Origin of the sequence: Paraburkholderia sp. J10-1 (assembly GCF_905220165.1) — a bacterium.
GTDB lineage: Bacteria > Pseudomonadota > Gammaproteobacteria > Burkholderiales > Burkholderiaceae > Paraburkholderia.
In genome coordinates, this window is the sequence record NZ_CAJMYW010000020.1 from 56619 (window position 1) to 109558 (window position 52940).

The 52940-nt window shown below is 66.1% G+C and carries 51 protein-coding genes, 2 pseudogenes and 1 riboswitch (1 of these 54 only partly in view); of the genes and pseudogenes, 9 read left to right on the forward strand and 44 right to left on the reverse strand.

What is annotated here, in order from left to right; translation table 11 throughout:
* The 28 genes from tatC to U5A65_RS35490 form a co-directional block, all read right to left on the reverse strand.
* A protein-coding gene (gene tatC, locus U5A65_RS35355) for a twin-arginine translocase subunit TatC (protein WP_321915881.1) crosses the window boundary here: on the reverse strand, positions 1 to 501 show its 5' portion. Its footprint begins 282 nt before the window's first position; the window shows 501 of its 783 coding nt (coding positions 1-501); its start codon is at positions 499 to 501; its stop codon lies off the left edge, out of view.
* Positions 502 to 546: 45 nt separating this feature from the next.
* The gene (gene tatB / locus U5A65_RS35360) at positions 547 to 1107 is read right to left on the reverse strand and encodes a Sec-independent protein translocase protein TatB (RefSeq protein WP_321915882.1); all 561 of its coding nucleotides are present in this window, start codon (positions 1105 to 1107) and stop codon (positions 547 to 549) included.
* Between the two features lie 109 nt (positions 1108 to 1216).
* A complete protein-coding gene (tatA, locus tag U5A65_RS35365) occupies positions 1217 to 1453 on the reverse strand; it encodes a Sec-independent protein translocase subunit TatA (protein ID WP_321915883.1) in 237 nt (78 codons plus the stop codon).
* 159 nt (positions 1454 to 1612) lie between these two features.
* Positions 1613 to 1981 carry a histidine triad nucleotide-binding protein gene (locus U5A65_RS35370; protein WP_321915884.1) on the reverse strand — a complete coding sequence of 123 codons (369 nt, stop codon included), beginning with the start codon at positions 1979 to 1981 and terminating at the stop codon, positions 1613 to 1615.
* 42 nt (positions 1982 to 2023) lie between these two features.
* Positions 2024 to 2416 (reverse strand): DUF4870 family protein, encoded by a 393-nt coding sequence (locus tag U5A65_RS35375; protein ID WP_028206579.1) that lies wholly within the window; start codon positions 2414 to 2416, stop codon positions 2024 to 2026.
* Positions 2417 to 2507: 91 nt separating this feature from the next.
* Entirely contained in the window at positions 2508 to 2876 is a 369-nt protein-coding gene (locus U5A65_RS35380) for a phosphoribosyl-ATP diphosphatase (RefSeq protein WP_110388464.1), read from the reverse strand.
* The gene (gene hisI, locus U5A65_RS35385; RefSeq protein ID WP_321915885.1) at positions 2873 to 3298 is read right to left on the reverse strand and encodes a phosphoribosyl-AMP cyclohydrolase; all 426 of its coding nucleotides are present in this window, start codon (positions 3296 to 3298) and stop codon (positions 2873 to 2875) included. The genes U5A65_RS35380 and hisI overlap by 4 nt, the downstream gene beginning before the upstream one ends.
* A 4-nt stretch (positions 3299 to 3302) precedes the next feature.
* Positions 3303 to 4076: an imidazole glycerol phosphate synthase subunit HisF gene (hisF, locus tag U5A65_RS35390; RefSeq protein ID WP_321949170.1), complete on the reverse strand. Its 774-nt coding sequence runs from the start codon at positions 4074 to 4076 to the stop codon at positions 3303 to 3305.
* Between the two features lie 223 nt (positions 4077 to 4299).
* Positions 4300 to 5052 (reverse strand): 1-(5-phosphoribosyl)-5-[(5-phosphoribosylamino)methylideneamino]imidazole-4-carboxamide isomerase, encoded by a 753-nt coding sequence (gene hisA / locus U5A65_RS35395; protein ID WP_069268257.1) that lies wholly within the window; start codon positions 5050 to 5052, stop codon positions 4300 to 4302.
* Between the two features lie 174 nt (positions 5053 to 5226).
* Positions 5227 to 5868: an imidazole glycerol phosphate synthase subunit HisH gene (hisH, locus tag U5A65_RS35400; RefSeq protein ID WP_158758746.1), complete on the reverse strand. Its 642-nt coding sequence runs from the start codon at positions 5866 to 5868 to the stop codon at positions 5227 to 5229.
* A gap of 209 nt (positions 5869 to 6077) precedes the next feature.
* A complete protein-coding gene (gene hisB, locus U5A65_RS35405; protein ID WP_028218451.1) occupies positions 6078 to 6665 on the reverse strand; it encodes an imidazoleglycerol-phosphate dehydratase HisB in 588 nt (195 codons plus the stop codon).
* Positions 6666 to 6719: 54 nt separating this feature from the next.
* A complete protein-coding gene (gene hisC, locus U5A65_RS35410) occupies positions 6720 to 7796 on the reverse strand; it encodes a histidinol-phosphate transaminase (RefSeq protein ID WP_321938270.1) in 1077 nt (358 codons plus the stop codon).
* Positions 7797 to 8017: 221 nt separating this feature from the next.
* Positions 8018 to 9337 carry a histidinol dehydrogenase gene (gene hisD, locus U5A65_RS35415; protein WP_321915888.1) on the reverse strand — a complete coding sequence of 440 codons (1320 nt, stop codon included), beginning with the start codon at positions 9335 to 9337 and terminating at the stop codon, positions 8018 to 8020.
* A gap of 116 nt (positions 9338 to 9453) precedes the next feature.
* Entirely contained in the window at positions 9454 to 10152 is a 699-nt protein-coding gene (gene hisG, locus U5A65_RS35420) for an ATP phosphoribosyltransferase (RefSeq protein ID WP_321915889.1), read from the reverse strand.
* Entirely contained in the window at positions 10149 to 11411 is a 1263-nt protein-coding gene (gene murA, locus U5A65_RS35425) for a UDP-N-acetylglucosamine 1-carboxyvinyltransferase (protein ID WP_321915890.1), read from the reverse strand. The genes hisG and murA overlap by 4 nt, the downstream gene beginning before the upstream one ends.
* A 108-nt stretch (positions 11412 to 11519) precedes the next feature.
* On the reverse strand, positions 11520 to 11759 hold the full coding sequence (locus U5A65_RS35430) for a BolA family protein (RefSeq protein ID WP_028206568.1): 240 nt from the start codon (positions 11757 to 11759) through the stop codon (positions 11520 to 11522).
* Between the two features lie 15 nt (positions 11760 to 11774).
* Positions 11775 to 12530, reverse strand: a complete 756-nt coding sequence (locus U5A65_RS35435; protein WP_321915891.1) for an ABC transporter permease — start codon at positions 12528 to 12530, stop codon at positions 11775 to 11777.
* On the reverse strand, positions 12527 to 13453 hold the full coding sequence (locus U5A65_RS35440) for an ABC transporter ATP-binding protein (protein ID WP_321915892.1): 927 nt from the start codon (positions 13451 to 13453) through the stop codon (positions 12527 to 12529). The genes U5A65_RS35435 and U5A65_RS35440 overlap by 4 nt, the downstream gene beginning before the upstream one ends.
* 289 nt (positions 13454 to 13742) lie before the next feature.
* Positions 13743 to 14015 (reverse strand): lipid asymmetry maintenance protein MlaB, encoded by a 273-nt coding sequence (locus tag U5A65_RS35445; RefSeq protein ID WP_321915893.1) that lies wholly within the window; start codon positions 14013 to 14015, stop codon positions 13743 to 13745.
* A complete protein-coding gene (locus tag U5A65_RS35450) occupies positions 14012 to 14644 on the reverse strand; it encodes an ABC transporter substrate-binding protein (protein ID WP_321915894.1) in 633 nt (210 codons plus the stop codon). Before U5A65_RS35450 ends, U5A65_RS35445 begins: the two co-directional genes overlap by 4 nt.
* Before the next feature lie 188 nt (positions 14645 to 14832).
* A complete protein-coding gene (locus tag U5A65_RS35455; RefSeq protein ID WP_321938268.1) occupies positions 14833 to 15849 on the reverse strand; it encodes a VacJ family lipoprotein in 1017 nt (338 codons plus the stop codon).
* Positions 15850 to 15863: 14 nt separating this feature from the next.
* On the reverse strand, positions 15864 to 16415 hold the full coding sequence (gene mlaD, locus U5A65_RS35460; RefSeq protein WP_321938266.1) for an outer membrane lipid asymmetry maintenance protein MlaD: 552 nt from the start codon (positions 16413 to 16415) through the stop codon (positions 15864 to 15866).
* Between the two features lie 73 nt (positions 16416 to 16488).
* Positions 16489 to 17265: a lipid asymmetry maintenance ABC transporter permease subunit MlaE gene (gene mlaE / locus U5A65_RS35465; protein ID WP_321915897.1), complete on the reverse strand. Its 777-nt coding sequence runs from the start codon at positions 17263 to 17265 to the stop codon at positions 16489 to 16491.
* Complete coding sequence (locus tag U5A65_RS35470) at positions 17262 to 18083, reverse strand: ABC transporter ATP-binding protein (RefSeq protein WP_321938263.1); 822 nt, start codon at positions 18081 to 18083, stop codon at positions 17262 to 17264. Before U5A65_RS35470 ends, mlaE begins: the two co-directional genes overlap by 4 nt.
* Before the next feature lie 168 nt (positions 18084 to 18251).
* Positions 18252 to 19364 (reverse strand): thiamine phosphate synthase, encoded by a 1113-nt coding sequence (gene thiE, locus U5A65_RS35475; RefSeq protein ID WP_321938262.1) that lies wholly within the window; start codon positions 19362 to 19364, stop codon positions 18252 to 18254.
* Entirely contained in the window at positions 19361 to 20176 is an 816-nt protein-coding gene (locus tag U5A65_RS35480; RefSeq protein ID WP_321915900.1) for a thiazole synthase, read from the reverse strand. Before U5A65_RS35480 ends, thiE begins: the two co-directional genes overlap by 4 nt.
* A gap of 81 nt (positions 20177 to 20257) precedes the next feature.
* Entirely contained in the window at positions 20258 to 20455 is a 198-nt protein-coding gene (gene thiS, locus U5A65_RS35485) for a sulfur carrier protein ThiS (RefSeq protein ID WP_028213309.1), read from the reverse strand.
* 42 nt (positions 20456 to 20497) lie between these two features.
* Positions 20498 to 21646 (reverse strand): FAD-dependent oxidoreductase, encoded by a 1149-nt coding sequence (locus U5A65_RS35490; RefSeq protein WP_321915901.1) that lies wholly within the window; start codon positions 21644 to 21646, stop codon positions 20498 to 20500.
* A 248-nt stretch (positions 21647 to 21894) separates the two neighbouring features.
* Positions 21895 to 22008: riboswitch (TPP riboswitch) on the reverse strand.
* Between the two features lie 286 nt (positions 22009 to 22294).
* Here U5A65_RS35490 and U5A65_RS35495 point away from each other — a divergent pair.
* The 4 genes from U5A65_RS35495 (at position 22295) to U5A65_RS35510 (ending at position 27794) form a co-directional block, all read left to right on the forward strand.
* Positions 22295 to 24052 (forward strand): ABC transporter ATP-binding protein/permease, encoded by a 1758-nt coding sequence (locus U5A65_RS35495; protein WP_321938260.1) that lies wholly within the window; start codon positions 22295 to 22297, stop codon positions 24050 to 24052.
* Positions 24049 to 24816 (forward strand): SDR family NAD(P)-dependent oxidoreductase, encoded by a 768-nt coding sequence (locus tag U5A65_RS35500; protein WP_321949171.1) that lies wholly within the window; start codon positions 24049 to 24051, stop codon positions 24814 to 24816. Before U5A65_RS35495 ends, U5A65_RS35500 begins: the two co-directional genes overlap by 4 nt.
* A gap of 268 nt (positions 24817 to 25084) precedes the next feature.
* Positions 25085 to 26380, forward strand: coding sequence for an MFS transporter (locus tag U5A65_RS35505; RefSeq protein ID WP_321949172.1), 1296 nt, complete (start codon positions 25085 to 25087; stop codon positions 26378 to 26380).
* A 49-nt stretch (positions 26381 to 26429) separates the two neighbouring features.
* Positions 26430 to 27794 (forward strand): D-amino acid dehydrogenase, encoded by a 1365-nt coding sequence (locus U5A65_RS35510; RefSeq protein WP_321915905.1) that lies wholly within the window; start codon positions 26430 to 26432, stop codon positions 27792 to 27794.
* A 44-nt stretch (positions 27795 to 27838) separates the two neighbouring features.
* Here U5A65_RS35510 and thpR read toward each other — a convergent pair whose 3' ends face one another.
* The 4 genes and pseudogenes from thpR to U5A65_RS35530 form a co-directional block, all read right to left on the reverse strand.
* Positions 27839 to 28399, reverse strand: coding sequence for an RNA 2',3'-cyclic phosphodiesterase (gene thpR, locus U5A65_RS35515; RefSeq protein WP_321915906.1), 561 nt, complete (start codon positions 28397 to 28399; stop codon positions 27839 to 27841).
* Between the two features lie 286 nt (positions 28400 to 28685).
* The gene (locus U5A65_RS35520; protein WP_321949173.1) at positions 28686 to 30152 is read right to left on the reverse strand and encodes a glutamate synthase subunit beta; all 1467 of its coding nucleotides are present in this window, start codon (positions 30150 to 30152) and stop codon (positions 28686 to 28688) included.
* Between the two features lie 106 nt (positions 30153 to 30258).
* Positions 30259 to 34959: a glutamate synthase-related protein gene (locus U5A65_RS35525; protein WP_321915908.1), complete on the reverse strand. Its 4701-nt coding sequence runs from the start codon at positions 34957 to 34959 to the stop codon at positions 30259 to 30261.
* A gap of 649 nt (positions 34960 to 35608) precedes the next feature.
* Positions 35609 to 36310: pseudogene (locus tag U5A65_RS35530) on the reverse strand (transposase); the annotation flags it as partial.
* Between the two features lie 188 nt (positions 36311 to 36498).
* Between U5A65_RS35530 and U5A65_RS35535 the strand changes: the two are divergent.
* Together U5A65_RS35535 and U5A65_RS35540 are read left to right on the forward strand one after the other, a co-directional pair.
* Positions 36499 to 37218 carry an OmpW/AlkL family protein gene (locus U5A65_RS35535; RefSeq protein WP_321915909.1) on the forward strand — a complete coding sequence of 240 codons (720 nt, stop codon included), beginning with the start codon at positions 36499 to 36501 and terminating at the stop codon, positions 37216 to 37218.
* A gap of 375 nt (positions 37219 to 37593) precedes the next feature.
* Complete coding sequence (locus tag U5A65_RS35540) at positions 37594 to 37971, forward strand: glycine zipper domain-containing protein (RefSeq protein WP_321915910.1); 378 nt, start codon at positions 37594 to 37596, stop codon at positions 37969 to 37971.
* A gap of 46 nt (positions 37972 to 38017) precedes the next feature.
* Here the strand turns inward: U5A65_RS35540 and ugpQ are convergent, their stop codons facing one another.
* From ugpQ to pilM, 8 genes are all read right to left on the reverse strand, one after another.
* Positions 38018 to 38782: a glycerophosphodiester phosphodiesterase gene (gene ugpQ, locus U5A65_RS35545; RefSeq protein WP_415766209.1), complete on the reverse strand. Its 765-nt coding sequence runs from the start codon at positions 38780 to 38782 to the stop codon at positions 38018 to 38020.
* 51 nt (positions 38783 to 38833) lie between these two features.
* Positions 38834 to 40051: a deoxyguanosinetriphosphate triphosphohydrolase gene (locus tag U5A65_RS35550; protein WP_415766205.1), complete on the reverse strand. Its 1218-nt coding sequence runs from the start codon at positions 40049 to 40051 to the stop codon at positions 38834 to 38836.
* Positions 40052 to 40085: 34 nt separating this feature from the next.
* Positions 40086 to 41168 (reverse strand): 3-dehydroquinate synthase, encoded by a 1083-nt coding sequence (aroB, locus tag U5A65_RS35555; RefSeq protein ID WP_321949175.1) that lies wholly within the window; start codon positions 41166 to 41168, stop codon positions 40086 to 40088.
* Positions 41169 to 41231: 63 nt separating this feature from the next.
* The gene (aroK, locus tag U5A65_RS35560; protein ID WP_321915923.1) at positions 41232 to 41786 is read right to left on the reverse strand and encodes a shikimate kinase AroK; all 555 of its coding nucleotides are present in this window, start codon (positions 41784 to 41786) and stop codon (positions 41232 to 41234) included.
* 131 nt (positions 41787 to 41917) lie between these two features.
* Positions 41918 to 43540 carry a type IV pilus secretin PilQ gene (gene pilQ / locus U5A65_RS35565; protein ID WP_321938252.1) on the reverse strand — a complete coding sequence of 541 codons (1623 nt, stop codon included), beginning with the start codon at positions 43538 to 43540 and terminating at the stop codon, positions 41918 to 41920.
* Positions 43537 to 44427 (reverse strand): hypothetical protein, encoded by an 891-nt coding sequence (locus tag U5A65_RS35570; RefSeq protein WP_321949176.1) that lies wholly within the window; start codon positions 44425 to 44427, stop codon positions 43537 to 43539. The genes pilQ and U5A65_RS35570 overlap by 4 nt, the downstream gene beginning before the upstream one ends.
* A complete protein-coding gene (locus U5A65_RS35575; RefSeq protein ID WP_321949177.1) occupies positions 44424 to 45113 on the reverse strand; it encodes a PilN domain-containing protein in 690 nt (229 codons plus the stop codon). Before U5A65_RS35575 ends, U5A65_RS35570 begins: the two co-directional genes overlap by 4 nt.
* Entirely contained in the window at positions 45110 to 46090 is a 981-nt protein-coding gene (gene pilM / locus U5A65_RS35580) for a type IV pilus biogenesis protein PilM (protein WP_321949178.1), read from the reverse strand. The genes U5A65_RS35575 and pilM overlap by 4 nt, the downstream gene beginning before the upstream one ends.
* Before the next feature lie 285 nt (positions 46091 to 46375).
* Between pilM and U5A65_RS35585 the strand changes: the two genes are divergently transcribed.
* On the forward strand, positions 46376 to 48820 hold the full coding sequence (locus U5A65_RS35585) for a penicillin-binding protein 1A (protein ID WP_321949179.1): 2445 nt from the start codon (positions 46376 to 46378) through the stop codon (positions 48818 to 48820).
* Positions 48821 to 48905: 85 nt separating this feature from the next.
* On the opposite strand, the gene cyaY is transcribed toward U5A65_RS35585, so the two are convergent.
* Positions 48906 to 49223, reverse strand: coding sequence for an iron donor protein CyaY (gene cyaY / locus U5A65_RS35590; protein ID WP_321915918.1), 318 nt, complete (start codon positions 49221 to 49223; stop codon positions 48906 to 48908).
* A 35-nt stretch (positions 49224 to 49258) separates the two neighbouring features.
* Between cyaY and U5A65_RS35595 the strand changes: the two are divergent.
* Positions 49259 to 49357: pseudogene (locus tag U5A65_RS35595) on the forward strand (hypothetical protein); the annotation flags it as partial.
* A gap of 20 nt (positions 49358 to 49377) precedes the next feature.
* Here the strand turns inward: U5A65_RS35595 and U5A65_RS35600 are convergent.
* Positions 49378 to 49617 (reverse strand): hypothetical protein, encoded by a 240-nt coding sequence (locus U5A65_RS35600; RefSeq protein ID WP_321949182.1) that lies wholly within the window; start codon positions 49615 to 49617, stop codon positions 49378 to 49380.
* Between U5A65_RS35600 and lysA the strand changes: the two genes are divergently transcribed.
* On the forward strand, positions 49616 to 50887 hold the full coding sequence (gene lysA, locus U5A65_RS35605; protein ID WP_321949180.1) for a diaminopimelate decarboxylase: 1272 nt from the start codon (positions 49616 to 49618) through the stop codon (positions 50885 to 50887). The genes U5A65_RS35600 and lysA overlap by 2 nt on opposite strands.
* Positions 50888 to 50964: 77 nt before the next feature.
* On the opposite strand, the gene msrQ is transcribed toward lysA, so the two are convergent.
* Both msrQ and msrP read right to left on the reverse strand, forming a co-directional pair.
* The gene (gene msrQ / locus U5A65_RS35610; RefSeq protein ID WP_321949181.1) at positions 50965 to 51690 is read right to left on the reverse strand and encodes a protein-methionine-sulfoxide reductase heme-binding subunit MsrQ; all 726 of its coding nucleotides are present in this window, start codon (positions 51688 to 51690) and stop codon (positions 50965 to 50967) included.
* Between the two features lie 12 nt (positions 51691 to 51702).
* On the reverse strand, positions 51703 to 52704 hold the full coding sequence (gene msrP, locus U5A65_RS35615) for a protein-methionine-sulfoxide reductase catalytic subunit MsrP (RefSeq protein WP_321915921.1): 1002 nt from the start codon (positions 52702 to 52704) through the stop codon (positions 51703 to 51705).
* Between the last annotated feature and the right edge of the window lie 236 nt (positions 52705 to 52940).

The window sequence follows — 52940 nt, forward strand, 5'->3', positions numbered from 1 at the left end:
GAGCACGAAACTCAGGTAATTGTCGATATCGGTCGTCATCTCCGCGCCAAGTGGCGCGTTGTAATGCGCCATTACGCGGAAGATGGTCGGGAACACCACGAAATACGCGAACGCCATGCCGCACAGGAAGAGCGTGTAGCTGCTCGCCACGAGCGGCGCGACGAGCTTCTTTTCGTGCTGGTAAAGGCCGGGAGCGACGAACGCCCAGATCTGGTAGAGCACGACCGGCAGCGCGATCACGAAGGCCACGAGCATCGTGACCTTCATGGGCACGAAGAACGAGCCGGTCACGTCGGTGACGATCATCTTGCCGTCGCGCGGCAGGTTCTGCATGAGCGGACGCGCAAGCAGACGGAATATATCGGGCGCCCAGTACACGAGCCCGATGAACACGACGATCACGGCAAGGCCCGCGCGAATAATGCGGTCGCGCAGTTCGACGAGATGGGAAATGAAGGTCTCTTCGGAGCCTTCGTCCAGTTTTTGCTGGGGGTCGCTCACACCGGCCCTCTGTTGGAAATGGTCGTGCGCAAATGCGAATCCGCGTCAGAAGAACCGCGTGGGCCGGCGCAGGCTTGCCGGCGTGTGCTGTGCCACGCGCGCAGCGCCGGATTGCACTCGCGTACGGCGCAGCGTGGCGCGTTTGTACCAGACAGGCGCGGCGCTTTGCTTCACGCGCCAGTTCTTGCGCTTCGCACCGCTCGCGCCCGCGTTGCCGGAGCGCCATCCCGATTGCGTTGCGGTGCCGTCCATCACGTTGGCCGCAGCGCCTTCCAGACTGGCAGGATCTGCGCCGCCCGCGATGCTCGGCGACACCGACGTGCCCGCGTTCCAGGCGTCGTTCAACTCGGTTTCATGCTTGCGCAGGTTGTCCTGAACGTTCTTTTCGACGTTCTGCGCCGCCTCCTCGAACTCGGTCTTCATGCGGCGCAACTCGTCGAGTTCGATCTCGCGCGTGACTTCCGCCTTGACGTCGTTGATATAACGCTGCGCGCGCCCGAACAGCGCGCCCGCCGTGCGTGCGACACGCGGCAGCCGCTCCGGTCCGAGAACGACCAGCGCGACGACGCCGATCAGCGCCATCTTGGTTAAACCGAGATCGAGCATGAATGGAGTTTTCCGTCAGCCTTGGCTGTCTTGTTAGTCACAAGCTGTGGTCACGAGCGGGATTCAAGCTGGAAAACAGGTGGCGGCGAGAAAAAGGCCGCCACGCGTTTTAGCGGTAGTCGTTCGAGCGCTGCGTCTTGTCCTTGGCTTCGACGTCGACTGCGCCGCCGTCGGCCGGCAGCTCACGCTTTGGCGCGTCGGCGCCTTCGCTCTCGCGCATGCCTTCCTTGAAACCCTTTACCGCACCGCCCAGATCGCTACCGATATTGCGCAGCTTCTTGGTGCCGAAGACGAGCGCAACGATCAACAAGACGATCAGCCAGTGCCAAATGCTCAACGAACCCATGATTCACTCTCTCCTTAACCCCGTCGCCGCGCGATGTGCGCGACGCGATAAATTGTGCCTGTTTGATGTTGCACCGACGTGGCGTGCGACCCTTTAGCAAAACGCGGGGTTCGCCCCACGCCATCCATCATTTATACCGACTTTCACCGCCCTCGGCACTCAGCCCATGCGGTGCCACGGACGCGGCCCGGCCAGCAAATGCGCGTGCAGATGGTAGACCTCCTGCCCGCCGCCCGGCCCCGTATTCACGACCGTGCGAAATCCGGTGTCGCCGCCCGTGTACGAGACGCCCAGCTCCTTGGCGAGCCGCGCGACCAATACAAACATTCTACCAAGCAGCGGTGCGTCGTTTTCACCGCAGTCGGCAAGGGTGGAAATATGCTGGCGCGGAATGACGAGGACGTGCGTTTCGGCTGCGGGCCGGATGTCGCGGAAGGCGACGAATTCGTCGTCTTCATACACCCGGGTGCTGGGAATCTGGCCATCGGCGATCTTGCAGAAAAGACAGGTGCTGCGGTCGTGACTCATGGTGCTCCTGGTGAGCAGCGCCGCACACGCACCCGGCTGCCCTCAAAACCAGGCGCGCGGATTGTGCAGCGGCTTGTTGTCGTACAAGTACAGCCAGCCTTTGATGATACGGTACAACGTCCAGATTGCGACAGCCCACAAAATTGGAATGCCGACCAGCACGAAGATGAGCACGCCGCCGATCAGATGGCCGGCGAGGCCAAGCCAGAACGTGCGGATTTGCCAGGTGAAGTGCTGCTCGTAGGGCGTGCCGAGCGCTTCGTCGCGCTTGAGGTAATTGAGGATGATGGCCACCAGCACCGAAATGCCGCCGGTGAGCCAGTACACCGCGTAGAGCGCGTACAGCACGTGCGTGAAAGTGCGCAGGCTGCGCAAACGGTCCGCGTCAACGCCGTTGCGGTACGAAGGGGGCGGATAGTCGCCAGACGTGGACATGTCGTTCATCTCCTGTCGATCCAGAGTTAGCGCTTTAGCGGTTACTCCGGTCCCATGCAGAACGTGGGGTGGGTTGCGCTGCGCGCCAGCCTCAGTCGCCGTTCTCTTCGCGCTCGCGGCTCTTGCGCAGCGCCTTTTCCTCAAGACCCGAAAGACCCTCGCGGCGTTCCAGTTCCGCGAGCACGTCGGCGGGACTCAGATCGAAATGCGAGAGCGTGACGAGGCAATGGAACCACAGGTCGGCCATCTCGCCGACCAGCGCCTTCGGTGCGCCGCCCTGGCGCACGTCCTTCGCGGCCAGCACGACTTCCGTTGCTTCTTCGCCGACCTTCTTGAGCACTGCGTCGTCGCCCTTGTGAAACAGGCGCGCGACGTAGGAGGCGTCCGGATCGCCGCCTTTGCGGCTGTCGATCACCGCTGCGAGGCGCAGCAGGGTGTCGTTGGTGTTCAGTTGCGTCATTTGTAGATGTGTTCGGGGTCTTTCAGCACAGGGTCGGCGGCGACCCAGCGGCCTTCGTCGACGGTGCCTTCGAATTGCTGGAAAAAGCACGAGTGGCGGCCCGTGTGGCACGCGATGCCCGACACCTGCTCGACCTTGAGCAGCACGACGTCTTCGTCGCAGTCGAGGCGGATGTCGCGCACGTGCTGCACGTGGCCCGACTCCTCGCCCTTGAACCACAGGCGCTGGCGCGAGCGCGAGAAGTACACGGCGCGGCGCAGCTCCACCGTCTTGGCGAGCGCTTCGCGGTTCATCCAGGCGAACATCAGCACGTCGCCGGTGGTGGCTTCCTGCGCGATCACCGGCACGAGGCCGCTCGCGTCCCAGTTGACCTTGTCGAGCCAGTTGGCGTTGGCAAGGTCGTTGGTTGGTTCGTTGCTCATCGCGTCACATCCTCACCGAGATGCCCTGGTCGGCCATGAAGCGCTTCGCCTCGCTCACCGTGTGCTCGCCGTAGTGGAAGATGCTCGCCGCCAGCACGGCGTCGGCACGGCCCTTGACGATGCCGTCTGCGAGGTCCTGCAGGCCGCCCACGCCGCCCGAGGCGATCACGGGAATCGGCACAGCGTCGGACACCGCGCTCGTGAGGGCGAGGTCGAAGCCGCTCTTCGTGCCGTCGCGGTCCATGCTCGTGAGCAGGATTTCGCCCGCGCCCAGCTCGGCCATCTTGTGCGCCCATTCCACGGCGTCGATGCCCGTGGCCTTGCGGCCACCGTGCGTGAACACTTCCCAGCGCGCGGGTTCGCCCGGCGCGGACGTCCGCTTCGCGTCGATGGCGACGACGATGCACTGCGAGCCGTATTTGTCGGCGGAATCGCGCACAAGCTGCGGATTGGCGACGGCCGACGAGTTCATGCTGACCTTGTCCGCCCCGGCGTTGAGCAGGCGCCGCACGTCCGCCACGGCACGCACGCCGCCGCCGACGGTGAGCGGAATGAAGACCTGCGAAGCCACCGCCTCGATGATCGGCAGGATCAGGTCGCGCTGGTCGGAGGTCGCGGTGATGTCGAGAAACGTCAGTTCGTCGGCGCCCTGGTCGTCGTAGCGGCGCGCGATTTCGACGGGGTCTCCCGCGTCGCGCAGTTCGACGAAATTGACGCCCTTCACGACGCGCCCGGCGGTCACGTCGAGGCAGGGGATGATGCGTTTGGGTAGAGCCATGATCTTGCCGAAGTTGCGAGTCGGTGTGAGTGCGGCGAGCGGCTTTCGCGAGGACGCTGCCGACCCCGGTTGGGGCCTGGCACGCAGCCCATTGTCGCGCGCTTTGCGGCTTGCCTTGCGCCTTTAGGCGAAATTATCCCGCGCGGGCGCCAGTCCCAATGGAGATGGCGGCGCAGCACCAAAAACAAAAGGCCTCCCGTTACGGAGGCCGGCGTTCGACGCGTTACGCGTCGTCCGATTCGCGCAGGCTGTCTGCGCGCGTTTGCGCGGCGGCGAAATCGAGGTCGCCCGAGTAGATCGCGCGACCGCAGATCACGCCTTCCACGCCTTCGTCCTCGACTTCGCACAGTGCGTCGATGTCGCCGAGGTTGGAAAGACCGCCGCTCGCGATGATCGGAATCTTCACCGCACGCGCGAGGCGCACCGTCGCTTCGATGTTGATGCCCTGAAGCATGCCGTCACGGCCGATGTCGGTGTAGATAATCGACTCGACGCCGTAGTCCTCGAACTTGCGCGCGAGGTCCACGACTTCGTGGCCCGTGAGCTTGCTCCAGCCGTCGGTCGCGACTTTGCCGTCTTTCGCGTCGAGGCCGACGATGATATGGCCCCCGAATGCCGTGCACGCTTCCTGGAGGAAGCCCGGATTCTTCACGGCGGCGGTGCCGATGATCACATAGGACAGGCCGTCGTCGAGATAACGCTCGATGGTGTCGAGGTCGCGGATGCCGCCGCCGAGCTGCACGGGGATCTCGTCGCCGACTTCGCGGATGATCTCGCGAATCGCGTCTTCGTTCTTCGGCTTGCCGGCAAACGCGCCGTTCAGGTCGACGAGGTGCAGGCGCCGCGCGCCGCGCTCGACCCAATGTCGGGCCATAGCCGCCGGTTCCTCGGAGAAAATCGTCGCCTGGTCCATATCGCCTTGTTTGAGGCGCACGCAGTGACCGTCTTTGAGATCGATGGCCGGAATCAGCAGCATAGCTTCGGGTGTGTCTGGGAATGGGGTTGAAGTCTGCGGCGCCGGCGGAAAAAAGGCCCGATCCGACGCCGTTTCGCTAGTTTAGTACAACTCTTTCGGCGGCCTTGCTGACGCAAGTCGTATGCCGCGGCGCTCGTGCGCGAAGGCGGCTGCGAGCGTCAGCGCCGCAGGAATTCAGGGGTTCCAGTGGACGAAGTTGCGATAGACGCGCAAGCCCGCAGCGGCGCTCTTTTCCGGGTGGAATTGGGTGGCGAAGATGTTATCCCGCGCCACTGCCGAGGTAAAGGCCGCGCCGTACGGCGTTTCGCCCACGGTGTGCGCCGCATCCGCCGGAACCACATAGTAGCTGTGCACGAAGTAAAAGAAGCTTTCGTCGGGCACGCCGTCCCACAGGGCGTGGGCGCGCGCCTGGCGCACGCGGTTCCAGCCCATTTGCGGGACCTTGAAGCGCGAGCCGTCGTCCTGCAACTGGCCTTCCAGATCGAAGCGCACGACCTTGCCGGGCAACAGCCCCAGGCCCTTCGTGTCGCCTTCCGCGCTCCAGTCGAACAGCATTTGCTCGCCCACGCATACGCCCATGAGCGGCTTCGTGCGCGAGGCTTCGAGCACGGCGTCCTGCAGGCCCGACTCCGCCAGGCTGCGCATGCAGTCGGGCATCGCGCCCTGACCCGGCAGCACCACGCGGTCGGCCGCGCGGATCGCTTCGGGGCGCTCGACGATAGCCACGTCGGCTTCCGGTGCGGCCTGCCTCAGCGCCTGGGCCACCGAACGCAGGTTGCCCATCCCATAATCCACAATCGCAATTGAAGTTTTCATCTCGAATCCGGCCTGCTCAGCAGGCCCTGCCCTTGGCTGTGTGGGCGCCAGTGCGCCGCGATGTGCCCTGATCTGCCTTCGAAGCCGTCAATGTACGCCACCTGGCGCGCGCAAGCCCATAAGCCGAACGGCTAATGTGGCGCGCATGCTGCATGCGCCTGCGGCGTCCGCGCGGCGCTGCCCGCCTGCTGGTCGGTGCAAGGCGCCCCTTAGAGGCTGCCCTTCGTCGACGGAATCTTGCCCGCCTGACGTTCGTCCAGTTCGGCGGCCTGGCGCAGCGCGCGGCCGAATGCCTTGAACACGGTTTCCATCTGATGGTGCGCGTTGAGACCGCGCAGATTGTCGATGTGCAGCGTCACGCCGGCGTGGTTCACGAAGCCGCGGAAGAACTCGATCGACAGGTCGACATCGAACGTGCCGATGCGCGCGCGCGTGAACGGCACGTGGAATTCGAGGCCCGGACGGCCCGAGAAGTCGATCACGACGCGCGAGAGCGCCTCGTCGAGCGGCACATAGGCGTGACCGTAGCGGCGAATGCCCTTCTTGTCGCCAATGGCCTGCGCCACCGCCTGGCCGAGCGTGATGCCGACGTCTTCCACCGTATGGTGGTCGTCGATATGCGTGTCGCCATGCGCCTCGACTTCCAGATCGATCAGACCGTGTCGTGCGATCTGGTCGAGCATATGGTCGAGAAACGGCACGCCGGTCGCGAGCTTTTGCTCGCCGGTGCCGTCCAGATTGAGTTTCACGCGGATTTGCGTTTCGCTGGTGTTGCGAACGACTTGCGCGACGCGCATGGCAATTTCCTTCAAACAGCCCGTAACAGGAGAGTGGGAGAACGAAGCTTCGGCTTAACGGAGCACGAGCTTCAGGGCAGCGAGCAATTGTGCGTTTTCGTCGGGGGTGCCAACGGTCAGGCGCACACAGTTCGCAAGCAATGGGTGCATTTTACCCACGTTTTTGATCAGAATCCGGGCAGACAGCAGCGTGTCAAAAACCGCGGCCGCGTCGGGCACGCGCACGAGCAGGAAATTGCCCGCGCTTTCGAACACCTGGGCGCCCGGAAGTTTCGCCACTTCGGCCGCGAGCGCTGCACGCTGTGCGCGCAATTGCGCGGCCTGCGCGTCGAGCACATCCACATGGTCGAGCAACAGATCTGCGGCCGCCTGCGTGAGCACGTTCACGTTGTACGGCGGACGCACCTTGTCGAACTCGTTGAGCCACGTCGGACGCCCGGCCAGATAGCCGAGGCGTATGCCTGCGAGCCCAAGCTTCGACATCGTGCGCATTACGACCACGTTGTCGAACTCGCCCACGCGCGGCATCCAGCTTTGCATCGCGAACGGCTGGTAGGCCTCGTCGATCACCACGAGGCTCTTCGCCGTCGCAGCGGCCGCGATCACGCGCTCGATGTCGGCGTCGGCGAACAGCGTGCCCGTGGGGTTGTTCGGATATGCCAGCCAGATCACGGCCGGCGTGTGCTCCGCGATGGCCGCGAGCGTCGCCTCGAGGTCGAGCGTGAAATCGGCCTTGAGCGGCACGCCGACGAACTCGACCTGCGCGAACTTCGCCGACATCGCATACATGACGAAGCCCGGCACCGGCGCCAGCACTTTCGCGCCCGGCTTCGCGCACGCCGTGGTCACCATGCTGATGATCTCGTCCGAGCCGTTGCCGAGCAGGACATCGCAGTCGGCCGGCACGCGCATGACCTGCTTGAGCTTGGCGATCAGCGCTTCGGGGCGCGGCGCGGGATAACGGTTCAGCGCGACTGCCGCGAGGCGTTCGCCCAGTTGCTCTGCAAGGTCGGCGGGCAGTGCAAACGGGTTCTCCATCGCATCGAGCTTCACAAAACCGGAAGCGTCGGGCACGGGGTAACTCGTCATCGCGAGCACGTCGCGACGGATGATGTCTTGTGGTGTCGTCATGTCGAAAAGCGGCTCGCGAAAAGCGAGGCCGCCGGCACGGACCGCTCGGCAAGCCGGCGGCCCTGGTTATCGTCGTGGTCTCTGCTGCGTGTGGGTCACTACGGGTCGAACGGCGGGTGCAAACTGCGACACGCGCACACTTGCGGGGCCTGCCGTCGCGCAACGTCTCCATGCCGCGCGGCGGCTCATTCAACCCGCTTCTGCAAGTTGTGAGGCGTGCTTCACACCGGCTTCATGCGAAATTCGGCGCTGCGCGCGTGCGCTTGCAGGCCCTCGCCATAGGCGAGTTCGGCCGCAATCTCACCGAGCGTCTGCGCGCCTTCCGCGCTGACTTCGATGAGGCTCGAACGCTTGATGAAATCATAGACGCCGAGCGGCGAGGAGAAACGTGCGGTACGAGACGTAGGCAGCACGTGATTCGGCCCAGCGCAGTAGTCGCCGAGGCTTTCGCTCGTGTAGCGGCCAAGGAAGATCGCGCCCGCGTGGCGAATTTCGGCGCCCCACTTCTGCGGCTCCAGCGCCGAGATTTCGAGGTGCTCCGGCGCGATCTCGTTGGCGATGGCGCAGGCCTCCGCCATGTCGCGCACCTTCACGAGCGCGCCGCGGTTCGTGAGCGACGTGGCAATGACTTCGGCGCGCGGCATGCTGGGCAGCAATTCGGCGATGGCGTCTTCCACGCGCTTGATGAAGCCTTCGTCCGGGCACAGCAAGATGGACTGCGCGAGCTCGTCGTGCTCGGCCTGCGAGAACAGGTCCATGGCCACCCAGCGCGGATCGGTCGTGCCGTCGCAGATCACAAGAATTTCCGAGGGGCCCGCGATCATGTCGATGCCAACCGTGCCGAACACGCGGCGCTTGGCCGAAGCGACGTAGGCGTTGCCCGGCCCGCAGATCTTGTCGACGGGCGGAATCGTGTTCGTGCCGTACGCGAGCGCGGCCACGGCCTGCGCACCGCCGATCGTGAACACACGATCGACGCCGCCGAGCAGCGCCGCCGCCAGCACGAGCGGGTTCTTCACGCCGTCGGGCGTGGGCACGACCATGATGATTTCGCGCACGCCCGCCACCCGCGCGGGAATCGCATTCATCAGCACGGACGACGGATACGCGGCCTTGCCGCCAGGAACATAAAGGCCTACGCGGTCGAGCGGCGTGACCTTTTGGCCGAGCACCGTGCCATCCGCTTCGGTGTACTGCCAGCTATGCGAGCCGCACTCGATGCGCTGCTTCTCGTGGTAGCCGCGCACGCGCGCCGCCGCCGCTTCGAGCGCCGCGCGCTGCTTGGGCTCGAGGCTCTCCAGCGCCGCTTCGAGTTCGGAAAACGGCAGTTCGAGCGCTGCGACGCTCGTCGCGGTGAGGCGGTCGAAGCGGTTCGTGTAGTCGAGCACGGCGGCGTCGCCGCGCGCCTTCACATCGGCCAGAATCTGCGCGACGGAGCGCTCGATGGCCTCGTCCTCGCTCGCCTCGAAGGCGAGCACCGCGTGCAGCGCCTTCTTGAAGCCTTCGGCGCTGGAATCGAGTTTGCGCATCGTGATAGCCATGCTGGTATCCATCCGTTACGTTGTGCGCGCCACGCCTTTTGAGATGCGCCGCGCGCGAGGCGGCGCGTCATTGCGCCTGCCCTTAGTGCTCGTTGCTTTCGACTCGGCCAGCCTGTTCAGGCCGACTGCGCGCCGCGCGACGCGCGTTCGAACGCGTCGATGATGGGCCGCAGCGCGGCGCGCTTGAGCTTGAGCGCCGCCTGATTCACGACGAGGCGCGACGAGATCTCCATGATCTCTTCCACCTCGACCAGATTGTTCGCGCGCAGCGTGCCGCCCGTGCTGACGAGGTCGACAATCGCATCCGCGAGACCCACGAGCGGCGCGAGTTCCATCGAGCCGTACAGCTTGATGAGGTCGACGTGCACGCCCTTGGCCGCGAAGTGCTCGCGCGCGGCTTCCGTGTACTTGGTCGCCACGCGCAGGCGCGCGCCCTGGCGCACCGCATTCGCGTAATCAAAGCCCGCCTTCACGGCCACCGAAAGACGGCAGCGCGCGATGTCGAGATCGATCGGCTGATACAGCCCGCCGCCGCCGTGCTCGTTGAGCACGTCCTTGCCCGCCACGCCAAAGTCGGCCGCACCGTACTCCACGTAGGTGGGCACGTCGGTGGCGCGCACGATGATCACGCGCAGGTTCGGGTCGGTGGTCGGCAGGATCAGCTTGCGCGAGGTTTCCGGGTCTTCGGTCACATGCACGCCGGCCGCGGCGAGCAGCGGCATCGTCTCTTCGAAGATGCGGCCCTTCGAGAGCGCAAGCGTCAGCGGCGCGCTGGCCGCGGCCGCTGGCGTGGGCTTGGACTCGACGGTGCTCATGCCGCACTCCCCTTGATCCGCTTCACGTTCGCGCCGATCTTCGTGAGCTTCGCCTCCATGCGGTCATAGCCGCGGTCGAGGTGATAGATGCGGTCGATCAGCGTTTCGCCGTCGGCGCACAGGCCTGCGATCACGAGGCTTGCCGAAGCGCGCAGGTCGGTTGCCATCACCTTCGCGCCCGAGAGCTTTTCGACGCCGGCGACGAGCGCCGTCTTGCCGTCGATCGTGATGTGAGCGCCGAGGCGGTTCAGTTCCTGAACGTGCATGAAGCGGTTCTCGAAGATCGTCTCGACGACCTGCGAGGTGCCGTCCGCGATCGTGTTGAGCGCCATGAACTGCGCCTGCATGTCGGTCGGGAACGCCGGGTATTCGGACGTGCGCAGGTTCACGGCACGCGCGCGCTCGTGCATGCGCACGCGCATCCAGTCGTCGCCCTCTTCGATCGTCACGCCCGCTTCGCGCAGCTTGTCGGTGACGGCATCGAGAATGTGCGGACGCACGTGACGCAGCGTGACGTCGCCGCCCGCGGCCGCGACCGCGCACAGGAACGTGCCCGCTTCGATCCGGTCGGGAATGACCGTGTGGTGCGCGCCGTGGAGCTTGTCCACGCCCTGAATGACGAGGCGGTCGGTGCCGATGCCTTCGATCTTCGCGCCCATTGCCACGAGCAGGTGCGCGAGGTCGCCCACTTCGGGTTCGCGCGCGGCGTTTTCGATCACCGTTTCGCCCTCGGCGAGTACGGCGGCCATCAGCAGGTTTTCCGTGCCGGTGACCGTGATCATGTCGGTGACGATGCGCGCGCCCTTCAGGCGCTTCGCGCGCGCCTCGATGAAGCCGTGCTCGATGTTGATCTCGGCGCCCATTGCCTGCAGGCCCTTGATGTGCTGGTCCACGGGGCGCGCGCCGATCGCGCAGCCGCCCGGCAGCGACACCTTCGCCTCGCCAAAGCGCGCGACGAGCGGCCCGAGCACGAGGATCGACGCGCGCATGGTCTTCACGAGCTCGTACGGCGCCACGAGGTTGTTCACCTTCGAGGCGTCGAGTTGCACGCGGTGGCCGTCCTGCTCGGTGCGCACGCCCATCTGATTGAGCAGCTTGAGCGTGGTGCGCACGTCCTGGAGGTCAGGCACGTTGTCGAGATGAACGGGCTCGGCGCTCAGAAGGCCTGCGCAGAGGATGGGCAGCGCCGCATTCTTCGCACCGGAAACAACCACTTCCCCTGCGAGCTTCTGCCCGCCGACGATGACGAGTTTATCCATGCCTGAGGTTTCCTGATCGGTGCGGCCGGCTTGCTGGGTCGCTTGATGTTGAGCTGCGCCGCTCGCGGCGGCGTCTTTGTCCTGGGTAATTCGCACTGAGATTCCAGATTATGCGTTCTGCCATTCGGCGGGCGTGAGCGTCTTCATGCTGAGCGCGTGGATTTCCTCGCGCATGCGGTCGCCGAGCGCCGCGTAGACGAGCTGATGGCGCTGGATCAAGCGCTTGCCGTCGAATGCTGAGGAGACGATCGTCGCGAAGAAGTGCTGGCCATCGCCTTCGACTTCGAGGTGCTCGCACGCGAGCCCTGCCGAGATGTACTGCTTGATCTGTTCCGGAGTCGGCAACATGAGTATGGCTCCTGCTTAGTGACGCAGCTTGTACCCGCTCGCGAGCAAACGCATGGCGAGCGTGGCAAGCGCCACGAAAAACACGAAAACGATCGAAAGGCTCACGAGCGGATTGATATCGGACAGGCCGAAGAACCCAAAGCGAAAGCCATCGATCATGTAGAAGAACGGATTGAGCCGCGACACCTCGCGCCACACGGGCGGCAGCGTATGCGTCGAATAAAACACGCCCGAAAGAAACGTGAGCGGCATGATGAGAAAGTTCTGAAACGCCGCGAGCTGGTCGAACTTCTCCGCCCAGATCCCGGCGATCAGGCCGAGCGTGCCGAGGATCGCCGAGCCGAGCACCGCGAAAGCGATGATGTAGAACGGTGCGGCGAAGCTCATCGGAATGAACCAGATCGTCACGACGAACACGCCCGCGCCAACGGCGAGGCCGCGCACGATCGAGGCGAGCACGTAGGCTCCAAACATCTCCCATGCGGCGAGCGGCGGCAATAGAACGAATACGAGATTGCCCGTGATCTTCGACTGGATCAGCGACGACGAGCTATTCGCGAAGGCGTTCTGCAGCACGCTCATCATCACGAGGCCGGGAATCAGGAAGCTCGTGTACTCCACGCCCGGGTACACCTCCACGTGGCCGCGCAGCGCGTGGCCGAAGATCGTGAGATAGAGCAGCGCGGTAATGACGGGTGCGAGCACGGTCTGGAAAGCGACCTTCCAGAAGCGCAGCACTTCCTTGTAGAACAGCGTACGGAAACCGCTCATGCGAGACCCTCGAGCACTTCAGGACCGTTCATCACCTGCACAAAGACATCCTCCAGATCGGCCTTGCGCACTTCCACTTCTTCGAGCTTGCAGCCGTTCGCGCGGCACTTCGCGAGAATGCGCTCCACGTCGTCGTAACTCGCGAGGCGCAGCAGGTGCTGGTGTGCGCTGGCGTTGGACGGATCGACTTCGAGCGCGCGCAGATCGCTCGGCAGCACGCCTTCCGAGAAACGCAGGAAAAGCTGCGTGCCCGCGAAGCGCTGCAGCAGCGCCGTCGTGCGCTCGAGCGCGACCATCTCGCCGCGCCGCAGCATGGCGATGCGGTCGCACAACTGCTCGGCTTCTTCGAGATAGTGCGTGGTGAGCACGATGGTGTGCCCTTCGCGGTTCAGGCGCGCGATGAACTTCCAGAGCGTCTGGCGCAGTTCCACGTCCACGCCGGCGGTGGGCTCGTCGAGCACGATCACGGGCGGACGATGCACGAGCGCCTGCGCAACCAGCACGCGGCGCTTCATGCCGCCCGACAGCGCGCGCATGTTCACGTCGGCTTTCTCGGTGAGGTCGAGATTGGCCATGACTTCGTCGATCCACGCGTCGTTATTGCGCAGACCGAAGTAGCCGGACTGGATGCGCAGCGTCTCGCGCACGGTGAAGAACGGATCGAACACCAGTTCCTGCGGCACGACGCCCAGATTGCGGCGTGCGTTGCGGTAGTCGGCGACGACATCGTGACCACGCACGGCGATCGAGCCCTCGTCTGCGCGCGCGAGGCCGGCAAGAATGCTGATGAGCGTCGTCTTGCCCGCGCCGTTCGGGCCGAGCAGCCCGAAGAACTCGCCGTCTTCGACCGTGAAGCTGACGCCCTTGAGCGCCTGAAGCGATTTGTAGCGCTTCTTGACGTTACGGATTTCTATGGCTGGCATGACTAATACGCCGCCCGTTTGCGAACGGCGCGGCTCAAGAGTGCATCAATGCTGCGGGGAAGACCGGAATTGGGGACGGCTTACGAGGCCGGCTTTGCTGTCTCAGTGCACGCTTTTTACCTGCCAAGCCGTGCTTTTTGCGCCGAGGCAGCGCCCAAAAAACGGTTGATTATAGGCCAAGTCGGAAAGCACGGCCTGGCCCTGGAGGGGGAAGTGCGTCAGCCTGGCTGTGCGGCAGCAGTGTGGCGATATGCCGCTCGAACACAATCGTCCGGCCAGGCGACGCGGGTCAATGTCGCTCGTCGAGGAGCGAATCGACGCCGTAGGCGCGCGCGAGAGACGCGAGCGCGGGGGGCAAATTGAGCACGGCAAGCGAAGCGCCGCGCTCATGCGCGGCACGCTGCCAGGCGATCAGCACGGCGAGCGCCGACGAATCGAACTGGGTGAGCGCGGCGCAGTCCACGGCGGTTGCGCCCGCTGAGATTTGCGCAAACCCGGCCGAGAGCGCGGCCTTCGCGCTCTCATGGGTCAGGTTTGCGCCGGTGGCGAAGCGCTCGCTCACGAGGTCGCCTTGCCCGAAGCGAGTTGCTGGTTACGCTGCGTGAGGAACTGGATCAGGCCGTCCACGCCGCCTTGCTGAATCTTCTCCTGGAACTGCTGCTGGTACGCCTGGATGAGCCATGCGCCAAGCACGTTGATGTCATACACGCGCCAGCCTTGCGGCGTCTTGTACAGGCGATAGTCGAGCTCGATCGGCTGGCCGCCGTTCACGACCGTCGAACGGACCACGACGTCGGTGTCGTCCGGGTTCGCGCGGAACGGCTTGTACTGGATCTCCTGGTCGCGCACCTGGGCGAGCGCGCCCGAGTACGTGCGGATGAGCAGCGTCTTGAACTGCTCGATGACCTGTTGCTGCTGCTCCGGCGTGGCGGTGCGCCAGTTGCGGCCCATCGCGAGCTGCGTGGTGCGGCGGAAGTCGGTGTACGGCAGGATCTTTTCGTTGACGAGCTGCGTGATCTTGCTGATGTCGCCGGACTGGATGGACTTGTCACCCTTGATCTGGCTCATGACCTGCTGCGTGACCGTCTGGATCATCGCGTCGGGATTGCTGGTGTCTACCGTTTGAGCGAACGCGCCGCCGGCAAACGAAAAAAACATGGCGAAAAACGGGTACAGAAAGAATTTTTTCATATCCAGTCCTGCTAGTTGGGGGACATCGCCCCGTTGGAGCCAACGATAGCACGCGAGTTGTATCTCGCTATGTCAAAAACTGACAGCAAAGTGCGACAAGCGTTTCTGCTTGTTACGTCAGACGTTTATGCCAGAAGAACGCTCCGGCGAGGCGGTGCATTGCGCAACGCCCGGCCGGAGCGCGGCGCTCAACGCAGACGCAGCATGCCCGGGAAGCCGATGCGCGCAGGCGGGATCATCTGGTCGCCGGGCACGGTGGTTCCCGACGCGCCCACCGGCGCCGAGGCGCCGGCCGGACTTTCCGGCGTGGCCGGAGCGGTCGTCTCGCCGTTGGGGTACGCGGGCGCCATGCTCGCCGCGTTAGGCGTAGCCGCTCGCGCGGAGCCCGAAGCGGGGACCGCGGCACCGGTAGCCGCGCCCGACGCGGGCGCCGCCGCGCCAGGCGCCGCGCCTTCGTCGGTGTCGTCGTACTTCGGCAGCGGCGCGCCATCGCCGTAATCCGGCAGATTGTTGTCAGACGCACGGCCATCCGACAGCAGATAGCGGCGGCGCTGCAAATAGGCGTTGCGGATGAACGAATACTTGTCGATCGCCGCGCCTTCGAGCAAATCGCTCGCGCCCAGCAGATTGGCGCGCGTGCTCACCACGTTCAGGCCGTAGAGGCCCCACGAGAGCGCGGCCGGATCCACATAGGTGAGCGGATTGATGAAGTAGTTGGGCACGAGGCCCACGCCGTCACGCACCGTGCTCGGACCGAACAGCGGCAGCACGAGGTACGGGCCCGGCGGCACGCCATAATGACCGAGCGTGAGACCGAAGTCCTGGTTGTGCTTGGGCAGCTTCGCGAGCGTCGCGACGTCGAACAGGCCGCCCAGGCCGAAGACCGTGTTGATCACGATCCGCATGATGTCCTCGACACCGTCGGTGATCTTCAACTGCAGGAAGTTGTTCGCCGCGTTGTAAACGTCACCAATGTTCGCGAAGAAGTTCGTCACGCTGTCACGCACAGGCTGCGGCGTGACCTTCACATAGCCCTGCGCCACCGGCTTGAGCGCGTACGTGTCAACCTTGTCGTTGAACGTGTAGATCGTGCGGTTGAAGCCTTCCCACGGATCGTCCTTGGACGGCGTCTGCACCGTCGAACAGCCCCCGAGTGCAAGCGCTGCGACGCCAATCGTAATGGCGCGCATGCGTATGGTCGTCATTCTTGTTCTCCTTCTTATTGGGCCGCCGAAGCCGCCGGTGCCGGGGCCGGCGCGGGTGCCGCAGCAGGCGCCGCATCCGTGCTCGCGCCGCTGGACGGCTTGGCGGCGCCCGAATCGGCCGCCTTGCTATAGAGGAACTGGCCGATCAGGTTTTCGAGCACGATGGCCGACTGCGTCATCGAGATGGTGTCGCCGGCCTTGAGCATTTCCGAGTCGCCGCCCGGCTCGAGTCCGATGTACTGCTCGCCGAGCAGGCCGGACGTCAGGATCTTCGCCGACGTGTCCTTCGGAAACTGGTACTGCTGGTCGAGGTTGATCGTCACCAGCGCCTGGTAGGTGTTGGAGTCGAAGCCGATCGAAGCCACGCGGCCCACGGTCACGCCGGCGCTCTTCACCGGCGCACGCGGCTTGAGTCCGCCGATATTGTCGAACTTGAGCTTCACCGGGTAGGTGGACTGGAACGACAGCGAACTCATGTTGCCGGCCTTCAGCGCAAGGAACAGCAGCGCGATAAAGCCCAGCACCACAAACAGGCCGACCCAAAAGTCGAGAGCATTCTTTTTCATCGTCATCCCAATGAGAATCCGTTGCGGCGACGCTGATACGCGCGCCGCGCGGCCGGGTCACTGCCCGGCGTCTTTAGCTGAACATCAGCGCGGTGAGCAGGAAGTCGAGGCCGAGCACCGCGAGCGACGCGTACACGACCGTCTTCGTGGTCGCGCGCGACACGCCTTCAGGCGTGGGCTTCGCCTCGTAGCCCTGATAGAGCGCGGTGAAGGTCACGGCGAAGCCGAACACGATGCTCTTCATCACGCCGTTGCCCACGTCTGCCCAGACGTCCACGCCGCCCTGCATTTGCGACCAGAACGCGCCGGCGTCCACGCCGATCAGCAGCACGCCGACCACGTAGCCGCCCAGAATGCCGACCGCGCTGAAGATAGCCGCGAGGATCGGCATGGCGATCACGCCCGCCCACATGCGCGGCGCGACCACCACGCGCACGGGGTCCACGGCCATCATTTCCATGGCGGTGAGCTGTTCGCCCGCTTTCATGAGGCCGATCTCGGCCGTGAGCGAGGTGCCTGCGCGGCCCGCGAACAACAGCGCGGTGACGACGGGCCCGAGTTCACGCACGAGCGAGAGCGCGACCAGCAGCCCGAGCGCCTGCTCGGAGCCGTAGCGGTTGAGCGTGTAGTAGCCCTGCAGGCCAAGCACGAAGCCCACGAAAAGGCCCGACACGGCAATGATCAACAGCGAATAATTACCGACGAAGTGGATCTGCTTCGTGACAAGGCGTGGCCGGCGCAGCAGCGGGAAGAATTCGAGAACGAGGCGCACGAAAAAACGCGTGGCATGCCCTGCGCGCGCGATGGTCTCGAGCACCGTGCGCCCGATCGAGCTGATGGCGCCGATCATGAGTGGCCTCCGCCGATGCCGAAGTCCGCTGCGAGCGGCTGGTTCGACGGGTAATGGAACCGGAACGGGCCGTCCGGCGCGCCGTCGATGAACTGGCGCACGATCGGATCGGTCGAGGCGCGCAGCTCGTCGGGCGTGCCCTGCGCCTGCACCCGGCCGTTCGCCATGAAATACACGTAGTCGGCGATCGCGAACGACTCGGGCACGTCGTGCGTGACGAGGATCGAGGTCGCGCCGAGCGCGTCGTTGAGCGTGCGGATGAGGTTCGCGGTGATGCCGAGCGAAATCGGGTCGAGACCCGCGAACGGCTCGTCGTACATCATGAGTTCGGGGTCGAGCGCGATGGCGCGGGCGAGCGCGACGCGGCGCGCCATGCCACCCGAGATTTCCGACGGCGCGAGGTCGCGCGCGCCGCGCAGGCCGACGGCGTTGAGCTTCATGAGCACGAGGTCGCGGATCAGCTCTTCGGGAAGATCGGTGTGCTCGCGCAGCGCGAAAGCCACGTTCTCGAATACCGACATGTCGGTGAAGAGCGCGCCGAACTGGAAGAGCATGCCCATCTTGCGGCGCAGGGCGTAGAGGCCGTCGCGCGATTGCGCGCCGACGTCCTGCCCGCCGAACAGCACCTGGCCGCGCTGGGCGCGAACGAGGCCGCCGATCAAGCGCAGCACTGTCGTTTTTCCGCCACCGGAACCGCCCATGACTGCCACCACCTGACCGCGCGGGAAGCGCATGTTCAGGCCGGACAGGACGAGCCGATCGCCGTAGCCGAAGTCGACGTCGCGCAGTTCCAGTAGGGTCTCAGAGGTTGAGGGCACGTGGCTGACTGTCCATTTACACGAAGGCGGGATTATAGGGCCATCGTGTAAAACCTGCCGTGACGCACCCTGATCCGTTGATGTAAGCCGCGCCACCCGCCACTGCGGGTTGCGGCCCCCTGGCCGGAGGGTGCGCACGCGGCGCAGCCTCCAAGCCAGGGCGGACCATTATTGCGTAAACGCGTTGCGCAATGCAGCAACCGCGGCAGCCGGATCGACCGCCTCGGTCACGGCGCGCACCACCGCCGCGCTGCCCGCGCCCGTGGCGAGCACTTCCGGCAGCACATTGCCGTCGATGCCGCCAATGGCCACCATCGGCACGACGCCGTCCAGCAGCTTCACATAGCGGGCGAGACGCGCGAGGCCTTGGGGCGCCGTGGGCATCGCCTTGGTCGTGGTGGCGAAGACGGCGCCACACGCGAGGTAGCTCGGACGGAAATGGAGCGCCGTGAGCATTTCGAAGTAGCCGTGCGTCGACAGGCCAAGACGCACGCCTGCCGCCGCGATCGCGCCGAGGTCGGCTTCGCGCAGGTCTTCCTGGCCGAGGTGCACGCCGTAGGCGCCGGCCGCGACGGCCTCCTGCCAGTGATCGTTGATGAAAAGCTGCGCGTCGTGCTTGCGGCCCGCCGCGACGCAGCGCTCGATTTCGCTCGTGAGCGCCGGGGATTTCGGTTGCTTGCTGCGCAGTTGCGCTGTCTTCACGCCGTAGTCGAGCACGCGCTCGACCCAGTCGGCCGTGGGCAAGACCGGATACAGGCCGAGCTTCGCGGGGCACGGCGCGAACGGCTGCGCGGGCGCGGCAGGCAGGCCCAGCACGCGCGGAAAGCGCTTGATGTCGACGGGCCAGGCGTCGGCCTGCTCTTCGTCGCCGTCGCGCCAGGCGAGCGCGAGCACGAGCGCGTCGTGCGGGTCGAACCCGCAGTCGAGGAACGCCGCCAGCGCGGGGATCCAGTCTTCCGCCAGCTCGCCTTCGAGCGCGTAGCGCTCGCCACCCAGATGCAGCGTGGCGCGCGCGGCCTTCGGGTTCTCGCCGGCGGCTTCGATCACGCCCGCGCCGTCGGTCATCCAGCGCGCGATGTGGGTCAGGTGCGGCGCCGCGTCGGTGACGATGATGAGATCGCCGCCGTTGGGCGCGTCAGGCGGCGTGAGACAGATGCGCCACGGCGCATGCGTGGGCTGCCAGTCGCCGAGGCGCGCGCGAATGCGCTCCGCCGTTTCGGTGAGTTCGTCGGCGGGCGGCCAGAACAGTTCGCGGTCCTGCAGTCGCAGCGTTTCAGTCATCGCTTGTCTCCATCCTGGTGCCAGAAAGGCATGCCGACCACGGGCGTGCTCGCAACCGCCGCCTCGCGCTCGGCCATCGGCCCGGCGAGAAACGCGGCGCGCCCCGCTTCGACGCCCAGCGCGAACGCACGCGCCATCGCCTCGGGGTGCGTGGCCTGCGAAACGGCCGTGTTGAGCAGCACGCCGTCGAAGCCCCACTCCATCACCTGGCAGGCATGCGACGGCACGCCGAGGCCCGCATCGACGATCAGCGGCACATCGGGCAAGCGCTCGCGCAGCACGCGCAGACCGTACGGATTGATCACGCCCTTGCCGGTGCCGATCGGCGCGCCCCATGGCATGAGCGCTTCGCAGCCCGCGTCGAGCAGACGGCGGCCAATCACGAGGTCCTCGGTGCAGTACGGCAGCACCTTGAAGCCATCCTTCACGAGGCGCGCCGCGGCCTCGATCAGGCCGACCGGGTCGGGCTGCAGCGTGTAGTCGTCGCCGATCAGTTCGAGCTTGATCCAGTCGGTTTCGAAGACTTCGCGCGCCATGTGCGCGGTCGTGACCGCCTCGTTGACGGTGAGGCAGCCAGCCGTGTTCGGCAGGAGCGGCACGCCTTGGCGCTTGAGCAGATCGAAAAAGCCCGCTTCGGCGGTGCCCTCGTTCATTTGGCGGCGCAGCGCAACGGTGATCATGCCGGGGCGCGCGGCCGCCATCGAATCGGCGAGCGACTGCAGCGACGGATAGCGCGACGTGCCAAGCAGCACGCGGCTCGCGAAGGTTTCGCCGTAGAGCGTGAGCGCGTCGGCGGTGGGAGTGGTGGTCATGGGTTGGAATCCTTGGGCGGTGTCGTGAAAGCGCTCGCGATACATGCGATGCGCGCGACCGGTGGCCTGGGCGAGCGAGGCTCAGCCGCCGGCCACGGGGCTCACGACGTCGAGGCGGTCGCCCGCCTGGAGCGCGCGCGCGCCATGCTGGGCGCGCGCCACGAAATCGCCATTCAGCGCGACGGCGAACGGCGGACGCGCGCCAAATGCGGCGAGCGCATCGGCGACCGTCGCGCCCTCGGGCAGCGTGATCGGCTTCTGGTTGATATGAATGTCCATGGCAAATACGTTCTCAGACTACGGTTTGATTCTGGCGATGCGTCACGCCGGCTCGTGTGCGCCCTGCGCGTGCAGCATCTCGCTCCAGCGCGACGCGCGGCGCAGCGACTCGAAGGACTCGGCGTCGTTCACGCGCGCATCGAGCAGCGCTTGGGCAATGCGCGCGGCTTCGTCGGCGACTTCCGGCGCGATCATGAAGCCGTGACGGTAGAGACCGTTCACGCGCAGCGTGGTCTTGCCGTCCCAAATAAGAGCCGGGCGGTGGTCGGGCAGCGTCGGGCGGCACTGCGTGTTCAACTCGAGGATGCGCGCCTCGCCGAACGCCGGATGCACCGCAAACGCCGCGCTCAGCAGCTCGAGCGCCGAGCGCACGCTCACGGGCGAACGGTCCTCGCCTTCGATCTCGGTCGCGCCGATCACGAAGACGTCGTTTTCCTTGGGCGCGATATAGAGCGGATAGCGCGGATGCAAGAGCCGCACGGGGCGCGTGAGCGTGATGCCCGGCGCGTGCACGCGCGCGACCTCGCCGCGAATGCCGCGCAAACCCGGCAGCACAGGTTTGGCGCCTAGCCCGCGACAGTCGATCGTCACGCGCGCAGGCGGCGGATTAGCCTCGTCGACCGTGGTGTGCCAGTGCGTTTGCACGCCGCGCTCGGCCAGCCCCGCCGCCAGCGCGGCCAACGCCTGGCGATTGTCGAGCTGACCCTCGCCTTCGAGCAGCCAGCCGCGCGCGAAGCGCCCGGCGAGCGCCGGTTCGGCGGCGTCGAGCTGCGCGCCGGCGAGCGCGACGAAGTTCGCGTCGGCCAGCGAACGCGGCGCGTTGGCGCGCACGCGGCGCTCGAAGAGCGGGGCTTCGGTGCGATCGGCGGTATGCCAGACCACGAGCGTGCCATTGCGCTGGAAGAACACGGGCTCCGGCAACTCGGCCAGGATGCGCGGCCAGGTTTCGAGCGACGCGACACCAAGCTCGGTGATGAGCAATTCGGCAACGGCGGCCTCCGCGAGCGGCGCGAGCATGGCCGCCGCGACCCAGGCCGCGGCCTCGCCGCCTTCGGGGCCGCCACGCTCGTAGAGCGCGACGCGATGGCCGGAGCCGGCGAGCCGCCATGCGACGAGCCGGCCGCTCAAACCGCCGCCGAGCACGGCGAAGTCGGGCACGCTGCCCGCACTACGGTGATGGGCGCGACTCATGACGACGCTCCGTCACGCAGCGCGAACGCGATAAAAATCGGGGAACAAAGAGAATAGGCGGTCATCGTATCCTTTCCGTACGGCAGCAGCAGACGTACCCAAGGACGAAACCGGCTGGCAAGGCCGACCGTGGAGGCTATGCGGCGCAGACGGCCCGTACGTCCCGATAAGGAATTCGTACGAACCCGTGCGCCCAAAGCGCAGCCCGGCGGGAATCCTGGCGCCCCTGCAAATGCTGGGCGCTCCGGTAAGACTTTCTGGAAACTTCCCGCGCCGGTATTACCCGGATCGGGTGCGAAGGGTCTCTCTCAGCCTCAGTACGGCATGCCCCGCATACCGGTGAAGCACCCCTGTTTCGTCAAGGTCGATTAGACCACAAAAGGCGCGCGGCCCGCAAACCTCGGCGGAGCGGGACGCCTGCTCTGGCACAATGGCCTGAGCCCGCCGCTTTCGCCTCACGAGCCCGCGCGGTGAGACAATGACCGCCACGCTACGGCGGCGCCGGCGTGCGCTTTTGTCTCCGCTTTTTGCCCATTAAGACTCACTTAAGCGCCCGGCGACAGAATCGCTGCAAAAATCGCTGCACCGCAGCCGCCATGCGGCACGCAGCGCATGCCCCCAACGGGCGGCCACACCTTCAGGATGCACATGACCAATCAACCTGCCCGCGCCACGCCCGATCAGAACGAGCACCAGAAGATCACCGCGTGGAGCCTGATCAAGCCCTACTGGGTCTCCGAGGAACGCTGGATCGCCTGGGGGCTGCTCGTCGCGATCATCGTGATGAACCTGCTCGTCGTGTGGATCAACGTGCGGCTCAACGGCTGGAGCGCGGAGTTCTACAACGCGTTGCAGGCCAAGGACGTCAAGCGCTTTCCGCCTCTGTTGATGACCTTCACCGAACTGGCGTTCGGCTTCATCATCCTCGCGGTGTATGGCCGGTATCTGCGCCAGATGCTCGGGTTTCGCTGGCGCCAGTGGCTCACCACGCGCTTTCTGAGCGATTGGCTCGGCAAGGGCGCGTTCTACCGAATCGAGCGCGACCGCCTCGCCGATAACCCCGACCAGCGGATCAGCGACGACCTCCAGTCGTTCGCCACGACCACGCTTTCGCTCACGCTCGACCTGCTCTCCACGGTCGTCACGTTGATCTCGTTCATCACGATCCTGTGGACGCTCGCGGGTGCGCTCACGATCACGCTGGGCGGCACGCCGCTCGCGATTCCGGGCTACATGGTCTGGGCCGCCGCGCTCTACGCCGTGTTCGGCTCGGTCGTGATCCAGAAGGTCGGCCACCCGCTCGTGTCGATCAACTACCAGCAACAAAAGGTGGAGGCGGACTTCCGCTTCGGCCTGATCCGCCTGCGCGAGAACGCCGAGCAGATCGCGCTCTACGACGGCATGGACACCGAGCGCGGCAACGCGCAAGGCCTCTTCCTGCACATCCGCGACAACTGGTGGCGCGTGATGAAGTACACGAAGCGCCTCACCTTCGTGCTGAGCTTCTACGGCCAGATCGCCATCATCTTCCCGCTCGTCGTGGCCGCGCCTCGCTACTTCGCGGGCGCCTTCACGTTCGGCGTGCTCATGCAGATTTCGCAGGCGTTCGGCACCGTGAGCGATTCGTTCTCGTGGTTCATCAACAGTTACTCCACGCTGGTCGAATGGCGCGCCACCGTGAATCGTCTGCGCGAATTCGTGCGTGTGGTGCACTCGCCGCGACTGAAGGAATCGGTCTCGCCCGCCACCGAGCACGGCGGCATCAACCTGCACTTCATCGACAGCAACGAACTCGCCACCGAGCACCTCAAGCTCGCGCTGCCCAACGGCATGCCGCTTTCCGAAGTGCGCGACATCGCCATCAAGCCGGGTTCGCGCTGGCTCGTGCGCGGCCCCTCGGGCGCAGGCAAGAGCACGCTCATGCGCGCGCTCGCGGGCCTCTGGCCGTTCGGCGAAGGCTCGATCGACGCGCCTGTCGATGCACGCATGATGTTCATCCCGCAGCAGAGCTATCTGCCCATCGGCACGCTCAAGGCGGCGCTCACCTACCCCTCGCCCGCCGACGACTATAGCGACGAGGACTGCCGCGACGCGCTGCGCGCCTGCCGCCTCGAAGAATATGCGGATCGTCTCGGCGAATCGGCGCACTGGTCGCGCGTGCTCTCGCCGGGCGAGCAGCAACGCCTTGCGGGCGCGCGCGTGCTGCTGCACAAACCCGACTATCTGTTCCTCGACGAAGCAACGAGCGCGCTCGACCCCGACAACGAAAGCCGTCTCTACAAGCTGTTCGTGGAGCGCCTGCCGAAGGCGGCGATCGTGAGCGTCGCGCACCGCGAGTCGCTTGCGGCGTACCACCACGAAACGCTCGAGATCGAGCGTATGCCTGAAGAGCGGGTTGCCGCGTGAGCGCGAGCGCGGCGCGCGTCGTCCTGATCACGGGCGCGGGCTCGGGTATCGGTGCGGCGCTCGCGCGTCGCATCGCAGCGCCAGATGTTTCGTTGATGCTGCATGCGCGCGGCGCGGACGAGGCGTCGCGTGCCCGTCTCATGACCGTCATGGCGGTTTGTGAGCAACGGGGCGCGATCTGCGCCACAACCTGCGGCGATCTCGCGGAGCGCGGCAACGCAGCGGCACTCGTTGATGCCACGCTTGCGCACTTCGGCGCGCTCGACCAGATCGTGGCCAACGCCGGGCATGCACAGCGCCAGACGCTCGCCGCGCTCGACGCCGCATCGCTCGAAGGCGCGTTCGCGGCCATGCCCGCCGCGTTCGCTGCGCTCGTGCAACGCGCGCAGCCGGCGCTGGAACGCTCGGCGCGCGCCCGCGTGGTCGCGCTCAGTTCGTTCGTCGCGCACCGCTACCGCGCCGGCGCGCCGTTCGCCGCGACTGCCGCAGCGAAGGCCGCGCTCGAGTCGCTGGCGAAAACCGCCGCCGCGGAGCTGGCGCCGCACGGTGTGACCGTGAACTGCGTCGCGCCCGGCTATACGCGCAAGGACAAAGGCCCCACGCCAGAGAACGCGCCGGTGTGGGAGCGCGCGGCGCAGGAAACGCCGCTCGGCCGCGTGGCCGACCCCGCCGATGTCGCCGAACTCATCGCCTTCCTGCTTTCAGACGCCGCGCGCCACATCACGGGCCAGGTGATCCACGTCGATGGCGGGCTCACGTTGTAGCGCCGTGCGGCCCTCGCGCGCCATCGTTCGCTTGCTATCGAACTAAACATCGGTACAAGACGATGGCGGGCGCCCCAAATTGCCCCTCGCCTCAGTACGCTTTCGCACCGTAAAATACCCATCCAGCACACCGGAGACGGGCGGCGTTGCACCGCGCAGCCCGCCAGCGTCGAGCGCACCCGCCACCCAGGGCGTTTGCGCAAGCCGGGTCGCACGCGCCGCTCACGCAGCTCGTTGCGCGCACAACAAATATGGGGGAAGACACGCGATGGGCTACTTTCAATGGTTCACCGAGTTGAACGCGCGCGAGCGGCGCACGCTCTACGCGGGTTTCGGCGGCTACGCCGTCGACGCGTTCGACTTCATGATCTACTCGTTCCTGATCCCGACGCTCATCGCGACCTGGGGCATGACCAAGAGCGAGGCCGGCATGATCGCGACCAGCTCGCTGATCTCTTCGGCAATCGGCGGCTGGCTCGCCGGCATCCTCGCCGACCGCTACGGCCGCGTGCGCGTGCTGCAGTGGACCATCGCCACCTTCGCGGTCTTCACCTGCCTCTCCGGCTTCACGCATTCGTTCTGGCAACTGCTCGCCACGCGCACGCTGCAAGGCATCGGCTTTGGCGGCGAATGGACGGTCGTCACGATGATGATGGCCGAAACGATCCGCTCGCCGCAGCATCGCGCCAAGGCGGTGGGCACGGTGCAGAGCAGCTGGTCGGTCGGCTGGGGCGCGGCCGCCATCCTCTATTGGGCCTTCTTCGCCCTGCTCCCCGAGGAATACGCATGGCGCGCGTGTTTCTGGATCGGCATCTTGCCGGCGCTGTGGATTCTCTACGTGCGCCGCAACGTGAGCGACCCCGACGTGTTCGTCGCCACGCGCCGCGCGCGCGAAAGCGGCGCGACGCACAGCCACTTCATGCAGATCTTTTCGCCCGCGCATCTGGCCACCACCGTGCTCGGCAGTGCGCTGTGCACCGGCATGCTCGGCGGCTACTACGCGATCACCACGTGGCTGCCCACCTACCTCAAGACGGTGCGCCATCTCTCCGTGTTCAACACGAGCGGCTATCTGATCGTGCTGATCGTCGGTTCGTTCACGGGCTATATCGTCGGCGCGATTCTCTGCGACAAGATCGGCCGGCGCGCCTCGTTCGTCCTGTTCGCCATCGGCTCGTTTGCGCTCGGCATGGCCTATACGATGCTGCCCATTACCGACACCGCCATGCTCCTGCTCGGCTTTCCGCTCGGCATCGTCGTGCAAGGCATTTTCGCGGGCGTGGGCGCGTATCTCTCCGAGCTGTACCCGAACGCGATCCGCGGCTCGGGCCAAGGCTTCTGCTACAACCTCGGGCGCGGCCTCGGCTCGTTTTTCCCCATTCTGGTGGGTGTGTTCGCGCAGACCACTTCGCTCGTGAAAGCGATCGGCGTGGTGGCCGGCGCAGGCTATCTGCTCGTGATCGTCGCGGCGCTGTGTCTGCCGGAAACGAAGGGCAAAGTGCTGACCGAGGAAGTGCCTGCTGCTGCGGGCGAGCGCCCGGCTGCGGAGTCCACTGCACGATGAGCGCGAACATGCTGCAATACCGAACGTCCCCCCCTGTTGTGCGACCGGCATGAAAACGATCGTCCTCGGCGCCGGTGTGATCGGCGTCGCTACTGCGTATTATTTGAGCGAACGAGGCTGCGACGTCACCGTCGTCGAACGGGAGCCGGGCGTCGCGCTCGGCACGAGCTTCGGCAACGCCGGCGTCATCGCGCCCGGCTATGTCACGCCGTGGGCCGCGCCGGGCATGCCCGCGAAGCTCATCAAATATCTGCTCAAGCCCACCTCGCCGCTCATCTTCCGGCCGACGCTCGACGCCGCGCAGTGGCGCTGGATCGCGCGCTGGCTGCGCGAATGCGATCTCGCGCGCTTTCGCGTGAACAAGCAGCGCATGCAGCGCATCGCCTATTACAGCCGCGAATGCCTGCACGCGTTTCGCGCCACGCACGCGTTCGAGTACGGGCGCAGCCAGGGCTATCTGCAGCTCTTTCGCAGCGAGTACGACCTCGAACTCGCGCAACCGGCGCTCGGCGTGTTGCGCGATGCAGGCATCGTCTATCGCGAACTCGATGCCGCCGCCTGCGCGCAGGTCGAGCCGGGGCTCGCATGGTCGCGCGTGAAACCGGTGGCGGGCGTCTATCTCCCGGAAGATGAGGCTGGCGACTGCGCACGCTTCACGCGCGAGCTGCGCTCCGTGTGCGAAGCGCGCGGTGTGACGTTTCTGTTCGATACCGAGGTGCTCGCGCTCGAAGCCGCAGGCGGCAAGGTGAACGGCGTGCGCGTGCGGGCGGTGCCCGGCCGGCGCAAGGCGAACAACCGCAAGGACCGGCGCGAGCAGCGCCGCGCGCCGGCCGAGGTCCTGCGCCCGGCCGAGCGCAACGAGCCAGCCGACGATACGCCCTACACGCTCGCCGCGGACGCCGTAGTGGTCGCGCTGGGCGTGGAGAGCGCGGCGCTGGTCGCGCCGCTGGGCGTGCGCGTGCCGCTGTATCCGGTGAAAGGGTATTCAGCCACGCTGCCCGTGGTCGACGAACAAAAGGCTCCGCGCGCCGCGCTCATGGACGAATCGCTCAAGACGGCGATCACGCGCTTCGGCCCGTACCTGCGCGTGGCGGGCACTGCGGAGCTGGGCGACCACCGCGCGACGCTGCGCGAGCAGGCGCTGCAGACGCTCATGAAAGTGCTCGACGACTGGTTCCCGCACGCGGCAACGCCTTCGTCGGCGCAATTCTGGGTGGGAAGGCGGCCCATGGTGCCGGACGGCGCGCCGCTCTTGGGCACGTCGGGCGTCGATGGCCTGTGGCTGAACGTCGGGCACGGCTCGACCGGCTGGGCGATGTCGATGGGCTCGGGCCGCGTACTCGCGGACCTCGTCACGCAGCGCTCGCCGGAAATCGATCTCGATGGTTTGACGCTGGCCCGGTATCGTCAATAAGTCGCCACCAAGCGGCGGCAGGCAGGCCAACGCGCGGCGGCGTCTCACTCGAGCGCAACGCTCGCCAACGCCTCGTAGCGCGCGCCCTGCTTCGCGAGCGTGCTCGAATACAGCACCAGCGACTCGAAGCACAACGGCGGCAGCGCTTCGCCGCCGCTTGCCGCCGGCGCGCCCACGGCGTCGCGAGCGAATCGCGCGAGCGTCACGTGCGGGCGGAACGCGCGCGCGTCGAGCGGTAATCCCACATCTCCCATTAGCGAGCGCACGCCCCAGTCGAGCGCCGTGAATGCGTCCGACATCGCGAGCACGGCGACCATGAGGCGCGGATGCGCGCGTCCCGGCCAGCATTCGATATGCGTGACCGGCGCGGGCGGAATGAGCAGCGCGTGCTCCGCGAGCCGCCGCGAGAGCACGTGGCCCTGGTCGAACGACATCGCGCCGATGAACGTCACCGTCAGATGGAGCTGGGCGTAAGGCACGCGCCGTGCGTTAGACGGCACGTCCAGCGCGGCGAGCGCATCGCGCGAGGCCGCAGTGGGCGCAAGCGCGATGAAGCAGCGCCGCCATTGCTGCGTGTCACGATCGGTCTCGCGGGCTTCGGACATGATCGGCGGGCCTCGTTCGGTCGGGCAATCGCGTCATGGTAACCCTGTCTGTCAGCCTGAGTGGCGCGTACGTAAAAAAGCCGGGTCACGCTCGCGGGTGCCCGGCTTCTGTCGTTGCGTCTCCTGCCGTCTCCCGTGTGTCCCGTCTATTGCGGGGCACACCGGATTTAGCGCGGCAGCTCCGAGCTGCCCATCAGGTAGGCATCGACGGAACGTGCGCATTGACGGCCCTCACGTGTCGACCAGAGTTAGCGCTTTAGCGCTTACTCTGGTCCCAGATCCGGCCTTAACGCGGCAGCTCCGAGCTGCCCATCAGGTAGGCATCGACGGAACGTGCGCATTGACGGCCCTCACGGATCGCCCACACCACGAGCGACTGGCCGCGGCGCATGTCGCCGGCGGTGAAGACCTTGTCGACCGACGTGTAGTACGCCTTTTCACCTTCGGTCGAGGCACGCACGTTGCCGCGCGCATCCTTCTCCACGCCGAATGCTTCGAGCACCGGCGAAACCGGCTGCGTGAAGCCCATGGCGAGCAGCACGAGATCGGCCTTCATTTCGAATTCCGAACCCGGCACTTCGACCATCTTGCCGTCCTTCCACTCCACGCGCGCGGCGATCAGCTTCTCGACCTTGCCGTTCTTGCCTTCAAGGCGCTTGGTCGCGACCGCCCAGTCGCGCGAGCAGCCCTCCTCGTGCGACGACGACGTGCGCAGCTTGATCGGCCAGTACGGCCACACGAGCGGCTTGTTCTCTTCCTCGGGCGGCTGCGGCAGCAGTTCGAACTGCGTAACGCTCTTCGCGCCATGACGGTTCGAGGTGCCCACGCAGTCGGAGCCCGTGTCGCCGCCGCCGATCACCACGACGTGCTTGCCCTTCGCGAGGAGCTGGTTCGGCAGCTTGTCGCCGGCGTTGACCTTGTTCTGCTGCGGCAGGAACTCCATGGCGTAGTAAATGCCTTCGAGTTCGCGGCCCGGCACCGGCAGGTCGCGCGGCGTTTCCGAACCGCCCGCGATCACGACCGCGTCGAACTGTTCCTTCAGCTCGTCCGGCGAGACGGTTTCCTTCGCCGTGTTGCCGATCCAGGCAGGCAGTTCGCCCTTGCCGATGAACACGTTGGTGCGGAACGTCACGCCTTCGGCTTCCATCTGGCGCATGCGGCGGTCGATCAGCCACTTTTCCAGCTTGAAGTCGGGGATGCCGTAGCGCAGCAGGCCGCCGACGCGGTCGTTCTTCTCGAACACCGTCACGTCATGGCCGGCGCGCGCGAGTTGCTGCGCGGCAGCGAGGCCTGCCGGGCCCGAACCGACCACGGCAACCTTCTTGCCCGTCTTGTGCTTCGCGACTTGCGGCTCGACCCAGCCTTCGGTCCAGGCCTTGTCGATGATCGCGTGCTCGATCGACTTGATGCCGACGGGATCGTCGTTGATGCCGAGCGTGCACGCCGCTTCGCACGGCGCCGGGCAAATGCGGCCCGTGAACTCGGGGAAATTGTTCGTGGAATGCAGGACGTCGATCGCGCTCTTCCAGTCCTGGCGGAACACGAGGTCGTTGAAGTCCGGAATGACGTTGTTGACCGGGCAGCCGTTGTTGCAGAACGGGATGCCGCAGTCCATACAGCGCGCGCCCTGGACCTTCGCGTCGGCGTCGGAGAGCGCCGCCACGAATTCCTTGTAGTGCTTCACGCGCGTGAGCGGTGCTTCGTACGCCTCATGCTGGCGCTCGAACTCGAGAAAACCGGTTGCCTTACCCATAGGGTTCTCGTCTATCTCTATCTATTCGGTGAGGGGACCGCGCCCGCCGCCGCGTACCTTGTCGCGCGGCGGGCGCTTCGTCGTCTTGGAATCGCTTCGTCGCGGCTTAAGCGGCCAGTTCTTCCTGGCTTGCCTTCTTCGCGCCGAGTTCGCCCAGTGCGCGCTTGTATTCCGTCGGGAACACCTTCACGAACTGGCGTCGCGCCGCATCCCAGTTTTCGAGCAGCGCCTTCGCACGCGGCGAGCCCGTGAACTGGAAGTGACGCTCGACGAGTCCCTTGAGCAGCGCTTCGTCGGTCTGGCCCGTGTGCCACAGTGCGCGGTCCACGGTGCGTTCCTGTTCGGCCTGTTGCAGGACCGGGTCGAGCGCGACCATCGACTTGTTGCACTTGCCGGCGAAGGTACCGTCCGCGTCGTACACGTAGGCGATACCGCCCGACATGCCTGCCGCGAAGTTACGACCCGTTTCGCCGAGCACGACCACCGTGCCGCCCGTCATGTATTCGCAGCCGTGGTCGCCCGTGCCTTCGACAACTGCCGTCGCGCCCGAGTTACGCACCGCGAAACGCTCGCCCGCCACGCCGCGCAGGAAGGCTTCGCCTTCGAGTGCGCCGTACATCACCGTGTTGCCGCAGATGATGTTTTCTTCGGACTTGCCGCGGAAGTCGTTGGTCGGACGGATGATGATGCGGCCGCCCGAGAGGCCCTTGCCGACGTAGTCGTTGCCGTCGCCCACGAGGTCCAGCGTGATGCCGCGTGCGAGGAACGCGCCGAAGCTCTGCCCCGCCGTACCCTTCAACTGGATGTGGATCGTGTCTTCCGGCAGACCGTCGTGGCCGTACTTCTTCGCGACGACGCCCGAAAGCATCGCGCCGACCGTGCGGTTCACGTTGCGCACCGGCTGAATGAACGACACATGCTCGCCCGTTTCGATCGCGGCCTTCGCCTTCTCGATCAGCGTGTGATCGAGCGCGCGGTCCAGACCGTGGTCCTGCGACTCCACGTGCATGCGTGCGACTTCGGCGCCCACTTGCGGCTGATAGAACACGCGCGAGAAGTCGAGACCCTTCGCCTTCCAGTGTTCCACGCCACGGCGCGTGTCGAGCAGGTCCGCGCGGCCGACCAGATCGTCGAACTTGCGGATACCCAGTTGCGCCATGATTTCGCGCACTTCTTCAGCGATGAAGAAGAAGAAGTTGACGACGTGCTCGGGCTGGCCCGAGAACTTCGCGCGCAGCACCGGATCTTGCGTCGCGACGCCGACCGGGCAGGTGTTCAGGTGGCACTTGCGCATCATGATGCAGCCCTGCACGACGAGCGGCGCCGTCGCAAAGCCGAATTCGTCCGCGCCGAGCAGCGCGCCGATCACCACGTCGCGGCCCGTCTTCATCTGACCGTCGGCCTGCACGCGGATACGGCCGCGCAACTGGTTCAGCACCAGGGTTTGCTGCGTTTCCGCGAGACCCAGTTCCCACGGCGTGCCAGCGTGCTTGAGCGACGAGAGCGGCGAGGCGCCCGTGCCGCCGTCGTGACCGGCGATCACGACGTGGTCGGCCTTGGCCTTCGCCACACCGGCTGCCACCGTGCCCACGCCCACTTCCGACACCAGCTTCACCGAGATCGACGAAACCGGGTTCACGTTCTTCAGATCGTGAATGAGCTGCGCCAGGTCTTCGATCGAGTAGATGTCGTGGTGCGGCGGCGGCGAGATGAGGCCCACGCCCGGCACCGAGTAACGCAGCTTGCCGATGTACTCCGAAACCTTGTGGCCCGGCAGCTGACCGCCTTCGCCCGGCTTCGCGCCCTGCGCCATCTTGATCTGGATCTGGTCAGCCGACGACAGGTACTCCGCCGACACGCCGAAGCGGCCCGACGCGACCTGCTTGATCTTCGAGCGCAGCGAGTCGCCATCCTTCAGCGGGATGTCCTTGATGACTTCTTCGCCGATGATCGAACGCATCGTGTCGCCGTTCTTGATCGGAATGCCACGCAGCTCGTTCCGGTAGCGCTTCTCGTCTTCGCCGCCTTCACCCGTGTTCGACTTGCCGCCGATGCGGTTCATCGCGACGGCGAGCGTGGCGTGCGCTTCGGTCGAAATCGAGCCGAGCGACATCGCGCCAGTCGCAAAGCGCTTGACGATTTCCTTGGCCGGCTCGACGTCGTCGATCGAGATCGCGCGCGCCGGGTCCAGACGGAATTCGAACAGACCGCGGAAGGTCATGTGGCGCTTGGTCTGATCGTTGATCAGGTGCGCGTATTCCTTGTAGGTCTGATACGAGTTGCTGCGCGCCGAGTGCTGGAGCTTGGCGATCGCGTCCGGCGTCCACATGTGGTCTTCGCCGCGCACGCGGTAGGCGTACTCGCCGCCTGCGTCGAGCATGTTGGCGAGAACCGGGTTGTCGCCGAATGCGTCGCGGTGCAGACGGATCGCTTCTTCCGCCACTTCAAAGAGGCCAATGCCGCCGACCTTCGACGCCGTGCCCTTGAAGTACTTGGCGATGAGATCGTCAGCGAGACCCACCGCTTCGAAAATCTGCGCGCCCGTGTACGACATGTACGTGGAGATGCCCATCTTCGACATCACCTTGAGCAGGCCCTTGCCCACCGCCTTGGTGAAGTTGTAGACGGCCTTGTCTGCCGACAGATCGCCCTTCAGGCCCTGCGCCATTTGCGCGAGCGTTTCCATGGCGAGGTACGGGTGCACGGCTTCCGCGCCGAAACCGGCGAGCAGCGCGAAGTGGTGCGTTTCACGCGCCGAACCCGTTTCCACGACGAGACCCGTGCTCGTGCGCAGCCCGTGCTGCACGAGGTGCGAGTGGATTGCCGAGGTGGCGAGCAGCGCCGGGATCGCGACGTTGTCGCGGTCAGCGCGGCGGTCCGACACGATCAGGATGTTGTAGCCCGACTTGACCGCATCGACGGCTTCCGCGCACAGCGACGCGAGACGCGCTTCGATGCCTTCCTTGCCCCAGGCCACCGGGTAGCAGATGTTCAGCTCGTAGCTGCTGAACTTGCCGCCCGTGTACTGCTCGATTGCGCGGATCTTCGCGATGTCCTTGAAGTCGAGCACCGGCTGCGACACTTCGAGACGCATCGGCGGGTTGATGTTGTTCGTGTCGAGCAGGTTCGGCTTCGGGCCGATGAACGACACGAGCGACATCACCATGTTTTCACGGATCGGGTCGATCGGCGGGTTCGTGACCTGCGCGAACAGCTGCTTGAAGTAGTTGTAGAGCGTCTTGTTCTTGTTGGACATGACCGCCAGCGGCGAGTCGTTGCCCATCGAACCGACCGCCTCTTCACCCGACATCGCCATCGGCGCCATCAGGAACTTGAGGTCTTCCTGCGTGTAGCCGAACGCCTGCTGACGGTCGAGCAGCGCGGCTGCTTCGGCGCGCGCGGTCGCGACGTCTTCCGCCTTCGGCTCGATCTCGTCGAGCTTGATGCGCACGGCGTCGATCCAGCTCTTGTACGGCTTGGCGTTGGCGAGGTTGTCCTTCAGTTCCTTGTCGTCGATGATGCGACCGTGTTCCATGTCGATCAGGAACATCTTGCCCGGCTGCAGGCGCCACTTCTTGACGATCTTCGACTCCGGAATCGGCAGCGTGCCGGCTTCCGACGCCATGATGACCAGGTCGTCGTCGGTGACGATATAGCGCGCCGGACGCAGACCGTTACGGTCGAGCGTCGCGCCGATCTGACGGCCGTCGGTGAAGGCGATCGCAGCGGGGCCGTCCCACGGCTCCATCATCGCGGCGTGATATTCGTAGAACGCCTTGCGGTTCTCGTCCATCAGCGTGTGCTGTTCCCAGGCTTCCGGGATCATCATCATCATCGCGTGGACGAGCGGGTAGCCTGCCATCACCAGCAGTTCGAGACAGTTGTCGAACGAAGCGGTGTCGGACTGGCCCGGGTAGATCAGCGGCCAGAGCTTGGGCAGGTCGTCGCCGAGCACGTGCGAGGCGATCGCGCCGGTACGGGCGTTCAGCCAGTTCACGTTGCCCTTCACGGTGTTGATTTCACCGTTGTGGGCGATCATGCGGTACGGGTGAGCCAGTTCCCACGCCGGGAACGTGTTCGTGGAGAAGCGCTGGTGCACGAGCGCCAGTGCCGAGACGACGCGCTCATCTTGCAGGTCGCGGTAGTACACGCCGACCTGACCCGCCAGCAGCAGGCCCTTGTAGACGACCGTGCGCGCCGAGCACGACGGCACGAAGTATTCCTTGCCGTGCTTGAGCTTGAGCGCCTGAATGCGGTGGCTCGCGGTCTTGCGGATGATGTACAGCTTGCGCTCGAGCGCGTCCGTGACCATCACATCCTTGCCGCGGCCGATGAAGATCTGACGGATCAGCGGCTCGCTCGCCTTCACCGTCGGCGAAATCGGCATGGTGTGGTCGACCGGCACGTCGCGCCAGCCCAGCACGACCTGGCCTTCGGCGCGCACCGTGCGCTCGAGTTCCTGCTCGCAGGCGAGACGCGAGGCGTGTTCCTTCGGCAGGAAGATCATGCCGACGCCGTACTCGCCGAACGGCGGCAGCGTCACGCCCTGCTTGGCCATCTCTTCACGGTAGAACGCGTCCGGGATCTGGATCAGGATGCCCGCGCCGTCGCCCATCAGCGGATCGGCGCCCACGGCGCCCCGGTGGTCGAGGTTTTCGAGAATCTTCAGGCCTTGCTGAATGATTTCGTGGCTCTTCTTGCCCTTGATATGGGCGACGAAGCCAACGCCGCAGGCGTCGTGTTCGTTTTGCGGGTCATAGAGACCTTGCGCGGCGGGCACCGCGGCGCGCTGCTGGTGATCGTTCATGGGGACACCGTCAGAGTGAGGCTGTTGCCAGCCGTTGTGTTCTTTGATTCCCGCCGCTTGCGTGACCGCTGTACGGCGTTGCGCGGGGTAGTACGTGCTTCCCGCGTTATGCGCCCAGGAGAGCCGAAAGGCGAATATACGCGACGAATCAAGGGGATGCAAATAAAACGTGATGTTCGAACCCCAATTATCGAGTTGGTGCATTCGCACATTTTTTTAATGGTGCCATATCAAATTGAGGCAAAAGAAAACGGCATCCGAAGATGCCGTTTATCTCGTAAACACTTGATCCGAAAAGCAATCAGTGGGTGCCGGTGCCCGGCTTCCGTTCCTCATGCTCCGAACTCGGCCCCCCCGAACCACCGCCACCGGAATCCTGCGAACCACCGGAATGGCTGCTCGGTCCCCCAGGATTTGCACCCGGTGTTGTAGCTGAACCACTCCCGGCGTGACCACTCCCATGCGCCGACGTCGAGCCGGCCGGATTGACACTAGCGTGCGAGGGTGAATGAGGGGCAGATTGCCCACCACCTCCACCACCTCCACCACCTCCACCACCTCCACCACCTCCACCGCCGCCCGATCCGGCCGCAGGTGCCGAAGCCGCGCTCGCTGTGGCCGCCGCACCCATTGTGCCTGGAGCCGCCGCAGGGGCAGGCGCTTCGCGCACCTTGCGCGGGCGCCCGCGCGGCAGCGGCGAGACGCGCCGGTTCGCTGTGCGCGACGCCCAATCGCGATAGGTGTCACTGCCGAGCACCCAGCCCTTGAGCGTGGCCTGCATGAGCTGCGTGGTTTCGCGTTCGTCGAGCGCCTGCTCGCAGAGTTCGCGATACGCGCGCTGACGCTCGAACGGCGTGTTGCCGAGCGCCCAGTACAGGGGATGGTCGGTGATGAGGCTGTCGACGGTGAGACCGATGTGATGGCGGTAGCTCGACCACCGATAGTCCTCGGGCGCCGTGACGAGATGGTTGCGCACTGGCGCGAGCTCGACGACGCGGCTCGCCAGCAGGAAGAAGCGCTCGCCCTCGATGACCGTCGCGCGGTAGCGCCCCTCCCAGAGCGTGCCGCGACGCGCATAGCGCCGGTTGAAATGCGCCACGTAGCGCCGGCCGACCGCCTGCATTGCCTTAGGCAGGCTGGATTCGTCGGAGGGCGTGACGAGCAGTTGCACCGCGCCGGGCATTAAAACCCACGCATGAACCGCCAGATGATGATCGCGCGCCGCGGCCTTCAGGCAGTCGATGAACAGTTCGTAATCCTGGTCATCGACGAACGCGGGCTGCTGATCGAGTCCGCGCAGGATCACATGCTGCGGCTGATCGGGAACATAAAGACGTGCAAGCCGTGCCATGCTCGATTTTCCTGGTTCCGTTGGTGAATACCCGCAGACCCGCCAGGCCCCACCAGCGCTAGTTCTCGCTGGCATGCGGCTTCGGCGGAAAGCTCGCGGCGCTTAGTAAAAAAGCTCTAACGGTCGCGTATGGTTTGTTGCAAACGTTGTGTTCATAATGAGCGGGCCTTTCATGGAGGAGCATTAATATGAAATTAAAACAGGCGCTGGCAGGGGTCGCCGCGCTCGCCAGTTTCACGGCAGCACACGCACAATCCGCACATACGTTCTACGTCACTACCGGCTGGTTCCGCTTCATGCCGCAGGACACCAGCGATCCGCTCAAGATCGACAGCGCAGGCGGCACGCCCGTCAACATGTCCATTCCGAACACGGGCGCCAGTGTCGGCTCGGCCGACACCCTGGGCGTCTCCATCGGCTATTACATTACCGATCACTTCGCCGCCGAAGCCGAACTGGGCATCCCGCCGAAGTTCGATATTTCCGGCGGCGGCACCTTCAGCAGCTTCGGCAAGGTCGGCGAGGCGAAGCTGTGGAGCCCGGCGCTGTTGTTCAAGTACTACTTCAACAGCCCTGAAGCAAAATTCCGTCCTTACCTCGGCATTGGCGTCACCTACGCCTGGTTCACCGACGCTCACATCACCAACGGCGCTTTCGAACAGGGCGTACTTGGGGGTCCGACCAGCGTTTCGACGGATCGTTCCTGGGCACCCGTGTTTAACCTGGGCTTCAACTACAACTTCACGAAGCACTGGTTCGCCGGTTTCTCGCTTTCGTACATTCCGATCAACGTGACCGCCACGTACAACACGACGGTCAACAACCAGCTCGGCACCCAGCGAGTCGCGGAATCGAAGATTCACCTGAACCCGCTCGTGACGTACCTGAAGGTCGGCTACAACTTCTAACGCGCTCCAGCGCCCCGCACGACCTCGCGCCGGCCCTTCGCCTCGCCCCTGCGGCACCGGGCGAAGGGCGGCGTTTTCCACCCGGCCACGCCCTTCCCGCCTTCGCGTCTCCATCAAATTTTCCCCGCCTTCGCATGGGCTTATCCTGATTCTATGCCTCTGCGAAAAAGCGTGCTGTCCCCGTAATCACCTGTTTTGTCACCAGAGAGCGAAGCCCCGCCTGGCGGGCGTTTGCGCCCGGCTTGCTGCGCGCGTACAAATCCCGGGCATCGGAATTGCGCAATACTTGCACTCCGGTCCTCGCCCTCCCGCGCCCTTTTTCGTGCGCACCGCGGCGAGCCCTTTACCTGTGACTTTTCAACGACGGAGCCATACATGAGCGCCTTTCCGAACACGCGAGAAGCCCTCGGAGATTCCTGGACGCGCACGAGCCGCCATGCGCGGCGCATTGCGCGCCGCGGCCGCAGTGCCGCCGCCGATATCACCGACGAGTTGCGTGATCTGCTCGCCGAGCTGGAAAACACGCTGGGCGAAGGAACCCAGGCCGATGCCGCCGCGCTGCGCGCCGACATCCGCAAACGTCTCGACGCCGCCCGCGAGCGGCTCGAAGTGGCGCGCGCCGCCGCGCGCGAACATACCGACGCGGCCATTGCCGGCGCGGACGACTACGTGCACCGCAACCCGTGGCAGGCCATCGCGATCGTCGGCGGCGTGGCGCTGGTGGCCGGCGCGCTGCTCGCACGCGCCCGCTGAACGACGGTCCGGGCGCAGGGCCGCCCGGCTTAGCCGCAGGCGCCCCTCAGGCGTCGAGCGCGTGCGGCCCGATCAGGTCGATGCGGTCCGTGCAGACCGTATCGACGCCCCAGTTCACGAGCTGGCGCGCGCGCTCGAGGTCGTTCACCGTATAGGCGAGGATGAAGAGCCCCGCCGATTTGATGCGCTCGACGAGTGCCTCATCCAGGTGTCGATGGCTCGCGTGGAGTGAGACACAGTCGAGCGCGGCGGTCTGCTCGCGCCAGTCCGCGGGCACGTGCTCGAACAGCAGGCCGCGCGGCAGGTCCGGCGCGCTCTCGCGCGCCGCTTCGAGAGCCGCATAGGAGAACGACGAGAGCAAAGGCGGCATGCCCGCCTGCGCCGTTTTCTCCGCCTGCATCCATAGACTCGCCGTCTCGGCGCCAACGATGCGCCCCGTCTCCACGTCGCGGCCCGTGCAGGGCTTGATCTCCACGTTCGCCGCAAGCCCCAGTTCATGACAACACGCGGCGACTTGCGCGAGCGTTGGCATCGGCTCGCCGGCAAAACGCGCGTCCCGCCAGCTACCCGCGTCCAGCGCGGCAAGCTCCGCATAGCGCATGCGCGCCGCCGCGCCGCGACCGTTCGACGTGCGCTCGACCGTGTCGTCGTGCAGCAGGAAAGCGACGTTGTCGGCAGACAGCTTGGCGTCGAACTCGACCAGCTTGTGGCCGAAGCTCGCGCCGGTGCGCAGACCCGCCAGCGTGTTTTCGGGCGCGAGCGTGCCGCCCCCTCGGTGCGCGGCCACGCGCGGATACGGCCAGGACTTGATCAAATGGGCTCCGAAATCGGCAGGGGCAGCAAGGTGGGATGAGTCGCGCGCTCAAGCGTCGTCGGCGACGACGAAGAGGCGGCGGTACTCCTTCAGGGCATAGCGGTCGGTCATGCCCGCGATGTAATGCGCGATCAGCCGCGGCTGCAAAGCCGCGTCCTGCGTCTGGTACGGGGGCGGCAACAGGCGCGGGTCTTCGCTGAACGCATCGAACAATCCCTTCACCACGCGCCGCGCCTTGTTGGCCATGCGCATCACACGATAGTGGCGGTACAGGTTGCGGTACAGGAAGCGCTTGAGCGCGGCCGCCTGCGCGGCCACGCGCTCGCTGTGCGCGACGAGCGGCGGCGCTGCGCGCACGTCGTCGAGCGACTGGGGCGCGTATTCGGCGAGATTGCGCCGCGTCTGCCCGATCAGATCGACGATCAGCGTGTTGATGATGCGCCGCACCGTCTCGTGAACGAGGCGGCGGCCCTCGATCTGCGGATATTCGTCGCGCGCGGCGTCGTAGTGCGTCTGCCAGAGCTCGACCTCGGCGAGCTGCTCGATGGTGAGCAGGCCGGAACGCAAACCGTCGTCGACGTCGTGGTTGTTGTACGCGATCTCGTCGGCGATGTTGGCGATCTGCGCTTCGATAGACGGCTGCCGGCCAAGCAGAAAGCGCTCGCCCAGATCGCCTAGCCGGCGCGCATGCTCACGCGAGCAGTGCTTGAGAATGCCTTCGCGTGTCTCGAAGCACAGGTTCAGGCCGTCGAACGCGCCGTAGTGCTCTTCGAGCTCATCCACGACCGCGAGGCTCTGCAAATTGTGTTCGAAGCCGCCGTGCTCACGCATGCACTCGTTGAGCGCGTCCTGGCCCGCATGGCCGAACGGCGTATGGCCGAGGTCGTGCGCGAGCGAGATCGCCTCGACCAGATCTTCGTTCACGCGCAGGTTGCGGGCGACCGAGCGTGCGATCTGTGCCACTTCCAGGCTGTGCGTGAGCCGCGTGCGAAAGAGATCGCCCTCGTGGTTCACGAAGACCTGGGTCTTGTATTCGAGGCGGCGAAACGCCGTGGAATGGACGATGCGGTCGCGATCGCGCTGGAATTCGCTGCGTGCGGCAGGCGGCGGCTCCGGATAGCGCCGCCCGCGCGAGCGCGAGGCGTGCGCCGCGTAAGGCGCAAGGCCCGCCTCGAACGACGCGACTAGCGCGGCGCTCGCGTCGGCGTTTTGAGAAGGGACATCACTACGGGGATCACTACGGTTATCGCTGCGGGTGTCGCTCACCGTTCCTCCGCAAGGGGTTATCGCCGGCGGTGTGTCAGCTCTGCGTCGTGGCTGCGAACGTGGCCTGCACGGCTTCGTCGGGCGCGCGGCCGATGTGGGTCTCGCCAAAGCGCTTGAGCAGGATGAATTTGATCGCCCCGCCCTCGGCCTTCTTGTCGACCTGCATCAGTTCGACGTAACGGTCCGCGCCGAGCGCGGGCGCGCGCACCGGCAGCTTCGCAGCCTCGACCACGCGCACGAGGCGCGCACGCGACGCTTCGTCCAGCATGCCCACGCGCACCGAGAGATCGGCCGCCATCACCATGCCGCAGCCCACCGCCTCGCCGTGCAGCCACTCGCCGTAGCCGAGCCCGGCCTCGATCGCATGGCCGAATGTGTGGCCGAAGTTGAGGATGGCGCGCAGGCCTCCTTCGCGCTCGTCGGCGGCCACGACCGAGGCCTTGATCTCGCACGAGCGCTTGACCGCGTGCGCGAGCGCTTGCGGCTCGCAGCGGTTGAGCGCCTCGACGTTGGCTTCGATCCAGTCGAAGAATTCGGCGTCGGCAATCGCGCCGGTCTTGATGACCTCGGCAATGCCCGCCGCCAGTTCGCGCTCCGGCAGCGTGGCAAGCGCGCCGATATCGGCGATCACGGCTTGCGGCTGGTAGAACGCGCCGATCATGTTTTTGCCGAGCGGATGATTGATGCCCGTTTTGCCGCCCACCGACGAGTCGACCTGCGAAAGCAACGTGGTCGGCACCTGGATGAACGGCACGCCGCGCATGTAGCAGGCGGCGGCGAAGCCCGTCATGTCGCCCGTCACGCCGCCGCCCAGCGCGATGAGCGTGGTCTTGCGGTCGGCGCGCGAGGTGAGCAGCGCGTCGAAAATCTCGTTGAGCGTTTCCCAGTTCTTGTGCGCCTCGCCGTCGGGCAGCACGACCGTGTTGACGTCTTTGCCGAGCGGCGCGAGCGCGGCGCGCAGCGTCTCGCCATAGAGCGGGTCGACGACGGTGTTCGTCACGATCGTCACCGACTTGCCGGCGATATGGGGCGCGAAGAGCGCCGTCTGGCCGATCAGGCCGGAGCCGATATGGATGGGGTAGGCGCGGTCGCCCAGTTCGACGTTGACGGTAATCATGCTCTGAATCTTGTGGGTTTCCGATGGGTTGCCTGGCCTGCGAGATACCGCGCGACCTGCGCCCTACTCGCGCGCCGTGGCCCGCGCGACGCCGGCCATGTCGAGCTGCATCAGCACCATGTTGACGAGTCCGTTGACGGAGGGCCGGCCGGTTTCGATCACGAAGTCCGCGACTTCGCGATAAAGCGGGTCGCGCACCTCATAGAGCGCTTCGAGCCGCCCCTTGGGGTCTTCGGTTTGCAGCAGCGGGCGGTTCTTGTCGCGCCGCGTGCGCAGCCACAGATCGTGCGGATGCGCGCGCAAATACACGACGAAGCCGCGCGCCTTGAGCGCCGCGCGATTTTCGGGCCGCAGCACGGCGCCGCCGCCCGTGGCGAGGACGATGTTTTCGCGGCCCGTGAGCTCTTCGATCACCTGGGCCTCGCGGTCGCGAAAGCCCGCTTCGCCTTCGAGCTCGAAGATCACCGGGATGCGCGCACCCGTGCGCGCCTCGATCTCGTGATCGGAGTCGAAGAACGGACGCTCCAGCCGGCGCGCGACCGCCCGGCCCACGGTCGTCTTGCCGGCGCCCATGAGCCCTACGAAAAATACATTGGCGTTTGCGTCCCGCACTTGCAGCGTTTCCTACGAAAGGTTGGTGCCGCAGCTTACTGGCAAAGCGGCGGCGTTGTCGAGCCTGCATCCCCGGCGTTCCGGCCCCGCAAGCACCTGCCTGCGCACGTGCGGCGGGCTCGTCCGGCGAATGAGGGTCAATTCGACTCCACGATACGCGGCGTGATGAAAACCACCAGCTCGCTGCGCTTGTCCCGGTGCGCACGATGCGAAAAAAGCGCGCCCAGAACCGGTATTTTGCCCAGGAGTGGCACACGCGTCACATCTTCGCGGTCATCCGTCGCGTCGATGCCGCCGATCGAGACCGTGCCGCCGTCCTCGATTTCCACGCGCGTCTGCACGTGTTTGGTGTTGATCGCAGGCCCGGCGGCCGTTTGCTCGCCGACGCTGTCCTTCGCCACGTCGAGGTCGAGAATCACGCGGCCATCGGGTGTGATCTGCGGTTCGACTTCGAGTTTCAGGCTTGCGCGCCGAAACTGCACGCCCGACACGCCTTGCCCGACCTTGGCCTGATAGGGCAGCTCCGTGCCCTGCTCGACGACGGCCTTCGTGCGGTCGGCGGTGACGACGCGCGGACTCGACACCACGCGCCCGCGCCCTTCGGCTTCGAGCGCGCTCAGCTGGATGTCGAGCAATCGCGTGGCGCGCGCAGCCAGCAGCGTGAGGCCAAGGCCCGCGGCCTCGAAGCCGGAGATCGGGCCCGCTGCGAGATCGTAGACCGTGCCGTCCGCTCTTGTGGTCACGCCGCGGGCCGGAGTGCCGTCCCCATTCACCGGCGTCACGCCAAGACGCACGCCCAATTCGCGCGAGAGCCCCTCGTCACCCTCGACGATACGCGCCTCGATCAGCACCTGGCGCGCCGGTGCATCGAGTCGCCGCACCAGCTCGCCGATCTGGTCGAGCCGCGCCGGCAGGTCGGTGACGAACAGGAGGTTCGTGCGCGCGTCCGCCACCGCCGTGCCGCGCTTTGACAGTGCGCGCTGCGTGCCCGAGCCCGTCAGGAACCGGCGCAAATCCTCGGCGCGCGCGTAATGCAACTCAAACGTGCGGCTTGCGAGCGGCTCCAGCTCAGCAGCCCTGGCGTGTGCCTCGTAACGCTGCCGCTCGCGCGCCGCCACCTCAGCAGCAGGCGCGACCCAGATCACATCGCCGATACGCGACATTGCGAGGCCGTTCGCCTCCAGCAGCAGGTCGAACGCAGTGCGCCACGGCACACGCTCGAGGCGCAGCGTCACCTGGCCTCGCGCACGTTCGCTCGCGACGATATTGAGCTTCGTGAACTGGGCGAACGCGTGCAGAACGGCTGTCAGCTCGGCGCGCTGGAAATCGAGCGTGATCGGCCGATCCGGCGGCAATCCGTCGTTCGCTGTCGAGGCGTCGCCAAGGCGCAGCGGCGCGTGCATGGGTACGGGCGGTCCTTCAAGCGGCGCGGCCGCTGGCGCGTCGTTAGCGGGTTCACGCGAAGGCCGGGCGACGGGCGGCGTCACGCCGGGGGCGCCGTCTGCGTTCGTGGGCAAACGGTCTTCGGGCGCGGCTTCCGGTGCAGGCGAATCGCCGCCCGTGAACGGATTGGCGATCCACTGGGTTGCTGCGGGCTCGGCCGCCCCATCGGGTAACGGCGGTGCTTCGTAGCGCGCGAGCGACACCGGCGAACGCGCCCAGGCGGGTTGCGGCAACGGCACCGCGGCCCATGCAGCACATCCCGCAGCGCTCACCGTCAACGCGGCGAGGACACGAACGCCCCACTTTAGCGCGCTCATTTCACTGCCTCCGCCCAGCCGAGCGCGCGCGTCACCCCACCTGCCGCGACGACGACCCGCGCCGGCCCGACTTCCACCACGCGAGCATCGCCGATCGTCTCGCCCGCCCGCGCAGTCACGACGCCCTCGGGTGTTTCCACGAGCGCGACAGTGCGCTGCCGATCCTGGAGGATGCCCGCGAGGCGCCACCCGTCTTGCGCGCCGCCGGCCGCTGGCGCATGGGCGAAAGGATCGCGAGCCGGCGCCGGGGGAGACGCCGTTTCGGACGCCGCCGCCGCCAGCGGCACAGCGGGAAGCGCATCGTACACACGCAACGTAGCCGAGACCGACAACGCGCTTCCCGTGCGCCGGATGGCCAGCTCGGATGGCGCCGTCAGCGCCGGCTCGCGCACCAACCCTTCGAGCAGCCCGCACAGTTGCGCGAAGCTGCCTTGTGCGACCAGCTTGATCGAGCGGAACGCCTCGGTTTGCGCGCCGCCCGCGGCGCCTGGCTCTAGTACATGCAGAACGAGGCCCGATTGCGCGGCGAGTTGCGAGATGCGGCGAATGTCGTCCGCGGAATTGCCGGTGCGGGGCGCGGATGAAGGCGTTCGCGCGGCGGCTTCGCGCAGCGCGGGCAGACCCGCCAGGACTTGCCGGGCGTCGTCGTACCGCTTTTGAGCGTCCTTCAGCGCGGTGCGTGCCGCATGCACGCCAAGCGGATCTCCGACGATGCAAGCGCCGCTCGCCGCGGCGAACGCGAGCACTGCTATCGTTAGCGCGACAGCCAGCCGGCGGCGCGCGCTCCACGCATGAAGCGGCGACCATCCGTGCAACGCGTTGCCCACGCCTGCCTGTGCCGAAACAAGCCCCCGTTCCTGACCGCCGTGTGCAGAGAGCGTGCTCATGTCGCCCCCTTCGCCGTGGCACTGCTCGACGCTCGCGCCGCCTCGCGCGCACGCGGTACGCCAGCGCGCGGCACAGCGCTCGCGCCTTGCCAGACGAGATGCGCCGCCACGCGTATCGGTTCGGCGGCGGACGCACTGTCGCGTGCGGCTCCAGCGGGTGCGCCGCGTTTGAGCTCGCGCACGCTCACAGCGTCTACACCTGGCAGCGAGCGTAGCCGGCCGAGCCAGGCCGCCGCTGCCGCTTCGTCCGCCGCGCTCGCCTGCAGATCGGTCTCGTCGGCGGATTGCGAGAGCTGCTGCAAGCCGACACGAGGCGGCACATCGCTCGACAACGCATCCGCGAGGGCGAAAAAGCGCGTCGTAGCCCGTGCGTATTGCCGGGCCTGTTGCTCGCCGACGCGCCGCGCTTCGCTTTCGCGCGCAAGGCGCTGAGCCTCGGCGAGCGGCGCGCGCCACTGCGCGAGCGGCTGCTCGAGCGCCTCGCGCCGAGCCGCGAGCCCGCGCCATTCGACGTGCTGCCACAGCACGATGCCAAGCGAGCACACGCAGCCGCCGAGCGCCGCGGCGCCCCATTCGAGCAAGCGCCGGCGACGCAGCCTGTGTATGGCGCGCTGCCGCCACGGAAGCAGATTGAATCCGCCTATGGCCCGGCCCGGCAGCACGCGCACGGCGCGCGCGAGCGTCATTCCGCCACCCCGCGCAACGCGAGTCCGAATGCCACCGCGCACGCCGGATCGTGCAAAAGCGTTGCCGCGAGCGGCCACTCGATATCGGCTAGCGGTCCGCATTCGAACGGCAGCACCGGCGCGCCCAGCGCGTCGCCAATGTCGGCCAGCGTGAAGTTCACGCCGCGCAGCATGGCAAGCTCGCCCGCGACCTGCACGCAGCCGGGCTGCTCGCCGTCGACGAGGTCGTGCAGCGCCTCCACGAGATCGGCATGCTCTAGCGCAGGAAAGCGCATGTGCCGCATGACCGAGTCGTCGACAAGCAACCAGCCGTGCACGCCTTCTGGGCCGACCCAGATCGCCACCCAGGGTTCGTGCGGCGGCAGCTCGTATGCCGCCGCGTGCCGCATGGCGCGTAACGCGGCGTGCGCCTCGTCGTCGACGGCGCACAGCGTGACGCCCGCCATTGCCGCGCATTCGATGCGCGCTTCGAGATGCTGCCGCGCCGTCGCGGCGATCGTCACCTGCGCTTCGTGGCCGCGAGGCGTGGCCGGCAGCACGCTCCAGTCGACCGCCAGCTCGCCGCGCTCCATGCCCGCCACGCGCTCCGCCTCCGCCAGCACGAGCGGTTCGAGCGCCGCGTGAATGCCGGACTCGTCCACCGCGCCCGCCGGCGCAAGACGTGCAAGCGGCACAGTCGCGATGAGCGTCGCGCTCGTGGGCATCGCCATGGCGCAACGCAGCGACGCCGCGGCGCTGGCGCGCGGCAACTCGCCAAACACACTGCGAAGCGCGGCGACGATGGCCGCCCGGTCGACGATATCCGCGCCGGCCATCGCCTCGCGTGCAAGCGGTGCGCTCGCCAGCCATTCGAGGCGAACCGGCCCCGCCCCGACAATGCGCTGGCTCAACACCACCAGCGTGACGCCTCGCGCGCCCAGATCGACGCCCGCAGCAAAGCGGCGCGCGCCCAACAACACCGGATTCCCGAAACCCATCGCATTTCTCCCATACGTGCGCGCGCCGCAACCCGTTCGCAGCTCGTCGATGGGGAAATTGTGCGAATCGGGGCTGCGCTCGAATACTCGGCCGAACGGCCAACGGTCGATGTAAGCGCTATCCACGCGCGAGGGGCGCGACTACAGTGCCAATATCGGAAGCAGCGTGAATAACAGCGTCAGGAACAGCGGGTTGCGTGCTCGCGCGTGCCGTCCATGTAAGCATCTCGAAAGCCCGCGGGCGAGCGGCGGCTATAATCGCGGGACCGTTTTTCTGGTGTTCGTATGCAAGATCAGCTTCCTTCGTCCGTACCGCCTTCCACGCCGCCCGAGCCGCCCCGGCGGCGCAAGCGCCCGTGGTGGGCCACGCTGCTGATCGCCTTTTTCGGCCTCATCTTCGCGGGCGTGGTATGCGCGGCGCTGGTGCTCGGCTACGCGCTCGTCGTCGCCACGCCCAACCTCCCGTCGCTCGAGGCGCTCACCGACTATCGCCCCAAGGTGCCGCTGCGCATCTACACGCGCGACCACGTCCTGATCGGTGAGTTCGGCGAGGAGCGGCGCGATGTCGTTCATTTCCGGGACGTGCCCGATAACCTCAAGAAGGCCATTCTGGCCATCGAAGACGCGCGCTTCTACGACCACGGCGGCGTCGACCTCGCCGGCATCGCGCGCGCGGGATTCGTCGCGCTCACCAACGGCCACGCCACCCAGGGCGCCAGCACGATCACCATGCAGGTGGCGCGCAATTTCTTCCTTTCGAGCGAAAAGACCTACACGCGCAAGATTTACGAGATGCTTCTCGCCTACAAGATCGAGTCGAAGCTCTCGAAGGATCAGATTCTCGAGGTGTACATGAATCAGATCTATCTGGGACAGCGCGCGTATGGTTTCGCGAGCGCCGCGCGCGTGTACTTCGGAAAGGATCTGAAAGATCTCACGCTCGCCGAATGCGCGATGCTGGCAGGGCTTCCGAAGGCGCCGTCGGCCTATAACCCCGTAGTCAATCCGAAGCGGGCGAAGGTACGCCAGGAGTACATCCTCCAGCGCATGCTCGAGCTGCACTACATCACCCAGCAGCAATACGACGACGCGGCGCAGCAGCCGCTCGTGGTCAAGGGTCAGGGCAAGGAGTTCAGCGTCCACGCCGAGTACGTCGCGGAAATGGTGCGCCAGATGATGTACGCGCAGTACCACGAGGAGGCGTACACGCGCGGGCTGAACGTCGTCACGACCATCGACTCCGCCGACCAGGACGTCGCCTATCGCGCGCTGCGCCGCGGGCTGATGGACTACGAGCGCCGCCACGGCTATCGCGGGCCCGAGGCGTTCATCGACTTGCCCACGGATACCGACGAGCGCGAGCAGGCCATCGACGACGCGCTCGTCGAGCACCCCGACAACGGCGAACTCGTGGCAGCCGTCGTGACGTCGGCCAGTCCGAAGGAAGTGCGGGCCACGTTCATGGACGGCAACACCACGAGCATCACCGGCGACGGGCTGCGCTTCGCGCAGTTCGCGCTGAGCACGCGAGCCCAGCCGTCGCAGAGAATCCGGCCGGGCGCAATCATCCGTCTGGCGCGCAACAATGCAGGCGAGTGGTCGATCACGCAGTTGCCGCAAATCGAAGGCGCATTCATCTCGATCGTGCCGCAGGACGGCGCGATCCGCGCGCTCGTGGGCGGCTTCGACTTCAACAAGAACAAGTTCAACCACGTCACCCAGGCGTGGCGCCAGCCGGGTTCGAGCTTCAAGCCGTTCATCTACTCGGCGTCGCTCGACAAGGGGCTCGGGCCGGCGACCGTCATCAACGACGCGCCGCTCTTCTTCAGCGCCGCTGAAACGGGCGGTCAGGCGTGGGAACCGAAGAACTATGGCGGCGGTTTCGACGGCCCCATGAGCATGCGCACGGCGCTCATGAAGTCGAAGAACCTCGTGTCGATCCGCATCCTCAACCACATCGGCACGAAGTACGCGCAGCAGTACATCACGCATTTCGGCTTCGACGCCGACCGCCATCCTGCCTACCTGCCGATGGCGCTCGGCGCGGGTCTCGTCACGCCTTTGCAAATGGCCGCCGGCTACTCGGTGTTCGCCAACGGCGGGTATCGCGTGAATCCGTACCTGATCGCCGAGGTCACCGACCAGCGCGGCATGGTGGTCGCCCAGGCGCAGCCGCTCGTGGCTGAACAAAACGCGCCGCGCGCGATCGACCCGCGCAACGCGTACATCATGAACAGCCTCTTGCAGAGCGTGGCGCAGCGCGGCACGGGCGCGAAGTCGAACATCCTCAAGCGCACGGACCTGGGCGGCAAGACCGGCACGACCAACGACTCGCGCGACGCGTGGTTCGCGGGCTACCAGCACACGCTGGCCGCGATTGCGTGGATCGGCTACGACAACCCGCGCAGCCTTGGCGACAAGGAAACGGGCGGCGGCCTCGCGCTACCGGTGTGGATCGACTACATGCAGAAGGCGCTCAATGGCGTGCCCGAGTACAAGATGGCGATGCCGGACGGCGTCGTCACGCTCGGCGACGAGCTTTACTACGCCGACGCCACGCCGGGGCACGGTTTCGTCTCGACCGTCGGCATCAGCCAGGCAGCGCTCGAGGCTTCGGCGAGCGGCGCGTCGGGCTCGGGCGGCGCTGACTCCGCGAACGCCGCGCCCACGCCCGAGCACGTGAACGCGAAGGAAAAAGAAGACATCATGAATCTGTTCCGCGGGCACTGAAGCTCGCCGGAGCCGAAGCAATGAAAAAAACGGGCGCCAGCTTTTAACTGGCGCCCGTTTTATTTACGTGCTCACGCTCGCGCACTTACGGCTCGAACCGCACCGGCTCGCCCGCCTGCTCCGTCGCGTAGGCCGTGAGCGCCGAGAAGAATTCGGTGCCCGTGCGCGTGTCGCGCCACTCGCCGTCGATGAAGCGATAGTGGAAACCGCCAGCCTTCGCCGCGATCCAGATTTCGCGCATCGGCGGCTGCAGATTCACGATGATCTTCGTACGATTCTCGAATTCGAGCGTCAGAACGTTGCCGCTGCGTTCGAGTTCGATGTCCGCTTCGGCATCGTCTACGGCCCGCTCCACGGCCGCCAGCACGGCCTCCGCGCGGCTCAGGTAGTCATTGTCTGGCATGCTAAACTCCACCGGTTATTCATTCAGGGACAATTATGCGTGTCATTTCCCGGACGCGCGCAGCGGCCCCCAGCGCATGGACGCCCCGCGCGATTCTAGCGGCTTTTGCGATCAGCGCCGTCGCGCTCGCAGGTTGCGGCCAGCGCGGCGCGCTCTACATGCCCAACGTGCCGCCGCTTCCGCCCAAGCCCAATTTCGAAACCGCCCAGCCGGAAACCGGCGCGGCGACGCCCGCCAGCGCGCCCGAGTCGGCTTCGGCACCGGTCGGCACCGTTCCGGACACTTCGGGCACGCCGCTCTCGTTGTCCCCCGACTCCGAACTCAGCACCACACCCGCGACCGGTAGCCCGCAAACGGCTTCCGACGCTACGCCAACCCAGTAAAACGCTCGCATGACCCAGTCCGCTTTTCACCGCGATAACGGTACGCTCTTCGTAGAAGGCGTGTCGGCCGCCGATCTCGCCGCACAGTACGGCACGCCGCTCTATGTGTACTCGCGCGCGGCGCTCACCGCCGCGTGGCACGCCTACGCCGACGCCTGCGCCGGCCGCCGCGCCAAGGTGCACGTCGCGGTCAAAGCGAACAGCAACCTCGCCGTGCTCAACGTGTTCGCGCGCGAAGGCGCGGGCTTCGACATCGTTTCGGCGGGCGAGCTCGCCCGCGTGCTCGCGGCAGGCGGTAAAGCGCAGGACGTGGTGTTCTCGGGCGTCGGCAAGAGCGCCGGCGAAATGCGCGAAGCGCTCGAAGCGGGCGTGAAGTGCTTCAACGTCGAATCGATTCCCGAACTCGACCGCCTGAACGATGTGGCGGGCAAGCTCGGCAAGAAGGCGCCGGTTTCGCTGCGCGTGAACCCCGACGTCGATCCGAAAACGCATCCGTACATTTCCACCGGCCTGAAGGCGAACAAGTTCGGCGTGGCATTCGAAGAAGCGCGCGCAACCTATCGCGCCGCCGCAGCCATGGCGCACCTCGACGTGGTCGGGATCGACTGTCACATCGGCTCGCAGATCACCGAAATCGCGCCGTATCTCGACGCCATCGACAAGCTGCTCGAACTCGTCGACCAGATCGAAGCCGACGGCGTGAGCATCCGCCACATCGACGTGGGCGGCGGCCTCGGCATCACCTACGACGACGAAACGCCGCCCGACATCGGCGAATTCGTGCGCACGGTGCTCGACCGCATCGAGGCGTATGGCGCGAAAACGGGCAAGACCCGCGAGGTGTACTTCGAGCCGGGCCGCTCGCTCGTAGGCAATGCGGGCATCCTGCTCACCACGGTCGAGTTCCTGAAGCCGGGCTCGGAAAAGAACTTCGCGATCGTCGACGCCGCGATGAACGACCTCGCACGTCCCGCCATGTATGACGCGTATCACGCGATGGAACCCGTCGTTGCACGCCAGTCGGCGCCGCAGACCTACGACGTGGTCGGCCCGGTGTGCGAAAGCGGCGACTGGCTGGGCCGCGCACGCTCGCTCGCGATCGAACCGGGAGACGTGCTCGCGATCCGCTCGGCAGGCGCGTACGGCTTCGTGATGAGCTCGAACTACAACACGCGTGCGCGCGCGGCCGAAGTGATGGTCGACGGCACGCGCGTGCATCTCGCGCGCGAACGCGAAAACGTGGCGCAGTTGTTCGCGAGTGAGCGCGTGTTGCCGGACTGAGCTTTTCGTTCGCTCTGCCACAAAAAAAGCGACGCCAAGGCGTCGCTTTTTTGTTGTCTTCAGGTGTGAGTGTTCGCCTATGCGGCGCCCGCACCCGGGCGCGAGGCGCGCCATCGCGCAAGCAGCCATGCGCCCGCGCGCCAGCCCAGCAGCACAAGCATGATCGCGCCGTAAAGCTTGGGCAGCACGAGGTCGTGTTTGCCCGCCTTCATCCACCAGAAGTGCAGGATCGCCAGCACGCCGATCGCGTAGACGAGCCGATGCAGCGTCTGCCAACGGCGGCCGAGCCGGCGTGCCATTGCGCGCGTGGACGTCACGGCAAGCGGAATCAGCAGCACGAACGCCGCGAAACCCACCGTGATGAATGGCCGCTTGCCGACGTCCTTGAACATCGCCGCGACATCGAACCACTTGTCGAACCAGATGTAGGTCGTGAAGTGCAGCGTCGCATAGAAGAATGCGAAGAGGCCCAGCATCCGTCGAAAGCGCAACAGCGTATTCCAGCCGGTCAGGCGGCGCAGCGGCGTGACAGTAAGCGTGATACACAGGAACACCAGCGTCCAGAGCCCCGTGGAACGCGTGATGAACTCGATCGGATTCGCACCGAGCCCATCCGTGAAGCCGAACAGCACGAGGCGTGCGAGCGGATACAACGCCGCGACGAACACCGCCACCTTCGTCCACGGCAGCCAGCGCGGGCCCACCGCGCTCGCCACCCCCGCCTTGCGCGCAGGACGCGCCTGAACCGGCCCCACGCGCGCGGCGGCCTGTGGTGTCGTCGTCGATTCCATCTCTCGCTCCATCAAGCGCTTTGCTCAGAAGTTCTTGCGCAGATCCATGCCCTGATACATCGACGCGACGAGGTCGCCGTAGCCGTTGTACATGAGCGTCTTGCGCTTGGGCTGGAAGAAACCGTCCTCACCGATGCGCCGCTCCGTAGCCTGGCTCCAGCGCGGGTGATCGACGCTCGGGTTCACGTTCGAATAAAAGCCGTATTCGGTCGGTGCGTACTTGTTCCAGCTCGTGGGCGGCTGGTTCGCGACGAAGCGGATCTTCACCAGCGACTTCGCGCTCTTGAAGCCGTACTTCCACGGCACGATCACACGCACCGGCGCGCCGTTCTGGTTCGGCAGCACCTGGCCGTAGAGGCCCACCGTGAGCAGCGTGAGCGGATTCATCGCCTCGTCCATGCGCAGGCCTTCGGAATACGGCCAGTCGAGGATCGGCTCGGCGAGGCCCGGCATTTGCGAGGGGTCGGCGAGCGTGATGAACTGCACGTAGCGCGCGTTGCCCGTGGGCTGCGCACGGCGGATCAGTTCGGAGAGCGAAATACCGATCCACGGCACGACAATCGACCAGCCCTCCACACAACGGTGGCGGTACACGCGCTCTTCGAGCGGCGCGAGCTTGAGAATTTCGTCGATGTCGTAGACCTTCGGGTTCTTCACCTCGCCCTCGACACTCAGCTTCCACGGACGCGGCCGCAACGTGTGCGCGTTTTGCGCCGGATCGCCCTTGTCCGTGCCGAACTCGTAGAAGTTGTTATAGGTCGTCACGTCCTTGTAGGGCGTGACCTTGTCGAGTGCGACGAACTTCGTGTTCGTTTGCGCGGCGAGCTTCTGCGCCTTCGGGTCGCCGGGCGCGTATTCGGCGAATGCCCTCGTCGCGCCGAACGGCCCCGCCATGCCACCGAGCGCGAGCGCACCCGCCGCCCGCAGAATGCGCCGACGCTGTTCGTACACCTTTTGCGGCGTGATTTCACTCGCGGGAATGTCGTCGCCGTTGAGCAAGATCCTGCTGCTCCGCTTGGTCCACATATCGCTTAGCTCCTGCTTCTCGCGTGGCGTGCGCCGCCAGCACATTGATCGTATCCCGACCCGCCCTGCCGTGCCTCGCACGAAGTGGATCGACTGGATGGCCTCAAGCGGGCAAACGCGCGATTCGCAGAAAACTTCCCGGCGGACGAAAAAAAACCGTCGGAGCACGAGGCATCCGACGGTTAGTTCGTCTTGCGGGCCGATTCGGTTACAGCTTGCCGTAGCTGTGCAAGCCC

Bases quoted from the DNA above. Each gene is read 5' to 3' on its own strand.
- tatB (WP_321915882.1), bottom strand. From the start codon at position 1,107: ATGCTCGATCTCGGTTTAACCAAGATGGCGCTGATCGGCGTCGTCGCG.
- tatA (WP_321915883.1), bottom strand. From the start codon at position 1,453: ATGGGTTCGTTGAGCATTTGGCACTGGCTGATCGTCTTGTTGATCGTT.
- U5A65_RS35370 (WP_321915884.1), bottom strand. From the start codon at position 1,981: ATGAGTCACGACCGCAGCACCTGTCTTTTCTGCAAGATCGCCGATGGC.
- U5A65_RS35375 (WP_028206579.1), bottom strand. From the start codon at position 2,416: ATGTCCACGTCTGGCGACTATCCGCCCCCTTCGTACCGCAACGGCGTT.
- U5A65_RS35380 (WP_110388464.1), bottom strand. From the start codon at position 2,876: ATGACGCAACTGAACACCAACGACACCCTGCTGCGCCTCGCAGCGGTG.
- hisI (WP_321915885.1), bottom strand. From the start codon at position 3,298: ATGAGCAACGAACCAACCAACGACCTTGCCAACGCCAACTGGCTCGAC.
- hisF (WP_321949170.1), bottom strand. From the start codon at position 4,076: ATGGCTCTACCCAAACGCATCATCCCCTGCCTCGACGTGACCGCCGGG.
- hisA (WP_069268257.1), bottom strand. From the start codon at position 5,052: ATGCTGCTGATTCCGGCCATCGATCTCAAAGACGGTCACTGCGTGCGC.
- hisH (WP_158758746.1), bottom strand. From the start codon at position 5,868: ATGAAAACTTCAATTGCGATTGTGGATTATGGGATGGGCAACCTGCGT.
- hisB (WP_028218451.1), bottom strand. From the start codon at position 6,665: ATGCGCGTCGCGCAAGTCGTTCGCAACACCAGCGAAACGCAAATCCGC.
- hisC (WP_321938270.1), bottom strand. From the start codon at position 7,796: ATGACGACACCACAAGACATCATCCGTCGCGACGTGCTCGCGATGACG.
- hisD (WP_321915888.1), bottom strand. From the start codon at position 9,337: ATGGCTATCACGATGCGCAAACTCGATTCCAGCGCCGAAGGCTTCAAG.
- hisG (WP_321915889.1), bottom strand. From the start codon at position 10,152: ATGAGCACCGTCGAGTCCAAGCCCACGCCAGCGGCCGCGGCCAGCGCG.
- murA (WP_321915890.1), bottom strand. From the start codon at position 11,411: ATGGATAAACTCGTCATCGTCGGCGGGCAGAAGCTCGCAGGGGAAGTG.
- U5A65_RS35430 (WP_028206568.1), bottom strand. From the start codon at position 11,759: ATGTTGCCGACTCCGGAACAGATCAAGCAGTACATCTCGGCAGGGCTC.
- U5A65_RS35435 (WP_321915891.1), bottom strand. From the start codon at position 12,530: ATGAGCGGTTTCCGTACGCTGTTCTACAAGGAAGTGCTGCGCTTCTGG.
- U5A65_RS35440 (WP_321915892.1), bottom strand. From the start codon at position 13,453: ATGCCAGCCATAGAAATCCGTAACGTCAAGAAGCGCTACAAATCGCTT.
- U5A65_RS35450 (WP_321915894.1), bottom strand. From the start codon at position 14,644: ATGAAAAAATTCTTTCTGTACCCGTTTTTCGCCATGTTTTTTTCGTTT.
- U5A65_RS35455 (WP_321938268.1), bottom strand. From the start codon at position 15,849: ATGACGACCATACGCATGCGCGCCATTACGATTGGCGTCGCAGCGCTT.
- mlaD (WP_321938266.1), bottom strand. From the start codon at position 16,415: ATGAAAAAGAATGCTCTCGACTTTTGGGTCGGCCTGTTTGTGGTGCTG.
- mlaE (WP_321915897.1), bottom strand. From the start codon at position 17,265: ATGATCGGCGCCATCAGCTCGATCGGGCGCACGGTGCTCGAGACCATC.
- thiE (WP_321938262.1), bottom strand. From the start codon at position 19,364: ATGACTGAAACGCTGCGACTGCAGGACCGCGAACTGTTCTGGCCGCCC.
- U5A65_RS35480 (WP_321915900.1), bottom strand. From the start codon at position 20,176: ATGACCACCACTCCCACCGCCGACGCGCTCACGCTCTACGGCGAAACC.
- thiS (WP_028213309.1), bottom strand. From the start codon at position 20,455: ATGGACATTCATATCAACCAGAAGCCGATCACGCTGCCCGAGGGCGCG.
- U5A65_RS35490 (WP_321915901.1), bottom strand. From the start codon at position 21,646: ATGAGTCGCGCCCATCACCGTAGTGCGGGCAGCGTGCCCGACTTCGCC.
- U5A65_RS35495 (WP_321938260.1), top strand. From the start codon at position 22,295: ATGACCAATCAACCTGCCCGCGCCACGCCCGATCAGAACGAGCACCAG.
- U5A65_RS35505 (WP_321949172.1), top strand. From the start codon at position 25,085: ATGGGCTACTTTCAATGGTTCACCGAGTTGAACGCGCGCGAGCGGCGC.
- U5A65_RS35510 (WP_321915905.1), top strand. From the start codon at position 26,430: ATGAAAACGATCGTCCTCGGCGCCGGTGTGATCGGCGTCGCTACTGCG.
- thpR (WP_321915906.1), bottom strand. From the start codon at position 28,399: ATGTCCGAAGCCCGCGAGACCGATCGTGACACGCAGCAATGGCGGCGC.
- U5A65_RS35520 (WP_321949173.1), bottom strand. From the start codon at position 30,152: ATGGGTAAGGCAACCGGTTTTCTCGAGTTCGAGCGCCAGCATGAGGCG.
- U5A65_RS35525 (WP_321915908.1), bottom strand. From the start codon at position 34,959: ATGAACGATCACCAGCAGCGCGCCGCGGTGCCCGCCGCGCAAGGTCTC.
- U5A65_RS35535 (WP_321915909.1), top strand. From the start codon at position 36,499: ATGAAATTAAAACAGGCGCTGGCAGGGGTCGCCGCGCTCGCCAGTTTC.
- U5A65_RS35540 (WP_321915910.1), top strand. From the start codon at position 37,594: ATGAGCGCCTTTCCGAACACGCGAGAAGCCCTCGGAGATTCCTGGACG.
- aroB (WP_321949175.1), bottom strand. From the start codon at position 41,168: ATGATTACCGTCAACGTCGAACTGGGCGACCGCGCCTACCCCATCCAT.
- pilQ (WP_321938252.1), bottom strand. From the start codon at position 43,540: ATGAGCGCGCTAAAGTGGGGCGTTCGTGTCCTCGCCGCGTTGACGGTG.
- U5A65_RS35570 (WP_321949176.1), bottom strand. From the start codon at position 44,427: ATGAGCACGCTCTCTGCACACGGCGGTCAGGAACGGGGGCTTGTTTCG.
- U5A65_RS35575 (WP_321949177.1), bottom strand. From the start codon at position 45,113: ATGACGCTCGCGCGCGCCGTGCGCGTGCTGCCGGGCCGGGCCATAGGC.
- pilM (WP_321949178.1), bottom strand. From the start codon at position 46,090: ATGGGTTTCGGGAATCCGGTGTTGTTGGGCGCGCGCCGCTTTGCTGCG.
- U5A65_RS35585 (WP_321949179.1), top strand. From the start codon at position 46,376: ATGCAAGATCAGCTTCCTTCGTCCGTACCGCCTTCCACGCCGCCCGAG.
- cyaY (WP_321915918.1), bottom strand. From the start codon at position 49,223: ATGCCAGACAATGACTACCTGAGCCGCGCGGAGGCCGTGCTGGCGGCC.
- lysA (WP_321949180.1), top strand. From the start codon at position 49,616: ATGACCCAGTCCGCTTTTCACCGCGATAACGGTACGCTCTTCGTAGAA.
- U5A65_RS35600 (WP_321949182.1), bottom strand. From the start codon at position 49,617: ATGCGAGCGTTTTACTGGGTTGGCGTAGCGTCGGAAGCCGTTTGCGGG.
- msrQ (WP_321949181.1), bottom strand. From the start codon at position 51,690: ATGGAGCGAGAGATGGAATCGACGACGACACCACAGGCCGCCGCGCGC.
- msrP (WP_321915921.1), bottom strand. From the start codon at position 52,704: ATGTGGACCAAGCGGAGCAGCAGGATCTTGCTCAACGGCGACGACATT.